Annotated in this window: 55 protein-coding genes, 1 pseudogene and 1 riboswitch (1 of these 57 running past the window's edge); of the genes and pseudogenes, 24 read left to right on the plus strand and 32 right to left on the minus strand. The window is 48.1% G+C overall.

Annotated features, from left to right (window positions below; genetic code table 11):
* The 3 genes from RIF25_RS00005 to RIF25_RS00015 form a co-directional block, all read left to right on the plus strand.
* On the plus strand, nucleotides 1-267 hold a 267-nt coding region (locus tag RIF25_RS00005; protein WP_322876516.1), incomplete at its 5' end, for a DUF6887 family protein.
* Nucleotides 268-330: 63 nt separating this feature from the next.
* A complete protein-coding gene (gene cofH / locus RIF25_RS00010) occupies nucleotides 331-1,569 on the plus strand; it encodes a 7,8-didemethyl-8-hydroxy-5-deazariboflavin synthase subunit CofH (protein WP_322876517.1) in 1,239 nt (412 codons plus the stop codon).
* On the plus strand, nucleotides 1,553-3,121 hold the full coding sequence (locus RIF25_RS00015; protein WP_322876518.1) for a DUF3352 domain-containing protein: 1,569 nt from the start codon (nucleotides 1,553-1,555) through the stop codon (nucleotides 3,119-3,121). Before cofH ends, RIF25_RS00015 begins: the two co-directional genes overlap by 17 nt.
* Here the strand turns inward: RIF25_RS00015 and RIF25_RS00020 are convergent.
* From RIF25_RS00020 to RIF25_RS00040, 5 genes are all read right to left on the minus strand, one after another.
* Complete coding sequence (locus RIF25_RS00020; RefSeq protein WP_322876519.1) at nucleotides 3,118-3,651, minus strand: DUF721 domain-containing protein; 534 nt, start codon at nucleotides 3,649-3,651, stop codon at nucleotides 3,118-3,120. The two genes, RIF25_RS00015 and RIF25_RS00020, sit on opposite strands and share 4 nt — an antisense overlap.
* A 49-nt stretch (nucleotides 3,652-3,700) precedes the next feature.
* The gene (locus RIF25_RS00025; protein WP_322876520.1) at nucleotides 3,701-4,003 is read right to left on the minus strand and encodes a hypothetical protein; all 303 of its coding nucleotides are present in this window, start codon (nucleotides 4,001-4,003) and stop codon (nucleotides 3,701-3,703) included.
* Between the two features lie 114 nt (nucleotides 4,004-4,117).
* Nucleotides 4,118-4,993 carry a PD-(D/E)XK nuclease family protein gene (locus tag RIF25_RS00030; protein WP_322876521.1) on the minus strand — a complete coding sequence of 292 codons (876 nt, stop codon included), beginning with the start codon at nucleotides 4,991-4,993 and terminating at the stop codon, nucleotides 4,118-4,120.
* A gap of 332 nt (nucleotides 4,994-5,325) precedes the next feature.
* On the minus strand, nucleotides 5,326-5,931 hold the full coding sequence (locus RIF25_RS00035; protein ID WP_322876522.1) for a hypothetical protein: 606 nt from the start codon (nucleotides 5,929-5,931) through the stop codon (nucleotides 5,326-5,328).
* A gap of 215 nt (nucleotides 5,932-6,146) precedes the next feature.
* A complete protein-coding gene (locus RIF25_RS00040) occupies nucleotides 6,147-6,869 on the minus strand; it encodes a superoxide dismutase (protein ID WP_322876523.1) in 723 nt (240 codons plus the stop codon).
* A gap of 122 nt (nucleotides 6,870-6,991) precedes the next feature.
* Nucleotides 6,992-7,052: riboswitch (Glutamine riboswitch) on the plus strand.
* A gap of 34 nt (nucleotides 7,053-7,086) precedes the next feature.
* Between RIF25_RS00040 and RIF25_RS00045 the strand changes: the two genes are divergently transcribed.
* Nucleotides 7,087-7,230 carry a DUF4278 domain-containing protein gene (locus RIF25_RS00045; protein WP_322876524.1) on the plus strand — a complete coding sequence of 48 codons (144 nt, stop codon included), beginning with the start codon at nucleotides 7,087-7,089 and terminating at the stop codon, nucleotides 7,228-7,230.
* Nucleotides 7,231-7,518: 288 nt separating this feature from the next.
* Here the strand turns inward: RIF25_RS00045 and surE are convergent, their stop codons facing one another.
* Both surE and RIF25_RS00055 read right to left on the minus strand, forming a co-directional pair.
* On the minus strand, nucleotides 7,519-8,313 hold the full coding sequence (surE, locus tag RIF25_RS00050) for a 5'/3'-nucleotidase SurE (protein WP_322876525.1): 795 nt from the start codon (nucleotides 8,311-8,313) through the stop codon (nucleotides 7,519-7,521).
* A gap of 114 nt (nucleotides 8,314-8,427) precedes the next feature.
* Nucleotides 8,428-10,044 (minus strand): NAD(P)H-hydrate dehydratase, encoded by a 1,617-nt coding sequence (locus tag RIF25_RS00055; RefSeq protein WP_322876526.1) that lies wholly within the window; start codon nucleotides 10,042-10,044, stop codon nucleotides 8,428-8,430.
* 437 nt (nucleotides 10,045-10,481) lie between these two features.
* On the opposite strand from RIF25_RS00055, the gene RIF25_RS00060 reads away from it, so the two are divergent.
* The 3 genes from RIF25_RS00060 to RIF25_RS00070 all read left to right on the plus strand — a co-directional run bounded on the left by RIF25_RS00060 (nucleotide 10,482) and on the right by RIF25_RS00070 (nucleotide 14,013).
* Nucleotides 10,482-13,001 (plus strand): EAL domain-containing protein, encoded by a 2,520-nt coding sequence (locus RIF25_RS00060; protein WP_322876527.1) that lies wholly within the window; start codon nucleotides 10,482-10,484, stop codon nucleotides 12,999-13,001.
* 249 nt (nucleotides 13,002-13,250) lie between these two features.
* Nucleotides 13,251-13,616, plus strand: coding sequence for a response regulator (locus RIF25_RS00065; RefSeq protein WP_322876528.1), 366 nt, complete (start codon nucleotides 13,251-13,253; stop codon nucleotides 13,614-13,616).
* Nucleotides 13,617-13,665: 49 nt separating this feature from the next.
* Nucleotides 13,666-14,013 (plus strand): hypothetical protein, encoded by a 348-nt coding sequence (locus RIF25_RS00070; RefSeq protein ID WP_322876529.1) that lies wholly within the window; start codon nucleotides 13,666-13,668, stop codon nucleotides 14,011-14,013.
* On the opposite strand, the gene RIF25_RS00075 is transcribed toward RIF25_RS00070, so the two are convergent.
* The 3 genes from RIF25_RS00075 to RIF25_RS00085 form a co-directional block, all read right to left on the minus strand.
* Complete coding sequence (locus RIF25_RS00075; protein ID WP_322876530.1) at nucleotides 13,999-15,792, minus strand: M61 family metallopeptidase; 1,794 nt, start codon at nucleotides 15,790-15,792, stop codon at nucleotides 13,999-14,001. The two genes, RIF25_RS00070 and RIF25_RS00075, sit on opposite strands and share 15 nt — an antisense overlap.
* Before the next feature lie 39 nt (nucleotides 15,793-15,831).
* Complete coding sequence (locus RIF25_RS00080) at nucleotides 15,832-18,516, minus strand: response regulator (RefSeq protein ID WP_322876531.1); 2,685 nt, start codon at nucleotides 18,514-18,516, stop codon at nucleotides 15,832-15,834.
* A 93-nt stretch (nucleotides 18,517-18,609) separates the two neighbouring features.
* A complete protein-coding gene (locus tag RIF25_RS00085; RefSeq protein WP_322876532.1) occupies nucleotides 18,610-20,208 on the minus strand; it encodes a TolC family protein in 1,599 nt (532 codons plus the stop codon).
* Between the two features lie 405 nt (nucleotides 20,209-20,613).
* On the opposite strand from RIF25_RS00085, the gene nrdR reads away from it, so the two are divergent.
* From nrdR to RIF25_RS00115, 6 genes are all read left to right on the plus strand, one after another.
* On the plus strand, nucleotides 20,614-21,144 hold the full coding sequence (gene nrdR / locus RIF25_RS00090; RefSeq protein WP_322876533.1) for a transcriptional regulator NrdR: 531 nt from the start codon (nucleotides 20,614-20,616) through the stop codon (nucleotides 21,142-21,144).
* A 296-nt stretch (nucleotides 21,145-21,440) separates the two neighbouring features.
* Nucleotides 21,441-22,460 (plus strand): 30S ribosomal protein S1, encoded by a 1,020-nt coding sequence (locus tag RIF25_RS00095; RefSeq protein ID WP_407682273.1) that lies wholly within the window; start codon nucleotides 21,441-21,443, stop codon nucleotides 22,458-22,460.
* Between the two features lie 3 nt (nucleotides 22,461-22,463).
* Nucleotides 22,464-23,489 (plus strand): 4-hydroxythreonine-4-phosphate dehydrogenase PdxA, encoded by a 1,026-nt coding sequence (gene pdxA, locus RIF25_RS00100; RefSeq protein WP_407682274.1) that lies wholly within the window; start codon nucleotides 22,464-22,466, stop codon nucleotides 23,487-23,489.
* A gap of 269 nt (nucleotides 23,490-23,758) precedes the next feature.
* Nucleotides 23,759-24,883, plus strand: a complete 1,125-nt coding sequence (locus RIF25_RS00105) for a polysaccharide biosynthesis/export family protein (protein ID WP_322876535.1) — start codon at nucleotides 23,759-23,761, stop codon at nucleotides 24,881-24,883.
* A 142-nt stretch (nucleotides 24,884-25,025) separates the two neighbouring features.
* Nucleotides 25,026-26,360 (plus strand): GumC family protein, encoded by a 1,335-nt coding sequence (locus RIF25_RS00110; protein ID WP_322876536.1) that lies wholly within the window; start codon nucleotides 25,026-25,028, stop codon nucleotides 26,358-26,360.
* 13 nt (nucleotides 26,361-26,373) lie between these two features.
* Nucleotides 26,374-27,360, plus strand: coding sequence for a glycosyltransferase family 4 protein (locus RIF25_RS00115; protein WP_322876537.1), 987 nt, complete (start codon nucleotides 26,374-26,376; stop codon nucleotides 27,358-27,360).
* A gap of 165 nt (nucleotides 27,361-27,525) precedes the next feature.
* Here the strand turns inward: RIF25_RS00115 and RIF25_RS00120 are convergent, their stop codons facing one another.
* From RIF25_RS00120 to RIF25_RS00185, 16 genes and pseudogenes are all read right to left on the minus strand, one after another.
* On the minus strand, nucleotides 27,526-28,926 hold the full coding sequence (locus RIF25_RS00120) for an ABC transporter ATP-binding protein (protein ID WP_322876538.1): 1,401 nt from the start codon (nucleotides 28,924-28,926) through the stop codon (nucleotides 27,526-27,528).
* Nucleotides 28,927-28,935: 9 nt separating this feature from the next.
* Entirely contained in the window at nucleotides 28,936-30,153 is a 1,218-nt protein-coding gene (locus RIF25_RS00125; RefSeq protein WP_322876539.1) for an ABC transporter permease, read from the minus strand.
* Between the two features lie 184 nt (nucleotides 30,154-30,337).
* Nucleotides 30,338-30,583 carry a toxin-antitoxin system HicB family antitoxin gene (locus RIF25_RS17000; RefSeq protein ID WP_407682262.1) on the minus strand — a complete coding sequence of 82 codons (246 nt, stop codon included), beginning with the start codon at nucleotides 30,581-30,583 and terminating at the stop codon, nucleotides 30,338-30,340.
* Entirely contained in the window at nucleotides 30,580-31,020 is a 441-nt protein-coding gene (locus RIF25_RS00130) for a putative toxin-antitoxin system toxin component, PIN family (RefSeq protein ID WP_322876540.1), read from the minus strand. The genes RIF25_RS17000 and RIF25_RS00130 overlap by 4 nt, the downstream gene beginning before the upstream one ends.
* Before the next feature lie 32 nt (nucleotides 31,021-31,052).
* A pseudogene (locus RIF25_RS17005) lies at nucleotides 31,053-31,136 on the minus strand (type II toxin-antitoxin system PemK/MazF family toxin); the annotation flags it as partial.
* Nucleotides 31,136-31,372, minus strand: a complete 237-nt coding sequence (locus RIF25_RS00135) for a hypothetical protein (protein ID WP_322876541.1) — start codon at nucleotides 31,370-31,372, stop codon at nucleotides 31,136-31,138. The pseudogene RIF25_RS17005 and the gene RIF25_RS00135, both read right to left, overlap by 1 nt.
* Nucleotides 31,373-31,557: 185 nt before the next feature.
* Complete coding sequence (locus tag RIF25_RS00140) at nucleotides 31,558-31,938, minus strand: type II toxin-antitoxin system PemK/MazF family toxin (protein ID WP_322876542.1); 381 nt, start codon at nucleotides 31,936-31,938, stop codon at nucleotides 31,558-31,560.
* Entirely contained in the window at nucleotides 31,931-32,155 is a 225-nt protein-coding gene (gene mazE / locus RIF25_RS00145) for a type II toxin-antitoxin system MazE family antitoxin (RefSeq protein ID WP_322876543.1), read from the minus strand. The genes RIF25_RS00140 and mazE overlap by 8 nt, the downstream gene beginning before the upstream one ends.
* Nucleotides 32,156-32,640: 485 nt before the next feature.
* Entirely contained in the window at nucleotides 32,641-33,387 is a 747-nt protein-coding gene (locus RIF25_RS00150; RefSeq protein ID WP_322876544.1) for a hypothetical protein, read from the minus strand.
* Between the two features lie 257 nt (nucleotides 33,388-33,644).
* Nucleotides 33,645-34,637, minus strand: coding sequence for a hypothetical protein (locus RIF25_RS00155; RefSeq protein ID WP_322876545.1), 993 nt, complete (start codon nucleotides 34,635-34,637; stop codon nucleotides 33,645-33,647).
* 181 nt (nucleotides 34,638-34,818) lie between these two features.
* Nucleotides 34,819-35,313 (minus strand): DUF2721 domain-containing protein, encoded by a 495-nt coding sequence (locus RIF25_RS00160; RefSeq protein WP_322876546.1) that lies wholly within the window; start codon nucleotides 35,311-35,313, stop codon nucleotides 34,819-34,821.
* Nucleotides 35,314-35,359: 46 nt separating this feature from the next.
* Nucleotides 35,360-37,024 carry a hypothetical protein gene (locus RIF25_RS00165; protein ID WP_322876547.1) on the minus strand — a complete coding sequence of 555 codons (1,665 nt, stop codon included), beginning with the start codon at nucleotides 37,022-37,024 and terminating at the stop codon, nucleotides 35,360-35,362.
* Between the two features lie 339 nt (nucleotides 37,025-37,363).
* Nucleotides 37,364-37,753: a Rid family hydrolase gene (locus RIF25_RS00170; RefSeq protein WP_322876548.1), complete on the minus strand. Its 390-nt coding sequence runs from the start codon at nucleotides 37,751-37,753 to the stop codon at nucleotides 37,364-37,366.
* Nucleotides 37,754-38,088: 335 nt separating this feature from the next.
* Nucleotides 38,089-38,829, minus strand: a complete 741-nt coding sequence (locus tag RIF25_RS00175) for a beta-1,6-N-acetylglucosaminyltransferase (protein ID WP_322876549.1) — start codon at nucleotides 38,827-38,829, stop codon at nucleotides 38,089-38,091.
* Between the two features lie 299 nt (nucleotides 38,830-39,128).
* On the minus strand, nucleotides 39,129-40,397 hold the full coding sequence (locus RIF25_RS00180) for a lipopolysaccharide biosynthesis protein (protein WP_322876550.1): 1,269 nt from the start codon (nucleotides 40,395-40,397) through the stop codon (nucleotides 39,129-39,131).
* The gene (locus RIF25_RS00185; protein ID WP_322876551.1) at nucleotides 40,394-41,683 is read right to left on the minus strand and encodes a hypothetical protein; all 1,290 of its coding nucleotides are present in this window, start codon (nucleotides 41,681-41,683) and stop codon (nucleotides 40,394-40,396) included. The genes RIF25_RS00180 and RIF25_RS00185 overlap by 4 nt, the downstream gene beginning before the upstream one ends.
* Nucleotides 41,684-41,773: 90 nt before the next feature.
* Here RIF25_RS00185 and RIF25_RS00190 point away from each other — a divergent pair, with 90 nt between their 5' ends.
* The 7 genes from RIF25_RS00190 to RIF25_RS00220 all read left to right on the plus strand — a co-directional run bounded on the left by RIF25_RS00190 (nucleotide 41,774) and on the right by RIF25_RS00220 (nucleotide 48,268).
* The gene (locus RIF25_RS00190) at nucleotides 41,774-42,904 is read left to right on the plus strand and encodes a glycosyltransferase family 2 protein (RefSeq protein ID WP_322876552.1); all 1,131 of its coding nucleotides are present in this window, start codon (nucleotides 41,774-41,776) and stop codon (nucleotides 42,902-42,904) included.
* A 71-nt stretch (nucleotides 42,905-42,975) separates the two neighbouring features.
* Nucleotides 42,976-43,884 carry a glycosyltransferase family 2 protein gene (locus RIF25_RS00195; RefSeq protein ID WP_322876553.1) on the plus strand — a complete coding sequence of 303 codons (909 nt, stop codon included), beginning with the start codon at nucleotides 42,976-42,978 and terminating at the stop codon, nucleotides 43,882-43,884.
* Nucleotides 43,872-45,011 (plus strand): glycoside hydrolase family 5 protein, encoded by a 1,140-nt coding sequence (locus RIF25_RS00200; RefSeq protein ID WP_322876554.1) that lies wholly within the window; start codon nucleotides 43,872-43,874, stop codon nucleotides 45,009-45,011. Before RIF25_RS00195 ends, RIF25_RS00200 begins: the two co-directional genes overlap by 13 nt.
* Before the next feature lie 7 nt (nucleotides 45,012-45,018).
* Nucleotides 45,019-46,092 (plus strand): glycosyltransferase family 2 protein, encoded by a 1,074-nt coding sequence (locus RIF25_RS00205; protein WP_322876555.1) that lies wholly within the window; start codon nucleotides 45,019-45,021, stop codon nucleotides 46,090-46,092.
* Nucleotides 46,093-46,312: 220 nt separating this feature from the next.
* The gene (gene pssD / locus RIF25_RS00210) at nucleotides 46,313-46,780 is read left to right on the plus strand and encodes a PssD/Cps14F family polysaccharide biosynthesis glycosyltransferase (protein ID WP_322876556.1); all 468 of its coding nucleotides are present in this window, start codon (nucleotides 46,313-46,315) and stop codon (nucleotides 46,778-46,780) included.
* Nucleotides 46,777-47,250: a glycosyltransferase gene (locus tag RIF25_RS00215; RefSeq protein ID WP_322876557.1), complete on the plus strand. Its 474-nt coding sequence runs from the start codon at nucleotides 46,777-46,779 to the stop codon at nucleotides 47,248-47,250. The genes pssD and RIF25_RS00215 overlap by 4 nt, the downstream gene beginning before the upstream one ends.
* 4 nt (nucleotides 47,251-47,254) lie before the next feature.
* On the plus strand, nucleotides 47,255-48,268 hold the full coding sequence (locus RIF25_RS00220) for a sugar transferase (protein ID WP_322876558.1): 1,014 nt from the start codon (nucleotides 47,255-47,257) through the stop codon (nucleotides 48,266-48,268).
* Nucleotides 48,269-48,291: 23 nt separating this feature from the next.
* Here the strand turns inward: RIF25_RS00220 and hemW are convergent, their stop codons facing one another.
* Complete coding sequence (hemW, locus tag RIF25_RS00225; RefSeq protein ID WP_322876559.1) at nucleotides 48,292-49,482, minus strand: radical SAM family heme chaperone HemW; 1,191 nt, start codon at nucleotides 49,480-49,482, stop codon at nucleotides 48,292-48,294.
* A gap of 376 nt (nucleotides 49,483-49,858) precedes the next feature.
* Nucleotides 49,859-50,236, minus strand: a complete 378-nt coding sequence (locus RIF25_RS00230) for a DUF2358 domain-containing protein (protein WP_015123480.1) — start codon at nucleotides 50,234-50,236, stop codon at nucleotides 49,859-49,861.
* A gap of 89 nt (nucleotides 50,237-50,325) precedes the next feature.
* Here RIF25_RS00230 and RIF25_RS00235 point away from each other — a divergent pair, with 89 nt between their 5' ends.
* On the plus strand, nucleotides 50,326-51,882 hold the full coding sequence (locus RIF25_RS00235; protein ID WP_322876560.1) for an FAD-binding oxidoreductase: 1,557 nt from the start codon (nucleotides 50,326-50,328) through the stop codon (nucleotides 51,880-51,882).
* Here RIF25_RS00235 and RIF25_RS00240 read toward each other — a convergent pair.
* The 4 genes from RIF25_RS00240 to RIF25_RS00255 form a co-directional block, all read right to left on the minus strand.
* The gene (locus RIF25_RS00240) at nucleotides 51,879-52,088 is read right to left on the minus strand and encodes a hypothetical protein (RefSeq protein WP_322876561.1); all 210 of its coding nucleotides are present in this window, start codon (nucleotides 52,086-52,088) and stop codon (nucleotides 51,879-51,881) included. The two genes, RIF25_RS00235 and RIF25_RS00240, sit on opposite strands and share 4 nt — an antisense overlap.
* A 242-nt stretch (nucleotides 52,089-52,330) precedes the next feature.
* Nucleotides 52,331-52,684: a DUF5615 family PIN-like protein gene (locus tag RIF25_RS00245; protein ID WP_322876562.1), complete on the minus strand. Its 354-nt coding sequence runs from the start codon at nucleotides 52,682-52,684 to the stop codon at nucleotides 52,331-52,333.
* Between the two features lie 6 nt (nucleotides 52,685-52,690).
* Nucleotides 52,691-53,023 (minus strand): DUF433 domain-containing protein, encoded by a 333-nt coding sequence (locus RIF25_RS00250; protein ID WP_322876563.1) that lies wholly within the window; start codon nucleotides 53,021-53,023, stop codon nucleotides 52,691-52,693.
* A gap of 285 nt (nucleotides 53,024-53,308) precedes the next feature.
* Entirely contained in the window at nucleotides 53,309-53,638 is a 330-nt protein-coding gene (locus tag RIF25_RS00255; protein ID WP_322876564.1) for a hypothetical protein, read from the minus strand.
* Nucleotides 53,639-54,212: 574 nt separating this feature from the next.
* Between RIF25_RS00255 and gor the strand changes: the two genes are divergently transcribed.
* From gor to RIF25_RS00270, 3 genes are all read left to right on the plus strand, one after another.
* Entirely contained in the window at nucleotides 54,213-55,574 is a 1,362-nt protein-coding gene (gene gor, locus RIF25_RS00260) for a glutathione-disulfide reductase (RefSeq protein ID WP_322876565.1), read from the plus strand.
* Nucleotides 55,575-55,602: 28 nt separating this feature from the next.
* Nucleotides 55,603-57,426: an ABC transporter ATP-binding protein gene (locus tag RIF25_RS00265; protein ID WP_322876566.1), complete on the plus strand. Its 1,824-nt coding sequence runs from the start codon at nucleotides 55,603-55,605 to the stop codon at nucleotides 57,424-57,426.
* Between the two features lie 162 nt (nucleotides 57,427-57,588).
* Nucleotides 57,589-57,671, plus strand: partial view of a murein hydrolase activator EnvC family protein gene (locus tag RIF25_RS00270; protein ID WP_322876567.1) — the beginning only. Its footprint extends 1,111 nt past the window's final position; the window shows 83 of its 1,194 coding nt (coding positions 1-83); its start codon is at nucleotides 57,589-57,591; its stop codon lies off the right edge, out of view.

Raw genomic sequence — 57,671 nt, forward strand, 5'->3', positions numbered from 1 at the left:
TTATTTTACCCACTGTTGCTACTGTGCCAACTAGTCATGAAAAATGCTGTATCTAGAGTAAACAAGCCCAATTTCCAAACCATGAGTCACAAAGAGTTATGCAATTGGTTTCTGCCCCATCGAAATGATCAAGATGCTTTTTATGCCTATGTAGATAGACTGCACAAGGAAGGAAATTGGATTGAGATGCGGCCAGTTGAATCCATTCAGGACTTGGAAAACCATCTTAGATTTATGGGGCGATTTCAACATCATGCAAAGTCGTAGTCCTACCCATTTATAGTGAGGATTGGCTAGCTTTGTTTGCGGGCGTGTCTCGCGTTATCGTTTATGTCATCTCTGCTCACTCCTGCCCCTGATGCGCTTACCAGGCCCACTGCCCAAGAACTAGAACGGGTTGCGGACGTTTTAACTCAAGCCTTGGCCGGAAACCCCCTGACACCCCAGGCCGGAGAGTTTTTAATCGGGTTTGCAACCTCTGCTCCTGAAGATTTTGCTCAACTATCCCCAGGCCTGGTGCACATTCAAGAGGCCGCAGATCAACTCCGGCAAAAGCTGGTGGGCAACACTGTTACTTATGTGATTAACCGGAATATCAACTTCACCAATATCTGTGAGCAACACTGTGGATTCTGTGCCTTTCGCCGCGATGCGGATACACCTGGAGCCTACTGGTTAGATTTAGAGGAAATTTTACGCAAAGCGGGGGAAGCTGTTACTTTGGGAGCGACGGAAATTTGTCTCCAGGGCGGTTTGAATCCCCAAGCCCAGGCCAACGGTTCAACCCTGGACTACTACGCCACCATCATTCGCGAGTTGAAGTCCGCCTTTCCCAATCTCCACTTACACGCCTTTTCCCCCCAAGAAATTGAGTTTATTGCCCGTCAAGATGACCGGAGTTTTGAGGCTGTTCTCACCCATCTCCAGGCCGAGGGTTTGGATTCCTTACCCGGAACGGCGGCGGAAGTCTTGGTGGATCGGGTTCGGCAGATCATTTGTCCCGAAAAACTCAATACCCAAACCTGGCTGGAGATTATCACCACGGCCCACCGCCTCGGCTTATCCACGACTAGCACCCTGCTGTGCGGCCACATCGAAACCCCGGCCGAGCAAATTCAACATCTGTCCCATCTGCGCCAACTCCAACAAACCGCCCTCGCAAACCACTACCCTGGGCGAATTACGGAATTTATTTTGCTGCCCTATGTAGGAGAACAGGCCCCGCCCGCCTTACGGAAACGAGTCGGCCGCTCTCAACCCGATCTACTACAGACCCTGGTTTTAACAGCCGTGGCTCGCTTGTATTTAGGAGAATGGATTCCCAATCATCAACCCAGTTGGGTCAAACTTGGCCTGGAGGGGGCAAAAACGGCCTTGGCCTGGGGCTGTAATGATCTCGGTGGCACCCTGATGGAAGAACACATTACGACCATGGCGGGGGCCAAAGGCGGCACAGGCTTAACTCCCCAGGAACTTCAAGTGGCCATTACCAGTCTTGGGCGGCCGGCCCAACAACGCACCACCCTCTATCACCCCCTAGGAGACCCGATTCATGGCTCGCTTGGCTAAGAAAAATCCCCGCTCCCTGGCTTGGATAGCAGGTGGCATGGTCTTGGTGGGAGTAGCCGGAGCCGGAATCTGGTGGTGGCAAACCCAGGCCAAGTTGGGCCAATTACCGGATGGTGTGACTCTCATTCCCGAATCAGCCCTCTACACAGTCACGGTGACTACGGAAGCTCCCCCTTGGCAATTGATACAGGCAGCGGGTTTATTTCAATCCCAGGCCTGGTTACGGGGGCCGTGGGGGCCAGTCTCACCGGAGGGGATCAAAATTGGCGACTTGGATTTCACCAGGGATATTCTGCCTTGGTTGGGGGCCCAGGCCACGTTTACCGGTTTACCCATCACCCCCACCACGGCCCTCCAGTCCAGTGATTCACCTGTGGTCTGGATTTTACCAATTCCCGATCAAGCCAAAATTGAGCCGTTCTTAAATACCCTCCAGCAACAAACTAGCCGTGAGTACAAAGGTATTCCGATTTATAACGTTCCTGGGCCGGTGGGAGAGGTAGCGGGTCAAGGAATTACCCTGATTACCCAAGGGCAAAAACAATACCTGGCCTGGAGCAACATTAACGCCGCCCTAGAACAGATCATTGATACCGCCCAAGGCCAACCAGCCCTCGCCCAAGTCTCCCGTTACCAAGATACAGTGATTGCCACTGGCGGCGGACGACCCCAGGCCCAGTTTTATCTCAATATCCCCGCCTACACAGCCCAAAACAGCCCCTCGCCGGCCCCCGCGGAGTCTGAATTAGCTGGACTGACAGCGGCCTTGCGGATTCAGGATAACCAATTGCGAATCAAGGCCATGACGTGGCTGCCGGAAACCAGTGACCGCTCCCTTGTTGCCGAAACCAATGTTAGTCAAATTCCCCAAAAACTGCCTGGGAATACCCTCGCAACCTTCACAACCAGTAACTTCCAGGCCAGTTGGCAGAATGCCCCCCTAGACTGGCAAAACAGTATCAGTCAAGGCTTCCAGCAACTCTCGGGTCTGAATCTGGAGCAAGATGTTTTACCTTGGCTGAAGGGGGAGTTTGCCCTCGCGATTGTCCCTGTCCCCAATGCCCGCTTAAATGTGGTTGGCCTGGTGGTGATGGCCCAAACCAAAGACCGGCCTAAAGCGGTGGCTACCCTAGAAAAGCTGGATCAAACCGCCCAACAGCGGGCCTGGCAAGTCACAAAAGATACGGAGAAACAAACCACTACTTGGACTATGCCCCCCGGAATTCCCCTCGGTCAACATGGCTGGTTGGATCAGGACACCCTCTTTATTGCCCTCGGCCCGAACCTCGCCCAGACTCTTTTTCCCCCCCCTAATCCCCCCCTCGGCCAAGCCCCTCTCTTTCGATCCACCCTACCTAATCCTGGCAGTAGTCAATTATTTGTGGACTTTAATCGGACATTTTCCTTAACCCAAAACAGTCCCATTCTCCCCCAACTCGCTCCCCCCTTCCAACAAGCCCTCCAACCCTTTCAAGGCCTGGGAATTGCTGGCCGAGTCCGCAATAGCTGGAGTCAAGAGTATGAGATTCGCCTCAACTTGAACAATCCCTAAGCGGTTTGACGGGCATGGCAGAGTCCGCACATTTTCCACTGATCCAGTTCTGGACGGGGGGTGGGACATTGACACTGGGGACACAAGGGAAGGCGGGCCGTAAATTTCTGGACAGCGGTTGACCATTGGCTAAAGGCGGCCTGGGCTGAGGGGGGAACAGGCTTGTGGAGGCGGGGTTGACTCCGAACTATTGGCGATTCGGAGCGGTTAGTCAACTTTTGCAGCGGCTGTTTAATGGGCCAATCCCGGCTGGAAAAGTGAATATCTTGGAGGGGAACAGGGAGCCGTTGATTCAGTTTGGCCAAAATCCGCAGCCGTTCAAAGCTCAAGGTCTGGGCCCAAACGCCATTGGCCACCGCAACTTGGAGACGATGGGGCGGCAGAATGGTTACGGGCTGGGCCTGGCGGGCCACAACCTCTCCGACAATTTCATTCCAGGCCTGGAGGATAAACCAAAACCGTTGCGGCTCAGACCAGGCCGGATCCTCCTGGAGACGGACTAAAACCCGATCAATGGGGGCAAGGGGCATACAAGCAGAGCAGGTTCTGGGCGAAAGAAGTCAGGATTGTTAGTTTAGCTTATTCAGTCGGTGGCTCACTCGACTCAGATTTTGGGGCAGATAACACTTCCCAGGCCTTAGCAAGGCGGGCTTCAATATCTTTGACCTGTTCCTTTCCTTGCTCTGTAACATGGCTGGCATTGGCCTGGAGATCACTGATTACTTTCTCCAAACTCGCAACCGTTTGCTTGAGAGTCTCTTGGACAGAATTGGGGAGCGTCGCAATTTGTTCTTTGGCTAAATCCTGGATAGCGGCCAGTAACTCTTGGGCGGCTTGGGAGACCCGACTTATAGTAGAGATTTCCGACGTTGTTTCAGACATAGAACGAATTCCCCTAAAAAGGCTAATGGCCGACAGTATATCGCGCGTATCTCAGTCTGTGTATGGCGATGATGCCATTTCTGTAGCTAATAAGGAAAAATTTATTGGAGTTACTCAGTCAACAGTCCCATCATCCCAGAGGGATAGAGAAATTTCCGGGTAACTCTGAACAGACTGCAACAAAATTTCTGGCTCAAATCCTGTATCTGTGGGGTCGGCTGGAACTTGTCGGTGGCAGCGATAGGCAAATTCACAGCTTGGACAGCGACCTTGGAGGGGATCAACTTGGGGTAAGGGGTTTCCCTGGTCATAGGCCAATAACCAAGCTTCCAGGCGTTGGACGAACTGCTCCAATCTCTGCTGGGTTTGTCGATGGAGAGCTTGGCTATAGCGAAAGCTCAAACTATGTTGGCCATCATCCCCAAGGGCAAACCAGTAGGTCATAACAATTGACTCGGGTGGATAATCTGTGGTGGCAGCTAATAAATAGGGATACAGCCGCGTTTGCCAGTGGTGCTGCAAATATTGGGGGGTTTGGGGGCGTTGATAGGTTTTCCAATCTAAAATCTGGGCCTGGCTTTTGCCCCAAATGACTAAATCATAGATACCCACCAGAGTGACAGGCCCCAATATGACTTGCCGCCGATGTTCACTATCCCGTTGCCCTAAAATCATGGGCGGGGGTGCTGCTTGGAAGGCTTCATACCATGACGGCAGTGGCTCATTTCCCTGCAAGAGTGGGGTAATGTCTAAACCCAGTTCCCGTTGTTGGAGTAGCCGATGGAACCAAGTCCCCAAGTCTTGCGGTAAATCTACCCCTAAGTTGGCCGTGGCTTTGGCCTGAAAATTTGGCAACCCCAACTGATCTAAATAGAGATATTGGAACTTGCGGGGACAATGGGCCAGGGCTTGGAGCGAGCTTTGGGTCAAGGATAGGCCGGGTGTCTCAACAAGAGGATCGGTGGTCAAGGGTTCATCCAATAGAGGCATAGGTCAGGCAACAACCTCAAGATAGGACTATTTTTTTGCTTGAGCAATGATATTGCCGATAAAGTTCACTGTAGAGCGTTACACAGACTGTTCTGAGAGAGTAGAAATGTCAAAAAGACTGCTCATAAAGCATTTTCTGACCTGCCCCCATCTCACCCTAAATGAGTAACGCTATAGTCGTCAAGCAGTGGGAGGGGCTTGACCAGATGTGCAAAATTGGCCAGCCACTTCTCAAAAGCTAACAAATCGGCGTTCCCGATTAAAGGCTGAATTAGCAAACTCAGGACATGGCAGTTGGGACGTGGATATCCGGGGTGCCGAGAGCTAAGGGCTTATGTGGGCAGGATGTTACTGGATTCAGGAGTTCCCTGTCCAAGGCCAAATTCTTGGGAGTTAGCCAAACTGGTCAGGGCGGAATTGGGGGCAAGAGTCGCAGAGGCGAGGGGATTTTGGCTGGCTTTCCAGGCCTGGGCAATGGCGGTTAACTTTTCGGCAAAGTGTGTTGTCAGGTCGTTTGGGGCCTGGGGTTGGAATTGATCAATATTTTGGGGTTTTCGTTCAGGGCTAGGAGTGATATCTGGGCTATTTTGATTAAGCTTGCCCCAGGCCAGCATTGTTATGGGTTCTGCCATGTCTAAGTCTGGGGTCGTCAAGTCTCGGGGCAAATTCCGACAGATCATTGCTTCAAACTCACTATTAAAGTGGGTCTGGGCTTCCCCACGCCGTAACCAAAAGGCCAGGAGTTGCTCAACGGAAATCGCCTTATAGCGGCCCTGGTACAAAGCCTCAATAATTGCCAACCGAATCCAGCGGGGCGGATACACCCGTAACCATTGATCAAAGAGTTTTTGACTTCTATCCCCAGCCAAGTCAAATCCATACTGAAGCAGGAGCCGTTCTGCCGCCTTGGTGACTGCATTGTGTCCAGAGTTGACCATAACTACATAACGGAGATAAAGAGCAGGGGGAAATTTTGCATTCCAGTCAAGCGTGCCCTAATTATTGCCCTAAGTCTTAAAAATAGCTAGTGGTGAATCACTTTTGGGGAGATGGAATGAGACAGACTGGTTTTGACTGAAGCAAATCTGAGGGAGACTCTAGAAAAGCATTTTCTCATGTCCCTATGTCTGGCCTTCAGTGCGTTTATGTATGGTTACCCCGTAGCTTGCTCATAGCGTTCTCCGATTTTGTCCCAATTCACCACATTCCACCAGGCCTGGAGATATTGATCCCGGCGATTCCGATAGGACAAATAGTAGGCGTGCTCCCAAACATCATTGCCCAACAACGGGGTGATGCCTTGACTGAGGGGACTATCCTGATTGGGGGTTGTGAACACCTGTAGTGTGCCATCTTGGCCCAACCCTAGCCAAACCCAACCACTGCCAAATTGCTTTAGACCTGCGCTATTGAACTGGGCCTGGAAATCCCCAAAGCTACCAAAACGGGCTTGAATCGCCGTAGCTAAGTTGCCAGTTGGTTCTCCTCCCGCCGCCGGCCCCATACTCTCCCAAAACAAACTGTGATTGGCATGACCGCCGCCATTATTTCTGACCGTTTGCCGAATGTCATTGGGAAGCTGGTCTAGTTTTTCCAGGAGTTCTTCAATCCGCAAGCCAGACCACTGGGGATATTTTTGGAGGGCAGCATTGAGGTTGTTGACGTAGGCCGCGTGGTGCTTGTCATGGTGAAATTGCATGGTTTCAGCATCAATGTAAGGCTCAAGGGCATTGTAGGCATAGGGTAAAGGCGGCAGGACATAAACACCAGTCGGAGATGAGGCAGCCAGAGTTTTAGAGGGAAATAGGGCCCAACTGAACAAGGCCGTACCGCACCACACCAAGGCCTGGCGGCGACTACAGGGTTTGTCTGTCATGGCGAAACCTCCTTCGGATGAGCTAGAGACTGATCACTGAGTTTGTGTCGGAGGCTACTAAACTCACCCAACTGGGGGATGCAACCACCCGAAACACTCAGCCATACTAAAACTATCAACAAAACGTTCATCTTCTCTCTAATCAAGAAGACGGAAGTAGGGTCAAACCCGAAGGAACGCGCCCTCAGTTCTTCACACTTTATTGAGAGGCGACACCATGAAACTTACCTACCGCGGTCAAAACTACGAAGCCAACACCGATCATCCTGATACTGTTGTGACTGATTTAACCGTGAAATATCGGGGTGTGGAATACAAGCTGCGGGATATTTTGCCAGCAAAAGTCTGGACATTATTCTAGGAGCTATTTTTCCAAGACCGATATATTTCGCTCATTTCTTTAACCGATTGACCAAGAAGCACAAGGTTTACAAACATCATTAACTTAAATATGGGCAATACTTTCGTGATGAGGGTATTGCTTTTTTTGGCTGGGTATCCAGCTAACTTGTTGATTACCTTGCGCAAAGGGTTCCCAAACCATCGAAATCTTCAAAGCGTGCCCTGGCTTACCGGAGTCAGCCTTCTCAATGGGTCAGGCCATCTCAGATTCCCATGAGTTCCTCAGAATTTGTCTTGTGGTTGGGACTTAGGCAATGGGGATTGATGTTTGTCGGAACCAGGTTCCCAGAGGTGTAAGTCCGGCCTGATCGGTGAGATTATAGTTCAGGGGCGTAATGCTAATCAGATTTTGCTGCAAGGCCTGAACATCGGTCAAAAAATCACCATCGGCCTGGGAAATATCTTCCATGACTTCACCCGCCAGCCAGTAATAGGTTTTACCCCGCGGATCAATCCGTTTTTGAAACTGATCATGGTAGCGGCGCAGGCCCTGACGGGTAATCACGGCACCGGCAATGTCTGCTTCAGGCAAGGGGGGGACATTGACATTTAAGAGGGTGGCCTGGGGGAGGGGATTTTTGCCTAGGGCCTTCAGCAAATCGCTGGCAAATTGGGCGGCTGGTTCAAAGTCCCGCACGGTAAAACTAGCTAAACTCATGGCAATGCTGGGAATCCCTTCAATCACCCCCTCCATGGCCGCCGAGACCGTACCGGAATAGAGAATATCTGTGCCTAAGTTAGCCCCTTGATTAATCCCAGAGACCACATAATCAGGCCAAGGATCAATTAAAGCCCCCAATGCTAACTTGACACAGTCGGAAGGGGTTCCTGAACAGGCCCAGGCCCGGATTCCGGGTGCAAATAAATGGGTTACTTCCTCGGCCCGAATTGGATCAAAAACCGTTAATCCATGGCCTGTGGCCGACCGCTCCCGATCTGGACAGACGACCGTTACCCCATGACCGGCCTGGGCAAGGGTATTGGCCAACGTCCGCACCCCCGGCGCAAAAATGCCATCATCATTACTGATTAACAGACGCATACCAGCCGGCCCCTTTGTTGTTTGACGGTTCCCTTTCTGCCCAAATTGTTTCACATTCCGTTACATTCCGGCTGGATCACCGGCCAGACCCCTGGAAAAAATCAGCTTAAAACTCTACTCCCTATTCCCTATTCCCTCTAACTTCATCAACGCTGGAATTAAAAAATCTCCTAAGCTCCGGGCATCTACTCCCAACACCGAGCGATGTTTAGCCGCCAATCTCCCGGCCTGGGCGTGCCATCCCATTGCCGTTAAGGTGGCTTCCACGGGTGGAATTTGCCCCAACAGCCCCCCGATTAACCCCGTCAATACATCCCCACTGCCCCCCCGAGCTAATCCAGGCGTACTTTCTCCGTTAATCCAGGCCCGGCCATCGGGTGTCGCAACCACTGTTCTAGCCCCTTTTAAAAGCACAATGGCTCCGGTTTGCCTGGCGGCCTGGGGGGTAATGATCGGGCGGTTGAGAGCAGTTGCATCTTGGCCTGGGGGATGCGTTATGTTTGCGGATAGAGTCTCAACGTTAGGATTAGCTGGCATCAGCCCAGGGAACAGTCGTCGAAATTCACCGGGGTGGGGAGTCAAAATTGTCGGGGCTTTGCGGGTTGATAGACTTGAAACTGGATTGAATTGCGCCAGGATATTTAACCCATCGGCATCCAAAATCAGGGGACGATCACTGCTGAGAACTTGCCTAACAACGGCTTCTGCAAACAGCGTTAATCCCGGCCCACAGGCAATAGCATCAAAGGCACTCAAGTCCATTTCTGGGGGGAATCCGGCAATTGCCCCTTCTGGAGTTTCTGGACAGGGAATCACAATCGCATCAGGGGCCTGGTGTAACACTAACTCCTGCCACCGCGCTGGAACCGCTACCGACAACATCCCAATTCCTGTAGATTTTGCCGCAAGAGTCGCTAAAACAATACTGCCACCATAGGTTTTAGAGCCACCAACGAGGAGCAAATGCCCCTGTTGATATTTATGGGTAGCGGGGGGACGTTCTAAGGGAAGATGACTGGCGATGGCCTGGGGGGTTAGGCGTTGGAGTTTCGGCACTTGTCCGAGGACTGATTCAATGGCCACAATGGGTAAGCCAAAATCTAGGAGTTCCAACTCCCCAGTCCAGGCCAAGGCATGATCCTGCATCAAGCCCACCTTCCACAGCCCCAAACAAAGGGTATGACTGGCCCGAATAGCCCCGCCCAAAACCTCCCCCGAATCCGTATGCAGGCCACTGGGCAGATCAATACTCACCACAGGGCGATTCCAGATGTTCACCGCTTGGACAGTGCTGAGGGCTATATCGGTGAGGGGCCGATCCAAACCAAGGCCAAATAAACCATCAATGAGCCAATCCGAGTCCTGTAACTCCTGAATATGATTTGCAAAGGGAATCCCCAAACTAGTGGCAAAATAGGCATGATCTCCCGTCAGTTCTTTACGGCGCGTAAAGGGATGAAAGACTCGCACCTGATACCCCTGCTGTTGTAATTCGCGCGCGACCACTAGGGCATCGCCACCGTTATGGCCTGGGCCGACTAATACCCCAACTCGAGGGAACAACTGCTGGGGAAATAACCCTTGCATCCGTTGACTCAGGCGCAGGCCAACTTTTTCCATCAACGCCGCCACAGGCATCCCACAGCCAAAAAGCCAAGCCTCAATCTGCTGCATCTGACTGGCGGTGGCAACATAGGCGAGAATTTCCGACCGGGGCGAGGACAAGAACATAGGATTTCACCACTTGCAAATTAGACAGGCATAGCTGATGGGCATTATCCCTAAGTTTTTTACGTCTAGGGAACAACTTGCCTAACCAGAGGGGAGGCTTTTATAAACTTGAGATGCCAGGGGGGCAGGAGCAAAACAAGTGCCACGGACAAAGTCGGAATCAGAGCAGATTCTCAATAAAATTAGGCTTGACTTGCTCCTAGGATTGTCTTGATGCTATGTCTATCTCAATACTGAAGCTGATTTGGAAAAATGTTAGGGTAAATGCGGCATCTGGAAATAGGGGGGCAAATGGGGTGCATCAGCATAGGTTTCAAGTCTGCCGAGAAGTCTAATCGTTACTAATCCGCGCCTACCTTTGGCTTGTGTATGACAACTCAACAATCAACATTCAGCCAAAACGTCTAGGGTAATCATTCCAGCTTGACCGTGATTCCGTGAAAAGTCCCGAAGAACAAATTCGCCACCTCTTGGTGATTCAAGATAAAAATGACCGCCGCACCATTCCCCTTGAGGCGGGAACTTACTCCATTGGTCGTCACCCCAGCAATACCATCGTTGTCAATTCCCGGATGGTCTCTCGGCAGCACGCCGTTTTATTACGAGTTTCTGATCCGCAAACGGGTAATTTTTTCTTTCGCTTACTGGATGGAGATCTCCAGGGCAAGCGGAGTGCCAATGGCCTGAAGGTGAACGGCAAAACCTGTCACTCCCATATTTTGAAGCACCGAGATTTAATTATCTTTGGGGGAGATGTCCGCGCCCGCTATCATGCCATTTCTAACCTTTCGGATACTGGGTTTTCCCGCTATACCCAAGAGGCCCAATTTGCGAGTCTACCCGTGAGTGTCCGGGATAGCCTACCCTATCAACCCTCTTCTCTGGATGTAGCCCAGGCCAAAATGCTCAGTGATGCGGCCATCTTACGTCTTTCCTCCTTTCCTGAATTAAGCCCCAATCCCATCCTGGAATTGGATCAAACCGGGCAAATTACCTATCTCAATCCGGCGGCCATTCGGGAGTTTAAGGACATCCAGGCCAATGATGCCCAACACCCCCTGCTAATGGATCTGCTTTTACCAACGGAATCCCAGGCCCCACCCCTCCGCATCCGGGAAGTCCAACTGGGTCATTCCCATTACGAACAAGTCATTCAACCCCTCCCTGAAGCCAACTTAGTCCGTTGCTACATTACCAACATCACGGAGCGTAAACTGGCCCAACGCGCCCTCCAAGAAAGTGAAGAACGCTATGCCATTGCGGCCCAAGGTGCTAATGATGGGCTTTGGGATTGGGATTTACGGACGAACGAAATCTACTTTTCAGATCGCTGGAAACAGATGCTTGGCCTGGCTAATGTTGAGACTTCTCCAAGCCCAGAGACATGGCTTGAGGCGATTTATCCCGAGGATCAGACCCATGTCCAAATTGAAATTGAACAGCATTTATCTGGCGTGACCCCCCATTTAGAGTGCGAGTTTCGAGTTTTACACCCGGATGGAGGCCTGCGTTGGATGCGCGTCCGGGGCCTGGGCCTACGAGATGCGCGTCAGCAACCCTATCGGATGGCTGGCTCCCTGACCGATATTACCGAGTATCGCCTGATCCAGGAGCAAATTCTCCATGATGCCCTTCACGATGCCATGACCGGGCTACCCAATCGCATCTTGATGATGGATCGACTGGGCCAGGCCATGCAGCGGGCAAAACGGCGGCCCGGATATTTATTTGCCATCTTATTTTTAGATTTAGATCGCTTTAAGGTTCTCAATGACAGCCTGGGGCATTTGGTCGGCGATCAGCTTCTAATTGGGATTGCCCAGCGCTTAGTCAGTTGTCTGCGGGCTGAAGATACCATTGCGCGCTTAGGGGGGGATGAATTTGCAATTCTCCTAGACGAAGTGGGGACAGTGGATTATGCCTGCCAAGTTGCGGAGCGGATCCTGACGGAATTGCGCCGACCGTTTATTTTAGAGGGCCATGAGGTGTTTACTGGGGTGAGCATTGGCATTGCCTTTAATACCCAAGAGCATCTCCAACCGGAAGACCTCCTGCGGGATGCAGATACCGCCATGTATCGGGCTAAATCCTTGGGGAAAGCTCGTTATGAGGTCTTCAGTACCGCCATGCGGGTGGAAGTTTTGGCCCTCCTGCAACTGGAAACAGAACTACGGCGGGCGGTGGAGCGACAGGAATTTATGGTCTACTACCAACCGATTGTGGATTTGGCCCAGGCCCGGATCTGTGGCTTTGAAACGCTGATTCGTTGGCAGCATCCTCGGCGCGGTGTGATTACCCCAGGGGAATTTATGGACATTGCCGAGGAAACGGGGCTGATTTTACCTATGAGTTGGTGGGTTCTAGAAACGGCCTGTCAGCAAATGCAACAGTGGTCTCAGCAATTTCCCAACTCCCAAGGCCTGGCCATCAGCGTTAATCTGACGGGGCAGCATTTTGCCCAACCCGACTTAGTTTCCCGCTTAGATAATATTCTGGCGGCGACCCAGTTTTCCCCGCAGCGACTGCGCTTGGAAGTGACCGAAACCATTTTGATGGAAAATACGGAACTGGCGGTGCAAGCCCTAGAATCCATCCGCACCCGCGGCATTCAAATCTACATGGATGACTTCGGGACGGGATACTCGTCTCTGAGCTATCTCCACCGTTTTCCCATTGATACTCTCAAAATTGATCGCTGCTTTATTAGCCCGCTCCTCCACCCCGATATTCAAGGGGGTGGCATTGTCCAAACCATTCTCACCCTGGCAAAATCCTTACACCTGAATGTCGTGGCCGAAGGCGTTGAAACCGAAGCCCAATGCCAGGCCCTGCAACGGATGGGATGTACCTATGCCCAGGGCTATTTGTTTGCCCCACCCTTATCCACAGCCCACGTTGAGAATATCTTAGCCCAGGGATCTTTAGACATTAGTTGCCTCCAGACCCCCAAGCTTTAAGGCCTGACGCTCATCCATGGGTTTGCCCAAGCACGGCTGTGACCCCGCGGGATAAACTGATCGAGTCCCTGGCTGGGTAAGGGGGTAGGTGCAATTGGCTAAGATTCAACGCCCAAGATTAAGTTCTGGCTATGACCCTACTTTTAATTTTTTATAGAAAGTTGAAGGCTTACCCTCGGAGACTGGGTATGATCAGGCTAATCAGCAATTTACCCAGGGCTAGGTTGCTTTAGAACTTTTGGGGAGAGTATGACAACAGTCTTAGTTGTGGATGATAGTCCGACTATGCGGGCCATGATTGTAGAAACAATACTGAGTCTGGGTTTAGAGGTGACGGAAGCCAGTGATGGGATTGAAGCCCAGGCCAAGGTGAGTCAAACAGTTCCCGATTTAATTGTTTTAGATGTGGTCATGCCCCGGATGAATGGCTATGAATTTTGTCGGTGGGTCAAAAATGAACCTGCATCTCAGAATGTACCTGTGATTATGTGCAGCACCAAGGGGGAACCCTTTGATATTCACTGGGGTAAAAAGCAGGGGGTAGATGCTTACATTACCAAGCCCTTTAATCCCGATGATTTAATTGCCAAAATCAAGGAACTCCTCACCCATTAAGGGCGAATAATTAACGATTGAATGGTTGTGTTGAATATTTGTACTGACCTTGCTGAATCCATCTGAGTCATCCTGGTTAGATGCCCCGCTTCCCCATCCCTGGCCGGCAGGATATGTTTTCTATAGCCCTGGGGGTCTGTTTCGCTATGAAGTCTTGGGGGCCTGTTGTCGGCTGTTTGACCGAGAGCAATTACCTTGGCCCTGTTGTCGGCTGGCCTGGCGGAGTAAGGAACCCAGTTGGCGGCGGGTGGGACGGCGATTCATTGGAGATTTGGCCGCATCGGGACATCCCTGCTACTGGGTCAAAAACCTGGATGTGGGCGCAGTGGGTGTTATGACCCTCTATACCGTGAAATTTTCCCGAGAGGAACGGCTTTGGTGGTCAGGTAAACGTTAGCCAGCCTTGGAGGAGTTTTTGCTGGCTGGGAGTCGGATTTTGAACCAGGCCGAGGTCATAACGGCTGGGTTGAGGAGTCGCTAAGGTCAAGGTGGTTTTACGCAACTGATCCTGATGAAACACCGTGATAGCCACCTCATCCCCAGGCCGATGCTCCTGTAACCGTTCCGACCATTTTTCCGCCCCAATCCGCCAGCCATTCAGGGCCACCAGTTCATCGCCCACCGCCAGGCCGGCCCTCTGACCGGGGGAGTCGTAATCAACGGTTTTAATTGTCACCAAGCCCCGCTCTGTTTTCAGGGTAATTCCGGTGTAGGGGCAGGCTTTTCCAAGGCTCGGGCGCAGTTCCAGGCCAAAGGGTTCTAAATAGGGATTAAAGTCCAGTTCTACGGTTCCTTGGATATAGGTTTGCTCAAATTCGCTGAAATCTTCCCCAGCCACTTCACTAATTACGGCCCAAAGATGATCCGGCGTAAACCCAGCCCCGGCCTGGCGATAGTCTTGCCACAGTTGTTCCATCACCTGATTAAAATTGCGTTGATTGTGAAACTTAGCCCGAATTTTCAGATCCAGTAGCAGCGTCACCAAAGCCCCCTTGAGGTAGTAGGACATTTGGGAGTTGGGGCTATTAGCATCGGGACGGTAGAGCTTAATCCAGGTATCAAAACTGGAGTCATGGAGAGATTGCACTAGCCGCCCAGGGGTTGTGAGATACCGAGAAATGTCATCAGATAAGAGCTTGAAGTAAACCCCCTGATCATAGAGACCTGCCCAGAGGGGAATCAGTTGGTCGTAATAGCTAGTCACACCTTCACAAAACCAGAGGAAGTGGGTGTAATTTTCCTGGTCATAGTCAAAGCTGGCCAGGGCCTGGGGGCGAATCCGCTTTACATTCCAAAGGTGGAAAAATTCATGGGCCACCAAACCTAAAAAACGCTGGTAGGCCTCGGGCTGGACAAAACCAAAGCGGTTATAGATCAGGGAACAGGAATTTTGATGCTCCAGGCCCCCATACCCTTGTCCCGTCAGATGGAGGATAAAGGTGTAATCAGGATAGGGCAGCCCATCAAAGAGTTTTGCTTCCAGAGTAATAATCTTTTCTAGATCTGGAATGACCCGATCCGCCCGAAAGTTCCCTTCTCCCCAAACCGCAAGGCGATGGTCTTTCCCCAACACCCGGAAGTCATAGACCCGATGGGTACCAATTTCAAAGGGACTATCTACAAGGGTGTCGTAGTCAGCCGCCAGAAAGGTATGGGACTCGGTGGGGATGGGCGGGAGGGCAGTGGTGATATGCCAATCCGGAGGGGGCTGAATCCTGATGGTAATGGGGAGTGACTCCAAGCCTGGGACATACACACAGAGGGCGGCTGGGTTGAAATAGGCATGGGTGGCATCTAAGTGATTGGTGCGCACCGTCAGTTCATGGGCATAGACGCGGTAAGCAATCGTGATGGTGGTAATTTCCGGGGTGGCAATTTGCCAGTGGTTTTTGGTACATTTCCAGGCCTGGAGGGGCTGCCCAGCGGAACTGGCAACAAAATCTTGGACATGACGGGCATAGTCACGCACCAAATAGGAGCCAGGAGTCCAGACGGGCATTTTAAGATCCAAGACATCCTGCTGCCAGCCCGTCACCGTAAACATAACTTCAAATAAATGCGTCCAGGGCTGCGAAAAGCCAATCACAAACTCCAGGCCGGGTTGCTGCCCCAAACATTGGTCAGGAGTGGCTGGGGAGGCTGGGTTGGGAGATGTGGCGGAAACAGAAGGGGACATAGGTCGAGATCACGGGCAGATAGGGGCGGGAAATCTAGCTTAGGAAAATAGGGACTGCACGGGTAAATCTAGGGGTGGGCGTTGTCCCCACTGCTGTAACTTAGCAGCTAAATCCTGCTTACGGACAGGTTTACTCAAGTAGTCATCCATCCCCGCCCCATAGCACCGTTGACGATCCTCAGGCATGGCATTGGCAGTGAGGGCAATAATCGGCACATGGGTGGCAGTCCGTTGTTCCTTAGCCCGAATTTGGCGAGTGGCTTCAAACCCATCCATTTCTGGCATTTGGCAATCCATAAAAATCAGATCATATCCGACTGTCTCCCAGGCCAGCACGGCTTCTAGGCCATTACTCACCACATCTGCCCCATAGCCAAGGTTCTTTAACTGCCGCAGGGCTACCTTTTGATTGGTGACATTATCTTCGGCAACTAAAATTCTTAGGGAGGACTCAGAGGGTGTGATCAGCACTTCAGGGATTGGGGGCGCAGACGGGGCTGCCGGGGGAGTCAGAAGTGCCACTAGGGTATTAAACAAGCGCGATGGGCGAACAGGCTTGACTAAATAGGCATCAAATTCCGCTCGACATTGGGGATCCGTTGGCCCCAGGGATGTGAGCATAACGAGGGGGATTGTTTGGGCCAAGGGAAGTTGGCGAATTTGCCGGCCGAGGGTGAGACCATCCACATCGGGCATCTGCATATCCAAAAGGGCAAGATCAACCCCCTGGCCAGAAGCATGGTTGCTGTTCAGAACCTCTAGGGCGGCGTGGGCACTCATGGCAGTCAGAACCTCCAGGCCCCAGTGGCGCAGATGATAGCGGCTAATGTCTAAGTTAGTTTGGTTATCATCCACCAAAAGCACCCGTTTGCCCACCAGGCCCGGGGGAGCCACGAGGGGGTCTGCCGCTGTTCCCAGGGGAAAAGGAATTTCAAACCAAAAACAGGAACCCACCCCCTCCGTACTCTCAACCCCAATTTGCCCACCCATCATTTCCACAATTTGCCGACAGATGGCTAAGCCGAGGCCTGTGCCCCCATATTTCCGGGTTGTTGAGGCATCCACTTGGGTAAAGGGTTGGAAGAGTTTGGGTAAGGCCGCCGCCGGAATCCCAATCCCCGTATCTTCGACTGTGAAGCGCAACAGGGTGGTTGGGGGTACTGCTTCTGGTGTAGATTCCCCTGAAAAGGCAGTTTGCCCCATCTCATCCCCGCTCCGGACGCGAATCACCACCTCTCCCGCGCTAGTAAACTTCAGGGCATTGTTGACCAGGTTAACTAACACTTGCCGGAGGCGACTTTCATCTCCTTTTAACCAGGCCGGGACATCGTACTCCACCAGGGCCGCAAGTTCTAAATTTTTCCGATGGGCATTCCCCGCCAACAGGTCTACCACTTCATCCACACAGGCCTGGAGGTTAAAATTTACCATCTCCAACTGCATTTCATGGGCTTCTAGCTTGGAAAAATCAAGGATTTCATTAATGACCGTCAACAGGTTTTCGCTGCCTAGACGGACGGTTTCCACATAGTCCCGCTGTTCCGTATCCAGTCGCGTTTCTAACAGTAGGCCCGTCATCCCAACAATGGCGTTGAGGGGGGTGCGAATTTCATGACTCATGGTGGCCATAAAGCTGGTTTTCACCTGGAGGGCCTGGGTGAGTTGTTTTTGTGAAGACTCTAATGCCGCCAGCATCCCATTAATGTTCCGCTCTAGGGCTGATAACTCATCTCCGCCACGCACTGGTAAACGTTGGCAGACATCTCCCGAACGGCGGATTTGACTCACCCCCGCACTCATCGTCGATAATCTGGCCAGCACCAACCGCTCCAGCAACAGAAGCATAATTGCGCCAAAAATGAGACCCACACCACCACTAGCTCCCACCAAGACCCAACGACTTTCTTCGGCCAACAGGGGGATGCTGGGGCTGACCTCTAGGCGCAAAATGGCCGCCGGTTTTTGATTAATCCCCATCAAGAAGACATAGGTGGCTAGATCACCATTTTTGAGGGGGGTGATCACCGGATGAGCAAAATCAAGATCAAGATATTGTTCTCTGACTCTGTTCTCTGTGTCGCTAAAATCAGGCAGATACAGACCACTGGCGATGGGAATTAGGGTGACTGGGGCCTGAATAATATGGGAGATGCGTTGACTGAAGCGACTATCTAAGAATTGACCATAAATTGCTGTTCCCCTGACCGGGCCTTGGTTTTGAGAATTTAAGATTGGCTGAGCCGTAAACAGTAAAACCCCTTCGCGCAGATGAATTAAACCCACATGACGATCCCCCGGCCACTTAGCCATTAACCGTCCAGATTCAATGTAGGGAAGAAAATCCTTTGGCAGGGCCTGAACATTAATATTGTTGGAATAAAACGTACCTCCATAGACCAGTTCCCCCTCTCGATTCACAATTGCAATCAGGTTAATATCCAAATTCTTATAGGTGTCTGGAATCAGGTTGGCCTGCAAATACTCAAGATTGCCATCCAGAACAAACTGATAGGTTTCATCCCAGGCCGACCAGCTTTGAAAATCCCTAGTGAAGTCTTCTTTCTTCAGTTCTACCAAGTTGAAAATTGCATCAGCCCCTCTTTTAGCCCGGGCCTGGGTGTCGGCATGAATGTTGTGATTGAGGACAGAAACGGAAATTCCATAGATAATACTCACCAGGCCCACCAAGGTTGCTCCGGTAATAGCTAAGGTTTTTTGCCGCAAACTCCAATGCAACTTTAGACTTGACCTCAACAAATGAACCAGATGGAGGAATCGCTCATCCCAGGCCTAGCAGAAAATCACCAGCTTCGGCAATTAGGGGGTGGCTGTAATGTTACGGGGATTTAAGGGCAGACCACTGACATACCGCTGGAGGGCAGAAATGGCCCGGTTGTAGTCCACAGTGGCACTGAGCAGATTACTTTGGGACTGGGTCAAGGAGGTTTCCGCATTACTGACTTCGAGTTGTGTCCCGACCCCGGCCTGGAATCGTAATCGAGCTAACCTGAGTCCCTCTGTGGCCTGTTGGACAGCAACCCGGTTGGTGCGGATATTTTGGTCACTGGATTGCAAGGTGTAGTAGGCCTGCTCAATCTGAAAGCGAATTAAATTCCGAAAATTGGCAAACTGGGCTTCGGCAATGGCGGCACTGGCTTCCTGCTGCGCGGCACTGGCCTTAGATGCTCCCCCGTCAAACAACACCAAACTTAGTTGCCCATTCACGGCATAGCCCACTTGGGGATCGGAACTGTCGGCCAAGTCATCAGCCCCATTGCCCGTGGCGGAGATCGAAATTTGCGGCCCCAAGTTCCCGAGAGCTACCCGCCGTTGTTGGAGGGCGACATTCCGTTGACTAATTTGCTGGGCTAGTTCGACTCGGTTGCGAAATCCCAAGGCAATGCTTTGCTCCAGGGATAACTGCCATTCCCCAATCACTTGAATCGGATCCGCAGCGGAAAGGTTAACCGTATTGGCCACATTCAGGGTTTGGGCCAGTTGGCGGCGGGCCGTGGATTGTTGGCTCTGGGCCTGGATTAACTGTTGTTGATTATTAGCCAGTTGTACCTCGGCCTGGAGGACTTCAAAGACGGTTCCCAGGCCAGCCTTTTCTCGAGCCACCGCATCCCGGAGACTAATGCGCGAATTTTCCACCGCGGCCTGGGCAATTCGGACAAGGGCATCGGCCTGTTGAATGTCGTAGTAGTTATTGGTGACATCAAACCGCAGTTGTTCCAGTTGGCGTTGGAGGTCTAATTCGGCATTACGAACCTGTTCTTGAGCCGCTTTGATCGAGCCATCCCGTTGCCCAGAGGTAAAGACGTTATAGCTCAATTGCAACGAAGCACTGGCCGGCGCACTAAAGGTATTAATCGTGTTGGGGCGACCCTGAAGAAATTGTTGCAGGGGAGGAAGGTTGTTAAATTGATTTTGAATTTCTTGATTGGAGATTTTCAGGAGGGCGGAATCATTGGCCCCAACACTGGTGGCAAAGCTCAGGTTCGGATAAAGGGCTGCTTCGGACTGGCGTAAACTGGCCCGGCTTTGACGGAGTTGTTGCTCAATGACTTGCAATTGGGGATTGTTGCGGCGGGCCACCTCTACGGATTGGGCCAGGCTCAGGGGTTGATTCAAATCAATTTTGACTTCCTCTGGGCGAGTGGGCAGATAGAGGGGATCAGGACTGGGATTGAGACGGACTAATTCTCCTGAAGATGTGGGTGCTGGGCCACCGGTGGCGGGCAGGTTTGGAAAAGCAGCACCATTGGACTGGGGAGGTTGTAAGGGCATCGGAGTATTCGTCTGGGCCAATGTCACTGGCATTACCAGCCCCGCGAAAACAGTAGTTAACCCAAAACTCCCTAACAATCCACGGGTAACTGGGTTGAATAATCCGGGTTTCCAATGCAGATTCACAAACTTCACTCCTCGTTGTTAGCCATCTCTAGCCAGGATTAATCAACAGATCGCGATTCTCGCCTTTTTCTGTCTTAACTGATATCCCACACTTAGGCTCCCGACCTTGAATATACCTAATTTTTTCACCTCTGCCACCTCTGTCCCCTGTGCTACAGAAAATTTGGATTAGTCCTTCTGTTTAATTGCCTGGGGGGATGGCGGCCAGGCCAGTGGAGTCTTGAGCCTTACCATTAGCGGCGGTGGGGGGGATTTTGAAGTTTAGATGCTGATGGAGGAGACCTCAGGGCCGCATCGGAGGTGATGTTCCCCAGGCCCGAACTGATCATCAGGATGGGGTTTAAGGACAATTCAACTACAATAAAAATTAATCTGCTTTAACTATTGATTCTCTTGGGGGTGGTTATGCAATGCCCCGCCTGTCAACATCCTGATGGCCGTGTCTTAGAGTCCCGTTCAGCAGAGGGGGGTCATAGTATTCGGCGGCGGCGCGAATGTCTCCAATGTGGGCGGCGATTTACCACCTATGAGCGGATTGAATTTGTCCCGATGACGGTCATTAAACGGGATGGGCGGCGGGAGTCTTTTAATCGCTCAAAACTCCTGCGGGGGCTGGTGACGGCCTGTGGTAAAACTGGCGTTGGCCTGGAAATAATTGAGTCAGTGGTGGATGACATTGAAGCCTCGTTGCAGTTACGGGAAGAGCGGGAAATTCCCAGCGCAGAAATTGGGGAGGCCGCTTTACAACAGTTGCGGGGCATTAGTGAAGTGGCCTATGTTCGATTTGCTTCAGTTTATCGGCAGTTTCAGGGCATTGATGACTTTGTCCAAGAACTCCACAATCTCCAAGGGTTAGTCCAGTCCGGTGCCGATCCGGTCTCTGTCCAAGCCAGCAATCGAGCACTGGTGAAAAATTCCTTAATTCTCCAAACCTAAAGATGGCTATTTGTGGGCTGTGCTGGGGAGGGAGGGGATGAGTTGGCGATCAGAAGATGCTATTGTTACCCCAAATACAAGAACCAAATATCAGAAATTGATAATCCCAATCGCTGGGCAGCGGGGATAAAAATATCCAGGCCTGGTAAATGGATGCCGCCTAAGCTAAGATTAGAGATCCATTCAGTCTATGTTGGGCTGGACTAGCCGGTTGGTTGACTTAAACTAACTTGGTTTTGAACTATACCTTTGTTTTGCAACTTCCCCTATCCCAAAGGAGTCAAAAAATTAGTCGCATGGTCAATCAGGAAAAGGTTATTGATATTGGGTTTACCCACGCCGATTTTGCCGCCCTCTTAGATAAATACGATTACCACTTCAATCCCGGTGATGTGGTGGCAGGGACGGTCTTCAGCATTGAACCCAAAGGCGCACTGATTGACATTGGCGCAAAAACCGCTGCTTACATTCCCATCCAAGAAATGTCAATTAACCGGATTGATAACCCTGATGAGGTGTTGCAGTCCAATGAAGTGCGGGAATTTTTTATTCTGGCTGATGAAAACGAAGAAGGGCAGTTAACCCTCTCAATTCGCCGGATTGAATATATGCGGGCCTGGGAACGGGTACGGCAATTACAAGCGGAAGATGCCACCGTGCGCTCCCAAGTTTTTGCCACCAACCGGGGTGGGGCCTTGGTGCGGATTGAAGGGTTACGGGGTTTTATTCCCGGCTCCCACATCAGTACGCGGGTGAACAAAGAAGAATTAGTCGGTGAAGAACTCCCCCTGAAGTTCCTCGAAGTGGATGAAGAGCGCAATCGCCTCGTCCTCAGTCATCGCCGGGCCTTGGTTGAACGGAAGATGAACAAGTTGGAAGTGGGCGAAGTCGTGATTGGGACGGTGCGCGGCATCAAACCCTATGGGGCCTTTATTGATATTGGCGGTGTGAGCGGCTTGCTGCACATTTCCGAAATTTCCCATGACCATATTGATACGCCCCACAGCGTCTTTAACGTTAATGACCAACTCAAGGTGATGATTATTGACCTAGATGCGGAACGGGGCCGGATTTCCCTTTCTACCAAGCAACTGGAACCCGAACCAGGGGATATGGTCAAGAATCCGCAACTGGTCTATGAAAAAGCGGAAGAAATGGCTGAAAAATATCGGCAACAACAACTGGCTCAACAAGAAGCACTCCTGAATGGTGGTGTGGTTGAAGAGGCTAGTGAGGAATCCTACGAGGCCGTTTCTGCTACTGATGCGGGTGATGGAGAGGATATAGAAGAAGAAGTTGCCCTACAGGAGGCCTAGGCTCTGGTATCTCGGTTAGCGATTACGCTGGGGGATCCGGCCGGGATTGGCCCGGAAGTGATCCTCAAGGCCTTAGCTGCACTAGAACAAATTGGCTCTCTTGACTGCTTCGAGTTAGTGGTTGTGGGGAGTCAATCTGTTTTAGATAAAACCTATGAGCAATTAATCGCCTTAGGGTGCGCCTGTTTTGACCCAGGCCAGCTTAATATTCTCGATTCATTCCCGGCTATTCATGTCACCCCCGGCCAACCTAATCCTGAAACTGGCGCGGCGAGTTTTGCCTATCTGGAACAGGCGATTCAGTTAGCCTTGTCTGGTAAAGTTTCTGGGATTGTGACTGGGCCGATTAGCAAGACCATTTGGCAGCAGGCGGGCTACGATTACCCAGGCCAGACAGAAGTTTTAGCAACCCAAAGTCAAAGTCAATCAACAGGGATGTTTTTTGTTGGCCGCTCGCCCCAGACGGGTTGGGTGTTGAGAACATTACTGGCAACAACCCATATTCCCCTCGCCCAAGTTCCCCAGGCCCTCACCCCGGATTTATTAACTCAAAAACTGGAGTTGCTGATTCAAACCTTAAAACAGGATTTTGGCCTGGAAACTCCCCGGATCGCGATTGCTGGCTTAAATCCCCACAGCGGTGAACAAGGCAAATTGGGACGAGAGGAAGTTGAATGGATGCAGACCTGGTTAGAGTCAATGAAGGTTAAATATCCACAGGTTGAGTTAATGGGTCTAGTCCCACCGGATACGCTATGGGTGGGAGCGGGCTTGGCCTGGTGGCAGGATTTTCCATGTCCAACTGCTTATGATGCCTACCTGGCCCTCTATCATGACCAAGGACTCATTCCAGTAAAAATGTTGGCTTTTGACCAGGCCGTGAACTGTACCCTTGGCTTGCCCTTTATTCGCACTTCCCCAGATCATGGCACTGCCTTTGATATTGCGGGTCGTGGGATTGCCAGAAGTGAAAGTATGGAAGCGGCCTTGGCCTGGGCAAAAACTTTAAGCCGAAAAAGAGCATTCTGAGAATACCTCTGACGGAATTCAGCGACTTGTTTTTTGCGCCCATTAGACTCCAGCTTGAAAATGATTAGTTAAGTTGGAGTACAAGATTGACCACTGTTAAAGTATGGTTCTGGGAAAGACCACTAAGAAATTTTATGGTATAGTGAATTGCTGCGAATCGCCAAATTTTGCAGGTACTGATAGAATATTTTCTATTTGCATAAGTCACGATAGTAGAGTCATATAATTTCCTTAGTGTTTTTGAAACTTTCCAGGTTTCAGGATAGTTCATGTCAGTTTTACTTAAAGATAAAGTAATTAGTTTCCTGTTAAGCCTTTTAGCCATTCCTGCTACTGGTATCTTTGTCCAGCCATCACTGGCCTCTAACTTCAGTAAGCCAGTTGGGATGCCCCTTTCTCCTGGGGATCGTCTCAATGTTCAGATTCGTGAAGGAGAAGGCTTTAGTGGAATTTATGAAGTGAGCTTGGATGGCACGATCAATATTCCCTATCTTCAGCCAATTCGGGTAGTCGGACTCGACATTGCCCAAGTTGAGCAGATTCTCACTCGCTCCTTAGTTCAAGCTGGACTATTCAATCCCAAATTTGTCCAAGTTAGTGTTGCTATTCGACAATGGGGGCCAATTCTGATCAACATTTCTGGAGCAACTTTTGAGCCGGGGCAACGAATGATTAACTCACTGTCTGCCGAAGCTCAAGCAACGGATCAGGCATCCAGTCGCATCTCTGGTAGCTATCCTCCCAATCGGTATTTAACTGCGGCACTCCAAGCTGGGGGCGGCATTACTCCCTACGCAGATTTACAGAATATCCGGATTATTCGGGATGGACAAGAGAACGTCGTAGATTTATCCCCTATTTTTTTGGGAGGAAAAATCACAGATGTCCCGTTAGTAGCTGGGGATCAAATTATTGTCCCATCCAAACCAGAATTTCAAAATGACTATGTGCGCCCCAGCCAGATTACGCCCCCAGGTATTGCCGTGAACCTTTCTAACCTCACTGTCCCAGCAACGAGTAATGCCTCATCTAATCTGAGTTCACAGAACAACAGCTTCGCCTATGGGATTCGTTTCTCCCAGGCCATTGTTTTTGCAAACTGCGTGGGCGGAACACAAACAACTAACGCCCTCAGATATGGTGTCCTTGTCCGCACGGATCGCCTCACCGGTAAAACAACCTATGTGCAACGTTCCGTAGAAAGTTTGATCCGTAACTCTACAGACAACGAAAATAATCCGTTCTTAATGCCCTATGACTCAGTGGCTTGCTATGATTCAACAGTGACAAATATCAGTGCTGTTTTGGGTTTCCTCAGCAATCTCATATCGCCCTTTAATTTACTCAATAACTTAATTCGTGGCAATAGTAGTACCACAATTATCAATCCATAAAATAGATAAATGCATCCAATCCATGTAACTGACTCACCTGAGCAATTCACTCAAATCTAGAAGAAATCGTATGGCTTCGACTCTCGCATCAACTGGTATTTCTCATCAATCATCTAACCAATCCCATTGGTGGCGTTATGTTGTGTTTTTTGTCCTTGGGAACTCCTTAATTTGGGGGATTGCCGGACTTTATCTACTCCTGTCGCCAGCACGTTACACCAGTAAGCTATCTCTCATTTTGCCGGGCAGTACTCCAGGGGTGAGTGTCTCTCTACCCAATATTGGCCAAGCGTCTACCGTGCCGACTTCGCCCTTTAATAATGTTCAGGTTGACCCTCGAGCTAACTATAAATATATTCTCATGGGAAATCAGGTCATTGATGCGGCTGCCAAAAGTCAAAATTTGACATCCCAGAGCTTTGGTGTGCCCCGAATTAAGCTCCTGGATACCACCAGCATCATCGAAGTTGAACTAAGTGGTAACACTCCTGTAGAGGCTCAGGAAAAAGCATGGGCCCTCTATAACCAATTTACGCAAGAGTTAAATACCCTTCGCTCAAAAGTCATTGCTCAACAGGATGTCGGAATACAGGGATTACTCAAAACTGCCCGGACTAGACTGGAAATAGCCCAAAAGAATTTATCAAACTACAAGTCCAAGTCTGGTCTCAGTTCCGAAGATCAATTAAATAGTCTTTCAACCAACATTGAAGAATTAAGGCGATTGCGCTCGGAAGCGATTGGGGAGCGTCAAAAAGCTGCGAATCAGCAGGCCCAACTCTCTAAAACCCTCGGACTATCCCCCCAACAGGCAAACTTTGCTTATGTCCTTCAGGCGGATCAACGGTTTCAAGATAATTTACGGGATTACAGCCAAAGCAGTGCCCAACTCGCAGTTTTACTCGGAAAATGGGGCCCCAATCATCCCGTGGTTGCCACCCAAATGTCTAAACAAAAACAAGCTCGTCAAGCCCTAATTCAGCGCAGTATTGCCCTACTTGGATTTCCGATTTCCCCCGACCAAGTGGCTCGCATTAATATTAGTCAAACAGCACCGGGGGCAGGACGAGAGGCTCTCTTTACTAAGTTAATTACCTTGCAAGCAGAACAGCAGGGGTTAACGGCCCAGGCCGAGGGAATGAGCCAACAGATTCTACAACTGGAGCAGCGACTACGGCTTCTGGCCCAAAAGCAGGCTGTTTTGGAGAGCTATCAGCGAGAGGTACAGATTGCCCAGGCCGTTTTTTCCTCTACATTGGCTCAAAATGATTTAGGACAGTCGAATATATTTGCTAACTATCCTCAGGTTCAGATCTTGACTCCGCCGATTTTACCGCAAGAACCCAGCTCACCAAATCCCAAGTTAGCTCTACTAGGTGCTGTTTGTAGTTCTCTGTTACTGATCGCTGGATTAACACTTTATTGGTTTAAGATCAAAAAAAATACCACAATGACTTCTGCTCAAGCAACTCAATGATCATCTCTTGCCCATGAAACCTAAAGTTTTACATATTGTCACAGATTTAAACTTGGGGGGCATTAATACACTGATTCAAAACTGGCAACAATCGTCCCTTATCACCGAGTTTAACTTTTTAGTTGCTGAAATTACCCAACTGGAAACGGCCTTTAATTTATTTCGTCCTCAGCTTGTTCTTTTACACAGTGCTTGCTCACGTCAGATATTGCCAAAACTCTTAGGCTTGATTGGACAACAAACTAAGCTGATTATTGTTGATCATCATTACTGCTCTGGCTTTGAAAAAACGGTTTCATCTAAGTTTCGTTTACATTTGATGCTGAGACTGAGCTATCGTTTAGCCTATCGGGTTGTGGCTGTTTCTCAAGGACAGAGTCAATGGATGTTAAGGAATGATTTAGTTGCACCGGAAAAACTGCATATCCTCCCTCCAATACCCAATCTCAGGCCTTTATTGAATATCTTGCCTGTGAAATCATGGACATTACCTTTGAACGTCGGTGCCTATGGTCGGTTTGCAGAGCAGAAAGGGTTTGACATCTTACTGAGGACGCTGCAAAAATATCCGGAATTAAATATCACAATCAACTTAGTCGGTGATGGCCCAGATGCAGGACAATTACACGGATTGGCTGAGGGCTTAAGGAATGTTGAAATTAGTCCAGCTACAACCGATATTCCAGGCTTGATGGCATCGTGCCAGGCCATTGTTATTCCATCACGGTGGGAACCCTGGGGCCTGGCCTGTGTGGAAGCCAAAGCTGCGGCCCGGCCTGTGATTGTCAGCGATGTTGATGGCTTGAGTGAACAAATGAATGGCTGTGGAATTTTAGTTCAGCCAGACAACATAGAATCCTTAGCCGCAGCACTTCAATCCTTAACAAAGCAATCTCCGAGCCAATTAGCTCAATGGGGAAATCAGGGTCGGGCATCCGTTACAAACGCGTGGGAAAACCATATCAAGGCCTTTAGTACTTTTTTATGGGACAGTTTATGACCTGAGGAAAATTACACTATTCTCTATCTTTCTAAAGCCCCAGAAAATCAGCAATCTTAAGAGGCCAGCTTCGAGCGCACTTTCTCGATCATCTCTGAAATATGCAGCGCTTAACCCGAGACTGCGGCAACGAACTGACGTATCTTATTTTCTCTAAAGCTTTAATTAATGGGGGGGCATGGAAATATAGATGGGCGGGGGGCCTGGGTAGTGGCTATGGCGGAGAATCTCGGCATCGTCAGCGTTATGGGGCTTGAGGTAGAAATAATAGGGGTCACTGCGGTGGATCAGGTCATCCTCCGGCTGGGGTCGCTGGCTAATTAATAAATCTGTGTCGATGCGAATATGCATATACCCCGGAATTAACTCTGTGGGTTGAGGCACATTGGGGGTAAAGACCGTTTCAAGAGTGGCTTGAGTTGTGAGTTTGATCAGGCTGTTTCTTGATTCTCCGAGGACATCAGTGGGAATTTCTTGCCAGGTAAACCCAGTTTGGACAAAGGCTCGCAGGGGTAGGATTTGGATATAGAGGGGATGTTCTCGATCCAGGTTTTGCATCACGAGGGTTAAGCGATAGGACTGGCCATCCGGCTCGTAGGCAACATTTTGCAGATCAATATAGAGATAACCATGACTGGCCTGGTCGAGTTGAGCTAATGCTTGTTTTTGAGCCCTTGCCACCCGTCGTTGATACCAGGCCAGGCCGGCATCCAGGCCCCAGGCCACTGAAAAAATTGGTAACAACCAGAGGAATTTTCGCCGATCAATGCCTAAATTTGTCCCTAAGGATATGGGTACTTGCGTCGGTGATCCTTCCGGTTGCTTTAAGGGTGGTAAAGGAAGGGGATCTGTTTTTTGATCTAGTTCCCGATCTTGTTTTATCTCAGTGATTTTGCCTTGATCTAAGTGCAACACCTGATCGGCATATTGGGTCAGGCTGAGATTGTGGGTGACGATGACCAAGCTGATGTTCTGAGACCGACAGAGGTGGAGCAACAGGGCCATAATTTCTAGTTCTGTGGTTTCGTCTAAGTCCCCTGTGGGTTCATCAGCCATCAATAACGGTGGGTTATTCATTAAGGCTCTGGCAATGGCGACCCGGCGTTGTTCCCCTCCCGATAATTGGCCTGGGTAGGCTTGGCAACGGTGTCCTAATCCCACTTGCTCTAGTAATAGGGCGGCTCGGTCGTAGGCCTGGGTTGAAGTAGTTGTGTTTCCGACTAATCCTGGCAAAGCAACATTATCAATCGCTCGTAAGGTGGGTAACAGACTGGCAAATTGAAACACAAACCCAAAACTGCGGTTCCGCATTTCCGCCCGTTGCTGAGCAGATAGCTCCCAGATATTGGTGTCCTGGATTTTTACCAGGCCCCGAGTTGGCCGACTTAAGCCGCTGATCATGGCTAACAGCGACGACTTGCCCGACCCGGAGCGGCCAATAATAGCAGTAAATTGGCCTGGCCACAGCGACACACTCACCTCTTTAACGGCATCAACGACTCCCCAGGCCGTGGTGTAGGTTTTACTGAGGTTTTGGGCGTTTAGGAGCGGGGTGAAAGCAGTCATGCATTTAGGTTAGCCGAACAATTCAGAGGGATCATGGCAGCTAATTTTCCAGGCCGGCACCAGAGCACCCAGGCCACCCAGCAAGGCCGCCCCGAGGATGCAACTCAGTCCTAACTCTGCCATAGCCCACGCTCCCGGCCAGAGAAACGAGACTCCAAGGCTGTTTAAGTCATAAATCAGGGTGCGTTGTGAGAGGCGGATTAGCCCCAGGCCCAGGCCAGTTCCGATCAGTCCACCACCGCCGGTCATGAGTGTGGCCTCCAGCAAGACTAAGCCAATTAATTGCTTGGGTTTTGTCCCGATGGCGGCTAAGAGGCCCAATTCCTGTTGCCGTTCGCTGACAATGGCACTAAAAATCACACTGATCATCAACGCCAGTCCGAGCAGAATCGCCCCCATTAATAGCCAGATACCCTGCACCAAAGCCGTTAGCCCTGGCCGCACCGTCGTTAAAATTACGTCTGCCGTAATGACTTTGACCTGGGGGGCCTGGGCTAGGATGGCAAACTGGACTTGTTGGGATGTGGCTCCGGGCTTGAGTTTGACCAAGAGGGCCGAATACTGGCCTGGTGAAAAATTGAGAGGATAATTTCCGCTTTGACTTGCCTCTGCCAGGTGCTGCAACGTTTCAAAATTAACAAACAAGGCCTGTTCATGGGTTCCCACCCCTGTGCGTTCTAAGCGACCATAAACAATTAACTTTTGTCCATAGAGATAAATCTCCTGATTCAATTGCTCAGGATGACCGCCGCCCACAATCACATCCCCGGCCTGGAATGGACGCGCTAACTGTTCGACTAACCAGGGTCTTACCGTAAAGTCATGGCCTGGGTCAAAGGCAATTAACTCCACGGAATGATCCATGGTGCCTGGCCTGTGATATCCCGATTGATCCGTTCGCAGCAGCAATTGAGGTGCTACCTGTGACACACCGGGTATGGACGCAATTTGGGAAGCCAAGCTGGAGTCGAGGCTTAAATCCGTTGGTGCAGCCGTGAGTAAGGCGGAGGTAATATTCACTAACGTCTTTTGGGGAACTACGAGCAGATCTGCACCCAAACGGGAAAAGCTGACGGTCATACTGGTTTGGGATCCCCATAACAGGGTTGTAACGGCAAAAATCGCCCCCGTTGCCACCGCCACTGCCCCGATTAGTAACAGGGTTCTTGTTTTCCGCCGCCCCAGATTCTGTAGAGCCAGCCGCAAGAAAATCCAATTTCTACTCATCTCATGCCAGTTCATCTTTCCAAATGTAAATTAATAAACCTGTGAAGTGTCAACATTTCTTCTGTACAGAACTAGAAATAATTATCTTGCCCTGAGTCATCCACGTTCCTGATCAAATCACCTGCTGCGGATCATCTCTGATACTCACAGGCATCCTCCCGGCGGTCGGCTTGGATTTGGGTTATCATGCTGGCGGCAACTGGTCATGCAATTCTGGCTCAACATCAGCGACTTTAGCCAACACAGCCTCGTATTTCCTTCGATCACCACGACTTGCACGCTCTTGCAAATACCCCTCAGTCGTTAGTGCTGAGATTTTTTCGGCAACTGCCAGCGCAATAAATTGGTCTAGGGAAACTCCATCCTGCTCTGCAAGTCTCTGCAAGCTTCTATACAAGGAGTCGGGTAGCTGGATGCTTAACGTGCTCATGGCAGTGCTCCAATAGACTCAAGGAAGTTTGTCGGGGTCACGGCACGAATCCCAAACTGCTCAATGCCTACAAAATCACGGATATTGTATGTCACTACGCTATCACACCCCGCTTTAACGGCCAGTTCTAGCACCATGTCATCCTTTGGATCGGGCAGGAAAGGTCGCCAAAGGAAGAAAATTTGGTGATGGGAAGCAACAGAACAGTGAAAATTAAGAAAATCTTGTATGTCTGCGAGATTAATAGTCAAATTTGGTAGTTCCCGCAATAGAACCTCTTCATACTCCAGAACTAGCGGTACAGAAAGATTGATCTTAAACTGCTCGCTACCAACGAGGCTCAACAGACGAAAAGCACTCCCGTTTCTAGAACGTAGCCCAGCAATAACTACATTTGTGTCAATCACAATTTGAGGGATGGGTATTGGCGACAGCACCAGAGGCGTTTATTAGGAACCCACCAATGCTACATCACGAAGACTAGACGGCGATAACCAGGTTCAGAAGGGACTGGATCGGGTAGGTTTGCCCACCAAATTTCTCCCCGAACCATTACCAATCCTCGTGGGGCAAAGACATAAACTGTATCCTTGCCATCACTGGATCAAGTTCAGAGGATTCTGTAGCGTAAACCTGATTCAATTGGTGCAAGATTTGATCGCGGTTATGCTTTTTCAGGTATGCCTGTAGTGCTTTTGCATAAAGCTCACTGCGCGACAATCCTAACTGCAGAGCAAGTGCTTCGGCCTCTTCAAAGATTGAATCTGGAAGTGAAATTGCAGTTTTCATAGTGAGCTTAGCTTAAAGTCCTACAGTTTGGTTATACCTCAGTCATACCAGAGCTGCAAGAACAAGGAGACTATATAGTGATTTCGCTTAGGAGTTAAACACTAAAAGACTTGAAACCCTTATAGGCAGTTGTTTTGTTGGCGTAGTCTCTCGGAGGGATAATGTCTCATTTTTGGCAGAAATAACTATATTGCAAAGGACTTAAACGCTGAACTGAAACCCAGTTCAATACACACTGCTTTCTCGATTTCTGCCCAATAAACGTCTTCTAAAACACCCTGTTTATTCTTAATTCTCTGAGCATCTACAGCCCTCATTTGACTTAAGTTAATGTGCCGATCTCTATCGAGTCCATTCTGCGGAGTTGGTGCAATATTCACAACAAACGGATAAGTCTTTGTTCCTGGCAACAAGGGCGCAACGATTGTTGTTGAACCATTTTGGTTGCCGATATCATTTTGCAAAATTAGACAAGGGCGCTCTTTATCGGTTTCATGACCAAGAACAGGTTTCAGATCAACCCACCATATTTCTCCTCGCTTGTAGGTTAAGTTTCCGTTAGGCATTTAAACCATCACCGACGGCAACATCCCAGGCCGAGATTTCTTCCTGTAACTCTGGGTTATTAGCCTGATCCTTATAAGCCTCTTCTAGCTCTTTCATCAAAATCCTTCTCTTCTCTTGCGAAAGGACAGCATTGATAAAGCTGCTACGGTTGCTGGCGAGCCGATCTACAAAATCGAGAATGTCGTCATCCAAGGTTATGCTGACTTTCTTGCTCATGGCTGTAAGCCAGCCACAGTGAGCTGGTAGGATTTTACTGTCATACTAACTAATCCTACGTTGGTAGTCAATTATATTCCATGGGCTATTAGTTATTGGAAACAGTTTCTTTATACAAATTATTGATTAACTTTATCTGACCAGTCTGGAGCACCCTGTAATTTTAAGGATTGAGCAGTTTTAAGAAACGTTTGAGAGGGTTTAATTTCATTGGGTGAAACAGTCTCAATGATAATTCTTACCCTTGTCCCTGCGGCTAGGTTTAAGGGTGCTTTGGGTTGAAGGGCTGTCCCATCGAATACAGCTTCAAGTTTATAGAGAATCATTCTCTAAAAGCAATTAGCTAATTTCCAACATAGTCTGACTTTTACCTTTAGTCGGTAAGATAAGAAACAGCCCTGATGGCGTGGGCAGTAATTAAAAAGATCATTACGTTTTATTAGTGAACTAAACATCTTCGACAGTTTTTTATATGGTATCAACTATTAATTTCTGTCATTGTATGGAAGCCTCCTATAGCGTTCTCTATTAATTTCGATACTTTGTGTAGTAGGTTCATCAGTATCTCCTTGAGCAACATGCGCAACCAATAAATACTTTACTCCGTCTAGCACACCAGACTGAACATCTGAGACCAATTGGCTTGAAAAATCCAAGTCTAAACCCTGAAGATAACGACAGCAAATTTTATAAGCTAGTGGAAGTCCCAGCGAATTTATCTTTTTTGCTCGACTCCTAAGAGCTAAGACATGAGGAGTTGGAACAACAATGGCTTGAGTAGATTGATAAGGAATTGAAAAGCAAAGATGACAAAATCCTTGTTTTAATAAATTTATCACGCAGGCATCTGTAGGTTGATTATCGTAGAGTAGTATCTGATGATTGGAGACTTTTGACGACTGATATTCAAGCTGCTTCCAATTTAATTTTGTATATCCCCCACTCGTATACCTTCGTTTTGCTTCAAGGAATGCTACACCAGTCAGTGATTTTTGCTTGGGAAAGGTGAGCCTTATGAGTATGGCTATATCGCCATGATCTTCTTCCAAAACTCCATCAGCTTTGTAAGCATCCCATGCCATCGAGAAACAACTAGGAATGTCAGTGATAGTAACATCTCGAAAGTTTTGTGTTATGCCTTGAAGCCAGGTGTAGCTGATATGGTCTTCATTCCACGCTCTTGGATTGCAACTGTGAACGGAGGAAGAAATAACATTTTCAACTTCGTTCAACCATTGATAAAATCTTAATTTCTTCATTCACGTCAAGCACTAAATTAAGTTTTGACTTTAGCAGTAACCGACAAATTTGGCTACCGTCTAAGCCATTGGACAAACTGTATAACGAAAATGGTCAGCGGCGGCAGAAAAAATAGGCCACCTGCGAGAGCTCCCTGTGCCGTCCGCTGCACCAACGTGTTAGGTTTCCTTTGCATAGCTCAGGTTAAAACATAAACTAGCATGATGACACAAACTCATTAGAGTGGTAATCAATTATAAAAGTCTACACAAGTTGTCATGCCCCAATTATTAAAAAGCTTATGTACGAAATCTGAAGGTATTTGATGATTTGGTGCGTCATGCGGTATAAATTCACCTGATCTTATAAATAGTAAAAGTTTTTCTGGCAAACTGCCTTCTGTTGAAATATTAAGTGCTGAATAGAGTTCTATAATTTCCTCTAATGTATCTGCGCAATTAAAATGATCCCATACAAGCAATACACCACTTAAGGAGGTATTCTGGTTTCTTATTTGATTACGAGCTATTTCTTTTAGTTCATTTAGTTTCCCATGGAAGGCATTGAAGTTATTTATATGCTGTCTTAGCTTTTCTGATACATCAATTAATGCAACTCCATAGACTTCACCTTGCCTATTAGAGTATGATCTTATTTGACGATTGGCATCAGTAATTCTATCCCCGATAGCTCTGTCTTGTGATCTAGATCGAATTCTCTTACAATCAAAAGCAATACCTTTATCTAATCCCTCAATAGTTAACAAAAAGTCTGGAGTTTTTTCACCTCTTTGCTCACTCTCAGAAAGTGCAGTAATTACTCTTCCAGGATAACTAGTAAATCGTGCTGCACAGAAAAACTCTGCCATCAATGATGGAAAATCGTTGGGATTGAGGATTCTATTTTTAATTCTTTTCACAACTCCATCATTTCCATAATTCTCAAAATTGCCAAGGCTTAGATTCTGGCCTTCCCCTGAGCTGCATTTTGAGACGATATAGCTATCAAGAGAGACAGTTAGGATCAACGGAATTTTATCCAAATTATTTTGAAGATGAATCAACTCATTCTGGTCAATCATCAAATTACAAATATCAATGTAATTCTTGAGTGGGTGTTCTATTCTTGGTCGATTGTACAGTTCTTGAAGTTTATCTGAACCAACTAGTCCTTCAATGAGTTGTTTCTGCTTGGCAAATCGATTTTCAGGAAGAATTATTCTTTGAGTCGAGGGATCAGACATAGATTGTCTATCCTGAAGTGCAATTAACTCAGTGAGTCTAACACCTAACTATGAATTAGACAGAAAGTTTCCGTCTAAAAGAACTATTAAGGTGTTTAGGCTGAATGTCAAGTTTCTTCCTAAGTACCCTATAGGGACTAAAAAGCAGGAAACCTCAACACAGTATCCTCTGCCAGGATAATTAGTCTCCGGGGGAAACGACCAGAAGCGCAATCATGAGATACACCCCAATCATGCAGTGGGATAGCCATTCATCCACCCCCAGCGCCACCAGGCCCAGCACTGTAAACACCAGGCCCGCCACAAACACACTCCAGGTTAAATCTTGGATCAAGGGGTTGGGGGTATAAAGATTGAGACCAATCGCTAAAGAAGTCAAGACAAAACAGACAATCGCAGCAATATGGCTCCAGACCGAATAGAGAACATAGCGATTACGAGCTTGGAGCAAATGGGTTAACCGTTCGAGTTGGGGTTGCCAGGCCTTGTGCTTACCCGGATCCGAAATATGCGCTTGTAACCCGATCTGCTTTTGCTCCAAGGCACTGATATTGTTAAACAGCAACGCCCGCCGCCCACTTAAACCCAAGAGAAATAGGGCCTGGGACATCAACATTACCATTGGGGCCAGCAGGTCTTGAATGATGACTAAGGTACGGGTGGCACTGACATCCATAACGATGGCTCACTCGGTTTATCTAGAGCTTTGGGCGCACTGTGGCCTACAACATACAAGAGCGAGACCACCGTAACTCATCCACAGAACGGGGCACTAGGCTGAGATCATGATGACCGCCAGGGCTGGGCATAAACCCAACTAACTCATCGGTACGGGTATCAATGAAATAGACCATGCTGCGATAGCGTTGAAAGCCCCCTGTAATCCCGACTACATAGCGACCATCTGGGGTAATCGTAATACTTTCCACATCCGGGGCAATATTTTGGATTTCTTTGCGGATTTTCCAGGTTTCCGTATCAATGACCATGACCCCCGACTTGGCTGGGGCCGGATAGAGAATCACCAGATACAGTTTTTTGGCATCGGGCGTAAACACCATGTGGAAGGGTTCGGGATAGCGGCCATACCACAGGGGATCCCGGATTTCGGCAAACTTTTTCCATTTCTTCGGATCTGGGTCGCTACTGTCAAAGACACCCAAAGCATTTTCCCGCCCATTGTTCATAAAGCAGAAATACTTGCCATCCGGTGAAAATCCAGATTCATGGCCTGGAGACCCGACTTGATCTAGTTTGATTTCCCAGGTGTCTTTATCGGTTTTGGTGACCGGGTAATGATCCGGGGTTTGGGAATTAAACGAGCAGAAGGTGACTGGCTCCATATTTTTCTGGGCATCCAGCACCACCAGGCCCCCACATAAGCGAATTAAGGTCGCCGCCCAGCGTCCGGAAGGATGCCAAATTGTCCCATCTGCCCCACATAGCCCCAAAACATCTTGGCCAGGAATTTGTCCTTCTTCTACCAGCAATTCCCCCGACGGCACCATTTCCCAGTCAATTTTCAGCCCCTTAGTCCCTTGGTAATCAAACAAGCCAGTCGTGGCATCGGGATAAATCCGCCGAACTTTTAGCGTTCCCCCTTGTCGCCAGGCCTGGTCAAGCTCCGGCACATTAGGCACCCAATCATATTTCAGGGCCACCTTAACTTGGGAACTGCCCCGATCAAACCAGGCCGCAATATCCTTTTGACCATCCGTAATCCAGTAGGATTGGGCATCATCTGGTTTAATCGTGGTGTGGACTCCCAGGCCCAGGCCCGTACTGGCCGCCACATTATCTTCCAGAACCATCATATTGCCGTCATATTTGACCTTATACATATTGAAGCCCTCGGCGGGTTCCGACATTGGCGTGGGAATGCCAAAGATCAAGGCATCTTTCCCCCCCTGACAACTGTTGATAAACTCAAAGCCTTCATAGGGATTACTCGAGGGAAAGGCCTGGATGTGGTGGGAAATTGGGCAATAGTCGCCATAGTTCCAGTACCAAATCGAAGCCATGACCGTGCCTGTTTTTAAGTCCAGCGCGTGCGTGCCACCGCCCATTTTTTGGGGACAGAGGAGAATATAATCCCCAATAACATCCCCATTGGGCAAGCGAAACAGGTAGTCATCAATATTGGAGACTTTGCGGTGGATCGGTTGATTGGGGCTATATCCCGGTTCCAGGGCAACTCCTTGGGGGGGCAATGTTGGCGTTGTTTCTGCGGCCAAGGCCGGCCGAGCTAACCCCACTCCTAAAACACTGGTGGCGGCAATTTGCAACAGTGAACGCCGATTGAGCGCGGCTGGCTGGGGGGGAGTTGGGGAAACTGATGCATCGGTATTTACTTGCTCTGGTTGCAGTTGCTCTTCCATACTCACCATATTCCCCATGAGTTTGATTTTGTAATCTAGTCAATATTTTCTTTATGCCTAGGGTAACTCACTCAAACAGCCATGGCATTATGACTTTATAAATTGCAATGATTACCAAAAGCCGCTTAAGGTTTTTTGAAAAAAATGCGTAAAAGTATTTCAAATTAATTTCTTGAAGATTGATGCTAGGGCGTGTCATCTCCGAACGTTGGCCTTCACCTACCGGGGGTGCAGCAAAGCTCTACAAATAAGCTAGATAAATATGCTCTCCAGGCAAGCAACCTCTACGGTGACATCAACCACCACCTCAACGATTTATCTGGATCAAAATACTAAACTCTAAATAACCTACTTAGTGATTCCGGCAATACATTGAACTTCCAAAAGAAGTCCGGGAATCATTAGAGCTGCGACACCAATGGTGGCACTGGTATAGGCTGGTGATGCTAGAATTTTCTTCCTAGTTGCAACATAAATTGAGCCGTTGTCGGCCAAATTCACAATAAAGCTAGTCATTTGCAGGATTTGCTCCAGGCCCGAACCTGCTGCTTGGAGAATGATCTCAATGTTTTCATAGGTCTTCCAAGTTTGAGACTCAATATCCAGGCCTGCCAGGGAACCATCTACATTTAGCCCACTAATACCCGAGAGGTAAAGCGTATCGCCGTAACGGACACAGTTGGTAAAGCCATAGGGTTCATAGGGCAGGATATGACTCACTGAAATGACTTCTTTCATGAAATATCTCCAAAATATAATATAGTCGTCAATTGCTGGTATAAGTCTATAGTAGTCTTAGCTTAGAACAGAATATGTAGAATATTTCTCTATACTATAAAAACCAGAGAAACGATGTTCTAAGAACAGTTAAAAAAAGAAATCGCACAATCAAGACAGAATCAAGGAGTTACCACATCGGCATTGAACAGTTATTGCCTTGTAACCAGACACCCAGAAGTTATTCATATTTACATTTACTATTTTGCATCTTTAGTATGCTGAATTTAGTGTTTATATTTCACATAAAACTGCTAGATTATTGCAAAATATCTTCCCTGATTTTTTCTATCTATCTATTCCGAAGAGTTAGTTGTGAAAATACGTTGATCCAATTGATCTAGAATTTTTGTATCCACAGCAGGGTCAAACTTACGTGCAAAGAAAACTTCATGAGTCAACAGACAAGGATAATCCTCACTAGTGAGAATGCGTGGGCGACCATGGCGAATAGAATCAGAAAAATCTACATAGAGATGATTATTATTACAGATTTTAAATAAATTGCTATTCACTAGAACAGTTTGGATATAAGATTCATCAGGAATAACTGTCTGTTCGTAATAACTAACCAACTCAGGATGATCAAGCGAATGATTGTAGAGATATTCCGCACAGGCCCGAGAGAGTGTCTTAAAAAAAGAACCTCCATAGCAACTAAAGGTGTCATTAAAGGGTGTAGATCGAGCCTTTAAGCCCAGCATCAACCCATAGGAAAGGTTCAGACGAACTAAAGGTTGACTCACATTAATAATCGTCTTGAAAGGGCTTATTATTCCTCGAATTAGAGGATTAAGGTTTGGGATTAATCTCAAATACTGATAAAAGTAGCGATCCTCTCCACTAAACCCGATCCAGGGGTGAGTCTTATCAACTGGAAAATACTCCATGTAGCCATCATAGGGACTAGATTCTAGGCGTTGCTCTAAGTAGGAAAGAGGTTGAGTTGGGTAATCTTGGCCTGATAAGTTAACTAACCAATCAAAGTCAATTTTATTTTGCAACAACCAGCCAATTGCGTCTAAATAACTCCGCACAATTTTGAAATCTCCCCGGCCCCCCTCAGCCCAAATCACCTCTACTTGTCCAAGTTGTTTAAACCGTTTAACATCCAAGTTACAAAAGCGGGGATCATGGCAAATTAAGACCCATGGCCTGGAGCTAGTGGAAATAATTGCATTTACCAGTCGATGAATTTGATCAGGATTATTATGAGTTTGTAGTAAATAACAGACCACTGGCATATAAAAATCCTAATTGACTTCTGACGTGAATGAAATTGACATTACTAGATTGATCACCTCAAAGAGTTCTAAAAACAGGTGAAATTGCTATATCAGGCTTGAGAGACTCGAGAGGACTTAAAAACATAGTGGCTGGCCCAGAGGGTAAACAGGGGTAAAAATATGATGCAAGCCAGTAAGACGGAGGTGGCTACGCCGATAATTCCTGCGGGTAATCCGAGAACAATACTAATTGTCAGAATGATTGAGAAAATGACACTCCAACCCAGATCAATATTCGGTTTTCCCACAGCCCAAAGTAGTCGGGATGCGGCATCGGCAAAGGGTCTGGGTAAGGCTGACAAGCAAATAAGCACCACAATTGGGATAGCAGGAATCCACTTCTGCCCAAAAATAATTGGGATATAAAAATGTGCAAGGCTCGATTGCAATAGAATCAACGGGAAAGCGACCAAGGCAATGGTTTTTAACCCCTCCAAATACCGTGCCTTTAACTCAGTGATCTGACCTTGGGCCGCACAGAGGTGAGGGTATAAAGCCGTATTAAAGATGCCCAACAGACTGAGACTAATCCCCAGGCCAGAGTTGAAGGCAAAATAGTACATTCCCAAAGCCTCAATGCCGAGAAATCTACCAATGAGGAGGTTATCTATATTGCCCCTCAATGTCGAAAGGACTTGTAAGCCAAAAATATTATATCCAAAATTAAATACGTCCTTAACATATGGAATACTAAAGCCCTGTTTCAGTTGCCATGGCCGACTTTTGTTAATGATGATGACCCAGAGAGGGGCTAGCAAGACCTGTGGGATCAGAAGTGACCAGTAACCTGCTCCTAAAAGGGCCAGAACTATAGTCATTAAGTTAGTTGCTATATTCCCAACGGCATCACTAATCGCAAACACATTCAATCTATTTTCTCGTAGAACCAATCCCCCTTGGACAATCGAGTTGGCTCGAATCAAATAAGTAATAGAAAGAATAAAAATCGGCAAAACTAAGCGAGGATCACCATAGAAGTGAGCCAGGGGAAAAGCTAGTAAGCATTGTATGAGGCAAAGACTAATATTGATCAACCATCCTAGCCAAAAGACCGTATGACAATAGTCTTCTAATAATTCTTCTTCCACCTGGGCTAACTTTTCACTAATCCCAAACTGGCTAAAGGCAACAATAAATTGATCAAGAGAGAGGACAATAGCCACCAGGCCAAAATCTTCTGGGCTTAAAAGTCTGGCGGTTGTAATCGTCGTTCCGAGCCGGAAAATTCGAATTAATACTTGAGCAGCACCTAACCAGCCAATATTCCGAATAAATTGACTAGAAAGTTTTTGCTTCAATTTCAAAAGTAACGTGTTCAAGATGGGGCCACTTCCAGGAGGGTTGCTAACTCGGGCTTTTGCGGTTGCTCCTCCGATGCCTTATAGGCCAGACCCAGGAACAATAACCCAGGCCAAACTAAATAAACCGTGACCTCGATACTGTCACCAAAGGTATTGAGGAACAGAGCTAAAAAAAGATGCAGAGCCACTCGGGCTAGGAAGATATTTTGTGCCTTAAACACTAATACGCCAAAGGTAGCCACCATCGCTAAACAAAGGGAGAGAAAGCCGACCAGTCCTTTCACAAATAGCAAACCTACCCAGGTATTATGGGAGCCAATCGGCATAAATTGCACCAATTTTGGCCCTCGCTCAACAATGCCATGCCCCGTCCATAAAGCCTCCGGCCAGCGTTGGAGTGCAATGTTATCTAAGGTAGCTCTAAGATCACTGGAGGAGGAGCGAAAACTTCTAAATTGGGCGATAAAGTTCTGGACTAAATTAATAAGTTGAGGAGCAGCCAGGCCAGCCCCAAGACTCGCACCTGACAACCCGATTAGAACGGATGGCCGTGAAAGTCGTGAGAGAATTTGGGTTAACAACCAAGTCGCCGGTAGAGCCAACACCGCTAAACGAGAGCCGGAAATGACTGCCATGAGAACGGCCGCCGCTATGCCAATAGATCGCCACCATCGGTTTGTTTCCGCCAAACTGAGGGGGAAAAAGACACTGCTAACATAGCCAATCGCCGCTGCCCAAGGGGCAAACAGGCCAATCCGAATCAGCCGATTTTCAGGATCAATGGTGTAAAAGCTGATTTGAAACGCTCCAATCGGGCCGCCAAACACATTCCAGGGCACGGTATAAAGTGGATCAGGCAAGCGGAGTAAAAAACCAACCACGAAAACAGGAAATATCACCAGGGACTGCAAGCCCAGCATACAAATGGCCCGATAAATGAGTTGGGGCCGAATGGACAAACAGCCCAGCAGAGGTAATAAGGCCCACAAGGCCCACCCCCTAGCCCATCCCAACGTTGATTTCAGCAGCGTGGCGGTTCCAAGATCAAAATCAACATGGGCCATGACGAGGCTAACCAGCATCGCGAACATTGCGGCTAACCAGGCCCAGATGATCCAGGGAATCCTAATCCGCTCATCGGCTGGCGTAGAATCGGTTTGCTGCCACAGCTTTTTACCTAAATACAGCGTCAAGCCCCAAGTCACTAGGGTAGGAACAAAATAGAGAATGCCCATAAAGTAGAAGAGATAGGTACCAAGAATGGTGTACCAGACCACGTTCTCTTCAAAATTACAGGGACGCATGAGAGTAACTGACCTAGAATAAAGTGATTTAGAAAATATAAACTTAATTCAAACATTCGGGTCTTGATTCAGCGCAGTAGTGGTAATTGTATGGAACTGACCTCATCGCCCAGCCATGATACTCTCCCTCTAGTATCCGTGATTATCCCGGCCTACAATGCGGCTCGCTTCGTCCAAGAAACCCTGGAGTCGGTGTTGGGACAAACGTATCAAAATCTGGAAGTCCTGGTGGTGGATGATGGCTCTAACGATAACACCGTCAATATTATTGAGCAATTGGCCCAACAGGACAGCCGGATCATTCTAATTCAGCAAGAAAACGCCGGTGTGGCTGCCGCCCGGAATGCCGGAATTCTCCAGGCCAAGGGAGAGTTCATTGCCCCGGTTGATGCGGACGATATTTGGTATCCGGAAAAGTTGGCCAAGCAAGTGGTTAAGATGTTGGCGAGTCCTGCTGCTGTGGGTGTGGTCTATTGCTGGTCGGCGATGATTGACGAAAAGGGGCAGTTTACGGGGGGCTATTTTATCGGCAAGCAGAGGGGCTATGTTTTACCAGATTTAATTTGCCAGTTTTTCTTGGGGAATGCCAGTGTGCCCTTGATCCGACGTAGCTGTTTTGAAACAGTCGGACTCTATGACCAGGAATTGCGGGCCCAATCAGCCCAAGGAGCCGAGGATTATGATATTTCCCTACGCTTGGCCGAATATTATCAGTTTGAGGTTGTGCCTGAATTTTTGGTTGGCTACCGTCAAGTTCCGGGGAGTATGTCCTATAGTGTGGGCACGATGGAGCGATCCTTGGCTCTTCTTTTGCAATCGATCCGCCAACGGCATCCAGAATTTCCGGGAGCTATTTTTCGCTGGTCTCAGGCTGGGGTGTATTACTGGTTGGGTTTCCGGAGAAAAGAATGCGGTGACTATCTCGGCTCCCTATGGCTCTATGGACAGGCCATGCTTTTAGATCCGCCTGTGGTGCTAAAGCGATCCCAGTTTTATAAAGATATCTTGATCAATTTTCTCTCTCTGATTTTACCTTTCAGGATGATCATTTCTTATCTCAAAGAGGTTAGACGTAAGTCACGGTCTCAGGCCGAACCGTTAACCCTGGCTGAATTAACCGCCAGTGCTGAGAAATATTCGCCCATGTATTTTGAAGTTTATGAACAGCGATTACAAACCTTGAATCTAGCCAAGCCGGTCACTATTACATCCATCAACTAACCTTTGATTGGTGCTATTACCTCAGGGATTAAAAACTCCTCGTCTTCTTCAAAACGGTTTTAGGGTTCCCTATGCCTTTAGTTTCGGTCATTATCCCAGCGTTCAATGCGGCTCATTACCTAGAGCAAACCCTTACATCGGTTATTCAGCAAAGCTTGACGGATTTTGAGGTCTTGATTATTGATGATGGTTCTACGGATCATACGGGAGAAATGGTCCAGGCCTGGGTGGAGCAGGATCAGCGCATTCACTACTTTTACCAGGCCAATCAGGGGGTTTCCGCAAGTCGTAACTATGGCATTGCCCAGGCCAGGGGAGAGTTTATTGCCTTTCTAGATGCCGATGATCTCTGGTATCCCGATAAACTGGCTCTGCAAGTCAAGCACCTCCAAAGCAATCCCAACCTAGGTGTGAGTTTTGGGCGGGTTAATTTCCTGACTAAGGAGGGTCAACCTCTGGGACAACTATCCACCTCGCCTCTGGTTAACCTACGGCCCCGAGACTTTTTGTTGGGCAATCCAACCACCACCAGTTCCAATCTCCTCGTTCGCCGGGCTACGTTGACGGAGATCGGTGGATTTGACCTGGAAATGCGGTATGCCGAAGACTTGGAATGGTTATTGCGGATCAGTTGTTCCCAAATCTGGCAGATTGAGGGCATTAATCAGGTTTTAATCAGCTACCGGACGGCCTCGGGCGGATTATCCAGTGATCTCTACCAAATGGAAGCCGATTGGGAAATTTTTCTCGAAAAAGCCAGCATTTATGCCCCAGGGTTGATCCAGGCCGATGGTTCTCTAGCGCGGGCGACTCATCTGCGTTATTTGGCCCGGCGATCCTTACGGCTCGGTTTGCCCCCAACGGTTGGCCTGGATTTTATTTGGCGGGCCATTAGGACTGATCCCCGGCTCTGGCGGCAAGAACCCAAGCAAACCCTGTTGACCTTAATCGCACTGTATAAGAAAAAATGGCTGTTCTAAAGCGAGTTACTGTTACTATCCTCAGTTTGCTCTTGGGCCTGGGCTTGAGTTTAGCCCTAGTGATGTTTCAGAGTGGAGATTCTGCCCATCCGAAGGCTATCCCTAGTCAATTGCCGTTGCAGCAGGGGATCAATCTTAGTCATTGGCTGTCCCAGTCTCCGGTCGGCTATAGTCAGGCCCATCTGCAATCTTGGATAGATCAATCAGATTTTCAGTGGCTTGCCCAAATGGGGTTTGATCATGTCCGCCTCCCCGTTGATCCGGAGTTTTTGCAGGAATTACAACCGCCCTACCGGATTAAACCGGAACATTTTGCAGTTCTCGATCAAGCTCTGGCCTGGGCCCAGCAATCCCACCTTGGCCTGGTGCTCGACCTTCATCCCAACGCGGCTCTACCTCTGACTTCGGATGTGGCGGTATTGGATGGACTTTCCCAGCTTTGGTCAGAAATTGCTCACCGCTACCAGGCCCAGGCCAATTTTCTCGTCTATGAACTCCTGAATGAGCCTCAAGTCCAAGATCCCCAGGCCTGGCAACGGATTATCGAACAGCTAGTCGAAGTCATTCGCGAACAGGATCAAAAGCATTCGATTATTATTTCTGGCCCCAACTGGGGTGGCCCGGAAGATCTGCTCAAACTGCGTCCTATTGCCGATCAAAAAGCAATTTATACCTTTCATTTTTATAATCCAATGGCCTTTACTAGCCAAGGAGCAGACTGGATTGAGGGTCTAAAACAGATTCAAGGCTTACCCTACCCCTTTGATCCCCAACGTTTCGCCCAAGTCAAAGCCACCACCCCTGACCCAGAAGCCCAAAAATGGCTGGGTTGGTACGCAAACGATCAATACAACGTTTCTCGACTAGCTCAGGATTTACAGCCTGTCCAACAGTTTCAGAACCGCTACCGAGTGCCGGTTTATTGTGGGGAATTGGGGGTTTATCAACGCTCGGCCCTGCCTCCAGATCGGTATCGCTGGTATCAAGATGTGATCACACTGCTAAAGCAAAATCGAATCGGCTATGCCCTTTGGGATTATCGAGGTGGCTTTGGCTTAGTGGATCGAGAAAAACATCAGGCTGACCAAAACTTATTACGGATTTTGCAGCTAACTCAGGGAAAATAGGTGAATTATGCCCAAAGTTTCAGTTATTGTGCCGGTGTACCAGGTCGAAGCCTATATTGCCGACACAATTGGCTCTATCCTTGGACAAACCTTGACTGACTTTGAAGTGCTGCTTGTTGATGACGGCGGCCAGGATCGGAGTATCGAAATTTGTCATAGCTTTACTGATCCAAGAATTAAAATCATCAGCCAGGCCAATCGAGGCTTAGCCGGGGCCAGAAATACCGGCATTCGTCAGGCGCAAGGGGACTATCTGGCCTTTTTGGATGGGGATGACCTCTGGTTGTCGGAGAAATTAGCCCACCATGTCGCCCACCTGGATGCGAATCATCATGTCGGGATCAGCTTCAGTTATTCGGCGTTCATTGATCAAGACGGTCAGCCCTTAGGCATCTATCAAACCCCTCAGTTAACTGATATTGATCCGGTTCAGGTCATTTGCCGCAACCCGATCAGCAATGGCTCAACCCCGGTGATTCGGCGACAAGTCTTGAGTGACATTGGCTTTCCGGCAACTATCGGTGATGAAATTGAAACCTGGTATTTTGATGAAACTTTTCGACAGTCAGAAGATATTGAATGCTGGTTACGGATTGCCTTGACGACCTCATGGCAAATTGCCGGACTGGGGGAAGTGCTCACCCTTTATCGCGTCAATACCGGCGGACTATCGGCCAACATTGAGAACCAACTGGCGGCCTGGGAACGGGTAATTACTAAAACTCGCAGCTATGCCCCAGATTTTATTGGAAAGTGGGAAAGCCTGGCCCGCGCCTATCAACTGCGATACCTGGCCCGGCGAGCAGTCAGAATGCGGGTGGGAAAAACAGCGGTGGACTTAATCAAGCGGGCTTTCCAAAGCGATGCGCGCATCCTCTGGCAAGAACCGAAGCGGACATTATTGACCCTCGCCGCAGCCTATTTTGTCAAAACTTTACCAGAATCCATCTATCTATGGTTAGAAAATCAGGCGATGACGATGACTGGAACCACCCCCAAAAAACGGCTGCACCAGAAACCCAAAGACATCCGTAATTCTACTGTTGTGCAGAACAATGATTCATTGGACAATAAAGACTAGGAGCTAGATAATCCTGCGATAAAATGAGAAAAGTCCAATTTAGTCCGACCTATCTCAATCCATACAAACTAAGGCTTATACGAAAAGAGATAAGTAGACAGCTTAATCAGAGCATATCTTAATTTAGAAACGCCAAAGATCATTAGAATTCATTCGGTTTTATTTCCAGTCGAGCCACTTATTTTCCTCTAGCTTCAAATTTCGCCCCTGGTGATTAAGGATGAAAATTTTATTAGTTTGCTCCGCAGGTGGTCACTTCAAGGTGATGAGGGAATTGGAGCATTTTTGGGCTTCTCATGAACGAGTCTGGGTCACCTTTGAAACATCCAGTTCCCAAATCTTGCTCAAGGATGAGACAGTCTTTTGGGCCTGGTCACCAACCAATCGCCATTTGCCCAACTTAATGCGGAATTTATGCCTGGCCTGGAAGGTGGTGCGGGAAGAAAAGCCTGACCTAATTCTTTCAACGGGGGCTGGGGTTGCGGTTCCGTTTATTGTTTTGGGGCATTTCCTGGGAATTAAAACTGCGTTTGTGGAATCGATCACTCGAGTGGATGACTTGAGTTTGTCAGCCCGGCTAGCATATCCGTTGTTGGATGCTCTATATGTTTGCTGGCCAGAATTGGCGGCTAAATACCCCAAGGCAGAAGCGATTACATCTCGTACTCAGGCCCAAGAGGTCACATGATTCTAGTCACAGTCGGAACTGAGCAATTTCCCTTTGATCGCTTAATGTCTTGGATTAACGCTCTCATTAAGCAGAAATTTCTTGATCCTGCCGTTGAGGAGATTCTGGTGCAGTACGGCAGTTGCCAGGTTGTGCCTAAGGGGGTTCAGGCTGCGGCTGTTTTTCCGGAAGATTCTTTTAAAACCTACATCAAACAAGCGCGGGTGATTATTTCCCATTGTGGTGAGGGGAGTGTGTATGCCCTGGCGGCTTCTGGAAATCCCTATATTCTGGTTCCCCGCCACCACGCGTATCAGGAGCATGTGGATAACCATCAGGAGGAGTGGGCCAAGATGCTAGAAAAACAAGGCATTGCCGTGGCCTGGGAACTGGCAGATTTAGTCCGATTTTTGGCTGATCCTCAGGTGTCTGGCCTCGTTAATCTACCTTCAGAATCTATTAGTCAGATGTTAACTCAACGGTTTGGATAGAATAATGGCACAACTTGTTCAAGACTTGGAACTCCTGGATAAAATGCTTGTCTCTCCAGAGTCAGATATTGTTCACCTCGGTTCGGGAGCCTGGATGAAGGTTCCACGCCATTTAGTCGGGGCGGCGGCGATTGATTTTTCTAAGCTCTGTCACCCATTTTTATCGCAAGAATTTTTACTAGAGACAACCATGACCAATCTGACCCTAGACTTTAGCCATACAGAGGCAATTTCTGGGAAAGGGCTTGCGGTGCTACTGGAAATTCAGAAACTGGCCAGTAGCCTTAACTTTGTCATCACGGGCTGGAATGCGAATCCTGGCCTGCGATCACTTTTAGAAAACATTGGCTTGCAATGTGAATGGTACTCAGATATTAGTAGTGTGAACAATACTCAGAGTATCCAACCTCACCCCTCTGTTAATTCTTGGGGAAAGCGAGTCATTGATATTTTAGGGGCCATCGTTGGTTTGCTGATCATGGCGGTTCTATTTATTCCGATTGCCATTGCCATTAAACTCGATAGCCCAGGCCCCATTTTTTTCAGTCAAATTCGCTGTGGGTTGTTGGGTGAGCGATTTCGGATCTGGAAGTTTCGTTCTATGATTGTTAATGCTGAGGACTTGAAGGATATGATTGTCAATCAAGCCAAGGGGGCCTGGTTTAAGAACGATCATGATCCGCGAGTGACCCGCGTTGGCAGCTTTTTGCGTAAATATAGTTTGGATGAAATTCCCCAGTTTTGGAATGTGCTTTGTGGGGAGATGAGTTTAATTGGCACCCGTCCACCCACCCTGGATGAGATAAAGTTCTACGACATCTTAAAGTGGAAACGTCTGGACGTGAAGCCAGGCCTGAGTGGGGAATGGCAGGTCAATGGTCGTTCCAAAATCCGCAGTCTGGATGATGTCATTCAACTTGATTTGGACTATCAGGAAAAATGGAGCTTAATGTATGATATAAAGCTGATTTTGAAAACAATATTTGTGGTTTTTAATAAAGATTCAGGTGCTGTTTAATATCTCATTATAATTTTAAGCAGCTACATCTCACTCTCATCGAAAATTTCCCAGATTTGACCCAAGACTTGATTGGAAAAAAGAAACCCATCAGGAACAGTTAAGTGTATTTTATTAGTTTTAATTTTTAATTTTGGCTCGGTTTCAGTCAAGTTGATTAGTTTTTTAACCCAGGCCTGTGGAAACTCTTTTTCTAACTCAATTAAATTAACACCATCTTGTAAGCGTAGGCCTAACATTAAGGTTTCTAACCAGCGATCAAATTGGGAAGTAGGTTCAATGGCCGTTAAATGACCCGGTAAACCTGTTAACCATTGATAATAAGTGGCTCTGGTTTTAGGGCGACTTAAACGGCGATGCTCTACATAACTCGTTGCCCCCAGGCCAAAGCCATAATAGGATTCATTTCGCCAATAAACCTGATTATGCTGACAGCGAAACCCTGGCCGGGCATAGTTAGAAATTTCATAATGGTCATATCCGGCACTGGTGAGTACTTGATCCGCTAACAGGTACATTTCGGCAGTGGTGTCATCGTCCGGGAGGGGAGTCTGTCCGGGGTGAAATTTTTTTCCAAAAACTGTGGTTGGCTCTAGGACTAAATCATAGGCAGAAATGTGAGTCGGATTGAGTTGAATCGCTGAAGTTAAGGAATCGTTCCAATCCTCTATGCTTTGGCCCGGCAAACCGGAAATTAAATCTAAGCTCCAATTTTCAAAGCCAATCTCTTGAATCGTCGCCACCGCTTGCCCAATATCTTTCACGCGATGAAACCGCCCACAGGCCTGGAGTAAATGATCTTGAAAAGCTTGTACTCCCAAACTCAAACGCGTCACGCCACAGTCTTGATAGCCTTGAATTTGCGACTTTGTAAACGTGCCCGGATCTACTTCTAAGGAAATTTCAGGATTCGGATCAATCCCGATTTTTTGGGCTAATTGAGTCAGGATTTGAGCAACTTGGCCTGGAGACAATAGCGAGGGAGTGCCACCACCAAAAAATATCGTGTTTAAGGGTAAACCCAAGTTGGGGGTGGAATCAATTTCTGTGAGTAATGCCGCCACGTATTCACAGATCGCTGGAGCACTATCCCCATAGGCCCGCTCTCCAATCACCGAAATCGGAAAATCGCAGTAAAAGCACCGCCGCCGACAAAAGGGAATGTGGATATAAGCAGCACGGGGCCTAACCAAGGACTGACTTTTACTCTCCATCAGTAATCTCTAAATGAACTAATTTGGATATGGCAGTCTGTCTTGATTTGTGAGAATAATTGATCATCACCGTTGGCCATAGGTGTTTGAGAGTTTATTTGGAGAATTTAATCGCTGAAGTTTATTAATCAATATTTAAATGTTAATTAAGAAACATTTGCCTCCCGTTGTTATTAGGCTTTAGGAATTTTATCTAAGATAACTTTCTGAATGGATAAAACTCTAAATTTATAATCTTTTGGGTATTCAGTCTCTTTTTTTAGGATTTTGGTTCAAGTTTTTTATGTTGTGTTACTAAAATTGCCAGTAAGATGATTGTTAACAAGGTTAATTTATTGGATGTTAACTGTATCTTTGGAATCTAGAATTTAACTGCCTAAAATTTAAAGTGCTGTTTCACCACATCTAACCGTGAACATTGCCAATAGTCGATGTGAGAAATGATCAAGCCCTCAGCATTTACTTCTAGCTCACTGCGACCTGTAACAGAAATGCGGGGCTGCCAAGGTAAAGGGGCATTCCAACTCATTGTCCATTGGGTATGAATAATTGCATCTTTTTGGTGAATGTCATGGAGTTCCAATTTGAGATTAGAAAACCAGTAGGTAATAAACCCAATCATCTTTTGATATTTATCTATGCCTCGAAACTCGTAAACTGGATCTTTAAAAAAAACATCAGAGGCATAAATCTCGTAGGACTGGGCCTGGGGAAATCTACTGTAGTCTTGCTTTACAACTTCGATCAGATTCATAAGTTTACTCTATTTAACCTAGATGCTGGGGCGATAGCATCTGTAGCAATTTGTTAAAATGCTATCACAGATTCCCATCACCATAAATCATGACCGATAGCCTCTTAAAACTACCCCCTCAAACCTTGGATAAGCTAGAGCAGTTTGATCAATTTTGGACTAACTATCGCGTATCCCCTCCATCATTTCCCCAATTAATAACAGAAAATCCGGGTCAGTTAGTTGATATTAATTATGATGTTGCGATTGCCGGCGGAACTCTAGGAATTATTCTTGCCTATGCTCTGCAAAAGCTCGGTTGGCGGGTAATCATAATTGAAAAAGGAATCTTACAGGGAAGAGTACAGGAATGGAATATTTCTCGGAAAGAATTAGAGATTTTACTGGAATTAGAGTTATTGACTGCTAGTGAATTAGAGTTGACCATCGTTACGGAATATAATCCGAGTCGCATTGGCTTTAAGGGCGGCAAAGATATTTGGGTGCGGGATGTATTGAATTTAGGGGTAAGTCCAATTATTTTGTTGGATTTACTCAAGCAAAAATTCCTCAATGCGGGTGGTCATACTTTAGAGCAAACAGAACTTCAGCAGGCCATCGTGCATCCCAATGGGGTTGAGATTCATCTCAGAAGTAATCTCCAGCCAACTTGTCAGAGGATTCAAGCGCGACTCTTACTGGACATGATGGGACATTTTTCACCAATCGCTGCCCAAGCCAGGCAAGGTAATCGCCCCGATGGTATTTGTTTAGTGGTTGGTAGCTGTGCCCAAGGATTGCCGCAGGAAGAGTATGGGGATTTGTTCTATTCTTTCACCCAGATTAAAAACGCCTGTCAATATTTCTGGGAGGCTTTCCCCGCCAAGGATGGTCGAACGACTTATATGTTCACCTATGCGGATTTGCATCCCGAACGCCTCAGTTTTAAGCAACTTTTCCGTGAATATTTAAGTTATTTACCGCAGTATCAAAATATAGATATTCAAGAAATCAAACTTCAACGAGCTTTGTACGGATTTTTTCCTTCCTATCAGCGATCACCGTTACAGACGGCATGGGATCGAATTTTACAGGTGGGTGATAGTAGTGGGAGTCAATCGCCGCTAAGTTTTGGTGGATTTGGGGCTTTGGTGCGACATCTCCCCCGATTAGTGGCAGGAATTGACATGGCATTGCAATGGAATTTATTGAGTCGCTCTGATTTAAGCTTGTTGCAGCCCTACCAACCTAACCTGTCTGTCACTTGGCTGTTCCAAGAAGCTATGCGGATCAAAATTGGAAGTATCTATAATCCTGAAGCCGTAAATAAACTCTTAGCAGTGACTTTTGCCGTTATGGATAATTTAGGCGATCCCATTCTTAAACCGTTTTTGCAAGATGTGGTGCAGTTCCCCGCCCTGACTCAGACCCTCTGGAACATGGTGCTAGCAGACCCAATTCTTGTTTCCAAAATTTCCATGCAGGTGGGTTTACCTAGTCTGCTAAGTTGGCTGCAACACTTTATTCTGTTAGGTAGCTATGATTTGGGTGATCGCCTTGGGAGTCATCTAAAACCCTTTTTAGTCAATCTTTTACCCGAACATCAGTACGCTCTAGCCAGTAGGCTTAATAGTTGGAAGTATGGCTCTGGTAAGGATTATTCTTAATCGCTAATATTTGCAACGTAAATCCCTTGGTACTTAATGCGGTTTGTGACGGTGCAGGTGCAGCTCCAATGTTCACGTTCGATATCACTATCTGGTTGTACCTTATCTCTAGCTTGAGAACCCAAAAGTATCAGGGATTCAACACCAAAATCTTTCAGCGCGTTCTGATGATTTGCTAGAAGCACAAGGGCTTCTTGCTGCCGCATTAACTCAGCCTATAACAAAAAATAAGATTCTAGTTGGAATTGCATCTCACCACTCATTTTTCTATTGCGTCTGCTCAGAATTGAGAATCGCATCCTACAAAAGATTTCTGGTTGTGTCTCCATCAATGCGTTGAGGCAGCATAACGGCAAAAAGCAGCGGCGGCAGATAAACTCGAACTCCACACCAGCAGCCTTCGACCGCCCGCTGCCATGCAGTGTTAGGTGGCGACAGCTACTTCTAACTATCGAAGAGGAAGAAATCTTACTTGTCCTTCCCACTCTCCCTCAAAGCTGCACTCCGCAATCAAGATAATTTCCTCTATCGCCACCCCTACTGGAACACGACGGCTCACCTCAAATAATCCAGGCATCCGTAATCCAGATTGAATGCGTTCATATGCAAAAGTTGTCATGGTAGCAACATCATGCGTCAAGACAATTCGTTCTGCTTGGGCTGCCCATTCTAAAACGGTTGGGTCATCTATTCCCGACAAACCAACACCTTGAACACGCACAATATCAACATCTGGACTTTGACGAAGAACACCCCGCACAATTTGGTTGTTAAAATTTTCATCTGCCAGGAATCGAGCCATTGCAGATCACCTGGATTGATTACGCCTAGCAAGTAAGCGATCACGTATTCCAATAGGATTAAACCGCTGTTCAGCCTCTTGCTGAATTATATTCGCCTGACGCTGGCGTTCTGAAAGATAGGTATGAACCTCATCTCGATGCCTGAGGTAGTAACCAATAACAAGATATATATCTGGTAGTTGAAGCGATGGATACTGCTCTCCTATTTCCTCTGGTGTACATCCCTCTAAAAAAGCCGTCACGACAGTATCTAGGGTTACACGGGTTCTAGACACGCGCACAACACCATAAGCATCAGTCTCTATAGGCGCAGGTTCAAGGGCAATTGCTAGAGTCATAGATATTCCCAGGTTTCTAAACCCTATGGTAGTAAACAACCATTCAGATCAGAGCCTTCAATGGTTATAGAGGTTCCTTGCTAGTTCTTGCAATCCTCATATTCTTCCTTTTCTATGGCGTCTGCTCAGAATGGAGAATCGCATCCTAGAAAAGATTTCTGCTTGTGTCTCCATCGATGCGTTGAGGCCGCATAACGCCCAAGATCAGCACCCGCGTCATCCCCCGGAACCTGAAAACACCAAGTCGCTTCGTGGAGTGGGTACGCTAGATCGGATTGTTAGGTGTCACTGAACAAAACCAATCGTTCTTAAAGATGCCGACTGCTCCAAAAAGTGCTGGAGGCCTACCTCAAAATTCTTTCGAATTATCTGTTGAAGGTCATTAAAGAAGCCGCTGAACTCAGCATCATTTCCAGCATGGAGCAAATGTCCTTTGTCAGTTTGTGTTATTTTGACGCGGTATCCATCATTTTCTGCCTTAAGCATAAATCTAATAAGTACTGGCTGCTGCGGATACTCATTTGGTGCTGTGAAAAGTGTGATTTGAAGACCTATATGCCAAAAAGTATCATCATCAAGATGCATGGCTCCGAAAAGAGTGTATTTTGTATCCAATTTAGATTCTTAATCTAGTGGAATAAATTTATAATATTCTTCTGGAATTTCAAGATATTCTATATACCGCCCCAAAAGTTCCTTTGCGAACATAAAGCTTTGATCGCGATATTCAAAGTATTTTTCTCGTGACATTTTGTATGAAGAGCATAGCTCTGAAAAATTTGACATACATTTTCTCCTAAATGTTACTAACACCTAACAGCGGTAAGTTTCGCTGCTGCCAAATAACTTGAACACGCACAAACTATACTGGTTGCGGTCAGCTAAAACAAATTTGTTCTACAGACGAATTGATTCCCCCAAGCTCTTTCGCTATCATTTCCAACTTCTCTTGATAATCATAACAAAACATCTTGAATCGCCTTCTGTGCAAACTCTTCCTCCAGGCCAGTGATGCTCTGGCAAACAAGCAATATTTCTGTAACACAGGGAAGTTCAATGTTTATGGAGCGAGTCTGGACTGAGTTGGATCCAGGCCCAGGGAGAAGGCGACCCCTTGTGGTGAATGTGCTTGGTTAGAATGGGTCAGAGAATACAGAACGTTAACATCCGAACAAAGCGAGGCAAACCTGTGGACTTTGATTATGACCTGTTTGTGATTGGGGCGGGTTCGGGCGGGTTAGCTGCATCAAAACGGGCTGCATCCTATGGGGCGAAGGCGGCCATTGCTGAAGGGGAAGATGTTGGCGGTACCTGTGTGGTTCGGGGTTGTGTGCCGAAAAAGCTTTTAGTCTATGGGTCTAAATTTTCTGATCTTTACGAGGATGCCGTGGGCTATGGCTGGAAAGGAGTTAAGTCTAAATTTAATTGGCCAACCCTGATCAGCAATGTTCAACGGGAAGTCCACCGCCTGAGTTTATTGCACACGGATTTACTGGCCAAAGCCAATGTCGAACTGATTTCCCAACGAGCGACATTCATTGATCCCCACACCGTCCAAGTGGGAGAACGCCAAATTCGGGCCGCTAAAATTCTGATTGCGGTGGGTGGAGAGGCGATTAAACCTGACATTCCTGGGATTGAGTTGAGCATTACGTCACGGGAGATGTTTTTGCTGGCTAAACAACCGAAAACCTTGGCCGTTCTCGGGGCGGGCTATATCAGTGTCGAGTTTAGTGGGATTATGCAGGGCCTGGGAACCCAAGTCACCCATTTAATCCGGGGCGAGCGGCCGTTACGGGGGTTTGATCGAGATATTCAGGATGGGGTGTATGAAGGGATGCTCAATCATGGGATCAACGTTATTCCCGAAATTGAACTTTTAGAGCTGAAAAAAACAAAAAAAGGGATCAAAGTTATTTATACCCAGGCCGGGGAGACTCACAAATTTACCGTAGATGCAGTGCTTTGTGCCATTGGGCGCGCCCCTAATTTAGAGGGTCTTGGCCTGGAGCAAGCCGGGGTGAACTTGAATACCAGCAGTCGGTTTCCGTCCATTGCGGTGGATGAATGGAGTCGTACCAGCCAGTCCCATATTTTTGCGGTCGGGGATTGCACGGATCGGGTGAACTTAACCCCGGTGGCCATTGCGGAAGGCCGGGCCGTTGCGGATACGGAATTTGGTCATCAGCCCCGTACCATCAGCCATGACAATATTGCCTCTGCTGTGTTTTCCCAACCGGAAGCCGCCAGTGTCGGACTCTCCCAGGCCCAGGCCGAAGATCGTTACGGTGCAGAGAATCTTAAAATCTATCGAGCTAAATTCCGGCCCATGTACCACAGTTTTACCGGCAAAGCGGAAAAAGTCATGGTTAAGCTGGTGGTTGAGGCCCACAATGAGAAGATTTTAGGAGTCCACATGGTCGGGGATCACGCTGCGGAAATCATCCAAGGCATGGCCATTGCGGTCAAAATGGGCGCGACAAAAAAAGACTTCGATGCCACCATCGGGATTCACCCCTCCACCGCCGAGGAATTTGTCACCCTCCGTTAAGATTTTCTCACTCTCAATAAAGCTTTTTATGGCGACCTTTCGCGACCTCCTCAGCTATTACCGCCATTATCAATGGGTGGCGATTTTCAGCATTGCCGCGACCAGTGGCTTTGAGTTGCTGGATCTGCTGGTTCCCTACGCCATTGGGCAAATCCTAAATGTCCTCTCTCAACAGCCCCTTGACCCACCAATCCAGGCCCTGATGCAATGGCTTTCCGGAATCACAGGTTGGCCGGTGAATCAATCTCTGGCCCTAGGGGTGCTTGTGGGGATGATTTTTATTGCCACCATTGCCCGCGCCCCGATTCAGCCCTGGTTAGGAGTTTGGTATCACTGGTGGATTTCGTTACGAGTCCGCCGCGATGCCTCTTACCAGGCCCTAGTGAAAATTCTCAGTTTGCCCCTCGAGTTTTATGACGAACATAATCCCGGTCGGATTGCTGCCAGGGTGGCCAAGGGCCTCTCTAATCACACCTGGACATACCCGGAAGTGGCGGGGCAGTTAATTCCTAAATTAGTCCGCGTCTTGGGGATTGTCTTCGCCCTGGCCTGGTTGGAATGGCCCGTCGCCTTGGGGATTTTTCTTTCTTTTCTCTTTGTTTTGGCCTTCACCGTCCGCACCCTCCACTATCTAATGGGGCGAGAGGCCGTCTTAGATGCCTATATCGAGAATACGGAAAGCCGCACCTCGGAAATTATCACCAACATCAAAACCGTTAAGGCCTTTGCCACCGAAAACCGCGAACTTTTGCGCCAGGCCAGACGCTTAGACCGGGAACGAACCCTCGTCATTGAACGCATCCATCGGGGCTATGTTTGGCTCCTCACCTGGCAGTCCTCGGTGATTCAGTTTTGTTTATTTACGGTCTTGGGCTTTTCGTTGATCAATACCATCGGGGGGCGGATTTCCCTCGGGCATTTCATCACGATTTATACCCTTGCCAGTATGGCCTATGCCGAACTCAGCCCAATTAGCACCTTGATGGAAGTCTTTGCCCGCCGCTATGCCTCCATGGTGCGGTTCCATGAATTGATGGACTTACCCAGTGGTGCTGATGCCAGCGATCCCCAGGCCCCGGAATTCATCACCCCGCTGAAATTCACGGGTAAAGTCCATTTTGCCGCCCTTAGTTTTGGCTATGACCCACAGCGACCCGTCTTAAAGGATATAAATCTGGTCATTCCGGCCTGTAGTACGGTGGCCTTGGTGGGGCGGTCGGGGTCGGGCAAATCAACCCTGATTAAACTCCTGTTTCGCTACTTTGAACCCCAATCGGGGCGGATTTTAATGGATGGCCAAGACATTCGTGATTTAGATGTCAGAGCTTATCGGCAACGGCTAGGCATTGTCCATCAAGAGGTAGATGTCTTTAACGGCACGATTTTAGAAAACCTTACCTATGCCAACCCCAATGCCAGTCCCGAGGCCGTTGCGGCTGCTTGCGAGATGGCCCAAGTGGATGCCTTTATTGATCACCTACCCAATGGCTACGGCACGATGGTGGGGGAACGGGGGGTGAGGCTGTCGGGAGGCCAACGGCAACGGTTAGGCATTGCTCGAGCCTTGTTAGCAGATCCCGATGTTTTAGTTTTTGATGAGGCGACTTCCAGTTTGGACTATGAGTCGGAGCAGGAAATTCAACGGGCCTTACAGCGGATTGCCGGAACCCGAACGATGTTGATTATTGCCCACCGCTTAAGTACTGTCCGAGATGCGGATCAAATTATTGTTCTGGATCAGGGCACCATTCAGGAGGTCGGCTCCCACGCTGAATTATTGATCCGGGATGGAATTTATGCCCATCTTGATCGCATCCAGGCCGGTCGTCCCGATGGCTTCAATCTCCTCTAAGACCCGTGACTAGGAGTATCTCGCCCCATCCAGCCCTAAACTGCATGAACAATCCCTGTGATCCGGTAAAACTGAAGGGCAGCCCCAAAACTTGCACGGGGTCTGTAATGTTGGGGATGATGGGATCGTCAAGGCAGATGGGCCAAGTGAGTTGAATAACCGGTGCTGAAGTGGGTGAATAGCAAACGAATTAGGGGCCATTGGCTGGCCTGGGGCCTGGGCTTGGGTCTTGGTTTAACACTGAT

This window comes from Pseudocalidococcus azoricus BACA0444 (assembly GCF_031729055.1).
GTDB classification, from domain to species: Bacteria; Cyanobacteriota; Cyanobacteriia; order Thermosynechococcales; family Thermosynechococcaceae; genus Pseudocalidococcus; species Pseudocalidococcus azoricus.

Excerpts from the sequence above, each read along its gene's own strand:
- RIF25_RS00230 (WP_015123480.1), bottom strand. The coding sequence starts at position 50,236 with ATGAATCTGATCGAAGTTGTAAAGCAAGACTACAGTAGATTTCCCCAG.
- RIF25_RS00135 (WP_322876541.1), bottom strand. The coding sequence starts at position 31,372 with ATGAAAACTGCAATTTCACTTCCAGATTCAATCTTTGAAGAGGCCGAA.
- RIF25_RS00200 (WP_322876554.1), top strand. The coding sequence starts at position 43,872 with ATGGCTGTTCTAAAGCGAGTTACTGTTACTATCCTCAGTTTGCTCTTG.
- RIF25_RS00120 (WP_322876538.1), bottom strand. The coding sequence starts at position 28,926 with ATGACTGCTTTCACCCCGCTCCTAAACGCCCAAAACCTCAGTAAAACC.
- RIF25_RS00190 (WP_322876552.1), top strand. The coding sequence starts at position 41,774 with ATGGAACTGACCTCATCGCCCAGCCATGATACTCTCCCTCTAGTATCC.
- RIF25_RS00240 (WP_322876561.1), bottom strand. The coding sequence starts at position 52,088 with ATGCGGCAGCAAGAAGCCCTTGTGCTTCTAGCAAATCATCAGAACGCG.
- RIF25_RS00020 (WP_322876519.1), bottom strand. The coding sequence starts at position 3,651 with ATGCCCCTTGCCCCCATTGATCGGGTTTTAGTCCGTCTCCAGGAGGAT.
- RIF25_RS00265 (WP_322876566.1), top strand. The coding sequence starts at position 55,603 with ATGGCGACCTTTCGCGACCTCCTCAGCTATTACCGCCATTATCAATGG.
- hemW (WP_322876559.1), bottom strand. The coding sequence starts at position 49,482 with ATGGAGAGTAAAAGTCAGTCCTTGGTTAGGCCCCGTGCTGCTTATATC.
- RIF25_RS00160 (WP_322876546.1), bottom strand. The coding sequence starts at position 35,313 with ATGGATGTCAGTGCCACCCGTACCTTAGTCATCATTCAAGACCTGCTG.
- nrdR (WP_322876533.1), top strand. The coding sequence starts at position 20,614 with ATGCAATGCCCCGCCTGTCAACATCCTGATGGCCGTGTCTTAGAGTCC.
- RIF25_RS00125 (WP_322876539.1), bottom strand. The coding sequence starts at position 30,153 with ATGAGTAGAAATTGGATTTTCTTGCGGCTGGCTCTACAGAATCTGGGG.
- RIF25_RS00250 (WP_322876563.1), bottom strand. The coding sequence starts at position 53,023 with ATGACTCTAGCAATTGCCCTTGAACCTGCGCCTATAGAGACTGATGCT.
- pssD (WP_322876556.1), top strand. The coding sequence starts at position 46,313 with ATGAAAATTTTATTAGTTTGCTCCGCAGGTGGTCACTTCAAGGTGATG.
- RIF25_RS00075 (WP_322876530.1), bottom strand. The coding sequence starts at position 15,792 with ATGTCCCCTTCTGTTTCCGCCACATCTCCCAACCCAGCCTCCCCAGCC.
- RIF25_RS00235 (WP_322876560.1), top strand. The coding sequence starts at position 50,326 with ATGACCGATAGCCTCTTAAAACTACCCCCTCAAACCTTGGATAAGCTA.
- RIF25_RS00095 (WP_407682273.1), top strand. The coding sequence starts at position 21,441 with ATGGTCAATCAGGAAAAGGTTATTGATATTGGGTTTACCCACGCCGAT.
- RIF25_RS00195 (WP_322876553.1), top strand. The coding sequence starts at position 42,976 with ATGCCTTTAGTTTCGGTCATTATCCCAGCGTTCAATGCGGCTCATTAC.
- RIF25_RS00035 (WP_322876522.1), bottom strand. The coding sequence starts at position 5,931 with ATGGTCAACTCTGGACACAATGCAGTCACCAAGGCGGCAGAACGGCTC.
- RIF25_RS00055 (WP_322876526.1), bottom strand. The coding sequence starts at position 10,044 with ATGTTCTTGTCCTCGCCCCGGTCGGAAATTCTCGCCTATGTTGCCACC.
- RIF25_RS00170 (WP_322876548.1), bottom strand. The coding sequence starts at position 37,753 with ATGAAAGAAGTCATTTCAGTGAGTCATATCCTGCCCTATGAACCCTAT.
- RIF25_RS00185 (WP_322876551.1), bottom strand. The coding sequence starts at position 41,683 with ATGCGTCCCTGTAATTTTGAAGAGAACGTGGTCTGGTACACCATTCTT.
- RIF25_RS00115 (WP_322876537.1), top strand. The coding sequence starts at position 26,374 with ATGAAACCTAAAGTTTTACATATTGTCACAGATTTAAACTTGGGGGGC.
- RIF25_RS00245 (WP_322876562.1), bottom strand. The coding sequence starts at position 52,684 with ATGGCTCGATTCCTGGCAGATGAAAATTTTAACAACCAAATTGTGCGG.
- RIF25_RS00065 (WP_322876528.1), top strand. The coding sequence starts at position 13,251 with ATGACAACAGTCTTAGTTGTGGATGATAGTCCGACTATGCGGGCCATG.
- RIF25_RS00030 (WP_322876521.1), bottom strand. The coding sequence starts at position 4,993 with ATGCCTCTATTGGATGAACCCTTGACCACCGATCCTCTTGTTGAGACA.
- RIF25_RS00140 (WP_322876542.1), bottom strand. The coding sequence starts at position 31,938 with ATGCCTAACGGAAACTTAACCTACAAGCGAGGAGAAATATGGTGGGTT.
- RIF25_RS00040 (WP_322876523.1), bottom strand. The coding sequence starts at position 6,869 with ATGACAGACAAACCCTGTAGTCGCCGCCAGGCCTTGGTGTGGTGCGGT.
- RIF25_RS00025 (WP_322876520.1), bottom strand. The coding sequence starts at position 4,003 with ATGTCTGAAACAACGTCGGAAATCTCTACTATAAGTCGGGTCTCCCAA.
- surE (WP_322876525.1), bottom strand. The coding sequence starts at position 8,313 with ATGCGTCTGTTAATCAGTAATGATGATGGCATTTTTGCGCCGGGGGTG.
- RIF25_RS00165 (WP_322876547.1), bottom strand. The coding sequence starts at position 37,024 with ATGGTGAGTATGGAAGAGCAACTGCAACCAGAGCAAGTAAATACCGAT.
- RIF25_RS00045 (WP_322876524.1), top strand. The coding sequence starts at position 7,087 with ATGAAACTTACCTACCGCGGTCAAAACTACGAAGCCAACACCGATCAT.
- mazE (WP_322876543.1), bottom strand. The coding sequence starts at position 32,155 with ATGAGCAAGAAAGTCAGCATAACCTTGGATGACGACATTCTCGATTTT.
- RIF25_RS00205 (WP_322876555.1), top strand. The coding sequence starts at position 45,019 with ATGCCCAAAGTTTCAGTTATTGTGCCGGTGTACCAGGTCGAAGCCTAT.
- RIF25_RS00015 (WP_322876518.1), top strand. The coding sequence starts at position 1,553 with ATGGCTCGCTTGGCTAAGAAAAATCCCCGCTCCCTGGCTTGGATAGCA.
- RIF25_RS00155 (WP_322876545.1), bottom strand. The coding sequence starts at position 34,637 with ATGTCTGATCCCTCGACTCAAAGAATAATTCTTCCTGAAAATCGATTT.
- RIF25_RS00220 (WP_322876558.1), top strand. The coding sequence starts at position 47,255 with ATGGCACAACTTGTTCAAGACTTGGAACTCCTGGATAAAATGCTTGTC.
- RIF25_RS00105 (WP_322876535.1), top strand. The coding sequence starts at position 23,759 with ATGTCAGTTTTACTTAAAGATAAAGTAATTAGTTTCCTGTTAAGCCTT.
- RIF25_RS00215 (WP_322876557.1), top strand. The coding sequence starts at position 46,777 with ATGATTCTAGTCACAGTCGGAACTGAGCAATTTCCCTTTGATCGCTTA.
- RIF25_RS17000 (WP_407682262.1), bottom strand. The coding sequence starts at position 30,583 with ATGAGCACGTTAAGCATCCAGCTACCCGACTCCTTGTATAGAAGCTTG.
- cofH (WP_322876517.1), top strand. The coding sequence starts at position 331 with ATGTCATCTCTGCTCACTCCTGCCCCTGATGCGCTTACCAGGCCCACT.